Origin of the sequence: Putridiphycobacter roseus, assembly GCF_003234935.1 — a bacterium.
Lineage (GTDB): Bacteria > Bacteroidota > Bacteroidia > Flavobacteriales_D > Crocinitomicaceae > Putridiphycobacter > Putridiphycobacter roseus.
This window is the reverse complement of record NZ_QKSB01000003.1, coordinates 288,358-334,368: the sequence shown is the minus strand read 5'-3', so window position 1 is coordinate 334,368 and position 46,011 is coordinate 288,358. Positions and strand designations below refer to the sequence as shown.

The following is a 46,011-nucleotide window of genomic DNA, read 5'->3' as shown; positions in this document are numbered from 1 at the left end:
TTCAATCTAATTCCGGACAAGTCATCCAGAAAATTTTGTGTGATTAATAAGGGATAAAGGGAGGTGACAATCTAACGGTTTGTTAATTGAGTGCATAGTTCCCTATATTATTGTGTTAAGCAGATTGTTATAGTGAAAAACAAAACCCCTTCTTCCTTAACTTTTTTTTGCTAGTTGCTAGAAGATAGACAAAAGTATTCATTATTAAGATTATAGTAGCTAAACAAAATACAAGTCTAAAGGAGTGTCTCGACTGTTTCGTCAAGATGCGCCGCAAGAGCTTGCCGAAGTGTATCGAGAACAGAACGGAATTGCTAGCAGCTAGATAGTATACACTAATTTTAATCCTTAACTCCTTTTATATAAATACTAACCGCCAAAAACTAATCCTAAAGGCTAGTCGCTGTTGCTAAAAAAATCACTGCACCATCCACTTCTTAGTAACCGTTTGCTGCAGTCCAATAATCCTTACTGTATAAAGGCCGGTTGCAAGCGCATGGGGTTCTAAAAGAATTTCCTGGGAATTTTCATTTACCATTTGTGAACTAACCAATGCACCCACTTCATTATAGATTTCAATGGCTTGAATTACTAAACTGCCATTATTGATCAGTTTACTATTACTGTTATTATTGGTTGGGTTAGGGTAGAGGATCAAATCGGTATCGAATTGTGGATAGAAATCAAGTGTTTTTACTTCGGTATAGGTAAATGTGCCATCATAATCTACTTGTTTTAGTCTATAATAGTTGACACCAATGTTTGGGTTTTCATCTACAAAATTATAGCTGTTGTTTATACTGCTGTTTCCAGCTCCATTAACCGTTCCCATTTTGTAATAGTTTTGACCGTCTACTGCACGTTGAACTTCAAAATAATCGTTGTTTATTTCTGAAGCTGTCTCCCAATAAATTAGAGCAAATTGGCCTTCTTTTTCAGCTGTGAAATCTATGAGTTCAACTGGTAATGGATTATTAAAGGTTGTGGATGCCAAAGTAAATGGAGAAAAGTTATTGATAGGACTAGCAGAAACAATACTGCCATTTGCAACAGTTCCAGCAGTTCCGCCATTTCCTTCATCCTTCCAGGTTAAGCCATCCCAACGTGCAATGACCAATTCAGATAAGTTATCCACACCACAACTGGTGTTATTGTTCCATGACAATGTTACGTTTACTTGATTACCAGTATTAGTTCTATCTAAAGTCCAATATTCACAACTGCTGATGTGTTCTATCGTAGGGTCTAATGAGTTTTGGTTATACGTAGGGTGCGGATCAACCATAAAATACTCTGCTAAAAACTCCGCGGTACTGCTACTTGGTGCTGAGATGGAGATTGGACGATAATAACCTGACTTGCCTACAGGGAAAGCGAAGACTTCGTTACCGCGCTTTGTCATTGGGCCCGCTACAAATGAATTATCCGATACGGAAGAAACAAAAGAATTGTCGGTCATGTGTAATAAGTTAACAGCATCAGATATTATATTTCCCTGGTCTAGATCTAATTCTGTAACAATATCAATTTGTGTGTTCAAGGTGATTTCATCTACTGGGTTATTCACTTGTAGGTCTCTAAATTGAATGATTGGTGTAGTCCCCATGGAATTGATACTTTGTGGGGTAATTCCATCTAAGATTGCTCGTCCATTACCTGCTGCACCAAAATAGAGGGTATTAGGCGATTCTACAGTAATGTTACCAGCGAAAGTACTCACACTATTATAACAAGGGTGGATTGGACCTGAATTGGTTTGTTTAAAAAGCACATCCGCGTTGTAATCATTACCAGTGCCATTCGCAGGCATAAAATAACCAGTTCCATTGTTTTGAATAATTGTTGACTGATTGAAAGTGTTTGCACCGTTACTGGCATTGTTAATCGGACCATTTTTTTCTAAAAATACAGTACCGTTGTATATTGTTTCTCTTGTATAATGATCCTCTGCTCTAAAATCAACATTGCCATTCCAAATTGAACTATAATTTTCAATTCTACCAGCACCAGCTACAGTTAAAGCCTGTGGAGTTGCTCCCAGTTGATTAAAATTTCTAAACAACAAGGTTCCATCTGTAAATCCACCAGCGCCTATAGTGATGGTTTTACCAGTAGCCAACTCTCCATAGCCTCCTGCAGCACCAAATAAAACGCCATCAGCGCTACTGTTAGTGTTGTTTACTTCAATGTTTTCGTTATAATAATTTACACCGGTATTGTTAAAGTTGGCATAGACTTCCGAACTATTAGCAGCAGAATTATTGTTGATTTGAACAGTTGCATTAAAGATACAAGATCCCGCCGATCCCAAATATATACGCTGTGTTGTGCCGTTTCCATTGTCATTGGTAGCGGTTACATCATCATTAAAAACTAATTCGGAACCATTATTTGCTGCGATTGAAATTTGTCCTGAATTAGAAGTTGGGTAATTGTAAAAAAGTGACTTACCATTGGTGGTGATGTCGCCACTTGCACCAAAATAAACAAGGGAGGAATTTGCAGCACTTAAATTATTTATAGTTACATCACCTGCGATATTTAATGTTGATATGCTTGCAGATGAAATAAAAACCGTATTATTATTACCAGTACCGTTATTATTGACCAACAGATTTCCTCCAATACTGTTTCCAGCTGAACTATAGGCAATATACATATTGTCGGTTCCCAGATTGTTTAGTAATAGATTTTTGTTCCAAGTGTCCGCGGTGCCATTACTCATACCAAAATACCCGTCTCCTGTATTTCTTAATTCGGTATCTTCATCAAATTGATTCCCGCCATTTGACATGTCACTTACGCTTCCTGATTTTTCTAAGTAAGTTGCTTCATGGTAATGTGTACCAAAAGTATACATTCTAGGTGCGATAAAGTTTACAGCGCCTTCCCAATTACTTTGGTAGTTAGATAGGTATGCTGTTCCGGTTAAGTTTAAGCTTTGTGCTGTATTGCTTAACTGTGTGAAATTTCTAAAATACAACCTACCTGCAATAAATCCACCAGTGTAAAGATTAATTGTTTTTCCAGCAGCAAGTGTTCCCATGCCATTACTACTACCAAATGAAATTCCATCTCCAGCTACATTCGAGCATTCTACAAAAATGTTTTCGTTATAATTTCCTATTGCATTTGAGTTGTGGTTACAATAAAAGTTAGAATTACTGGCATCACTTTGATTAATTAAGTGTAATGTACCGTTAAAGGTAGTTTCTCCGTTATTACCCACATAAACAACTCTGGATGTTCCTCCAGTTGTCCCACTTAAAACCCATGCATTACCTGAAACTGTAAATTCAGAATTTGTACCACTAGCAATGGATACATCACCTGTTAATCCAGTTGGACTATTTGTTAAGTTTAGTTCTCCAACTAGGTTTACTATCCCGTTTGAGGCAATTGTAACATCAGAGTTGATATCACTCCCATTGTTTTGAATGGTTAAGTCTCCTGTTATATTTACGGTAGAATTAGTATTTCTGGCAATTAAAATAGTTGCATTATTACCAGACCCATTTTGCTGGATAAGCACATCATCCATAAAATCTATTGACCCAGATTGACCTAAATAGACGGTATGTGAGTTTGAACTGGATTGATTGGTGATATTCGTCAGTCCATCAACCCTCAGGTGTGAACCATTAATATTTGCAACATTTATATGTGTTGAACTACTAGCTCCGGTACTCATATTGTTAACAGTGAAATCCCCAGCGATAATGTTTCCAGCAGAATTGTAAGCAATATACATTTGATTTTCGCCAACATTATTCATTAAAAGGTCCGCATTCCAAATATCTGGATTACCGTTACTGAATAATAAATACCCTGTTCCACTGTTTTTTAATTCACAGTTTTTCTCAAAAATATTTCCGCCACTTGAGCCATCTGAACTGTCACCTGTTTTTTCTATAAAGCTTGTTTCATGGTAATGTGTGCCATTAGAGAACATTCTAGGTCCCCTAAAATCAATAGCCCCTTCCCATTCACTATCTATATTCGTAAAGACGGAAGTTCCAGTAATAGTAATATTTTGAGAAGTATTTCCAATTTGATGAAAATTTCTAAAAGTTAAGTTACCAGCAATAAAACCATTAGAACCAATGGTTACCGTTTTAGTTGCGGCTAAGGTACCTGACCCAGCGCTATTTCCAAAAAATATACCGTCTCCATCTACATGAGTAGATTCTAAAATAATATTACCATTATAGGTCCCAACACTACTACTGTTTGAATTACAATAAATTTGATTGCTTGTCGCGTCTGATTGGTTAGAAATGCTTAAATCCCCATTACATGTCACTGCTCCTTGGTTTCCAAATGAAAATTGTTTATAATTCCCCCCTGTTTGAAGGGTGGTGATGGAGGTGTTTCCGTCTACAATAAGAAGAGAACCAGTATTATTTGAAATACTAAAACTACCATTTGTACCTGTTGGCCCGTGAATAATGGTAAGGTCACCATTTAAGTATGCTTCCCCTCCGTGGGCTAAATAGGAATTTCCGGTAGCTGCTCCTGGTTGGTTGTCGATTATTGTATTACCCACAACAGTAAGTTTTGAATCATTATAGTATGCAGCCCTCAATTCAGCATTGTTTCCGCCAGCTGTACTTGTATATTTCAAGTTACCACCAATGGTAACAGTGCCACTTTGGGCTAAACTCATATAGTTGTTGGTACTCATTCCATTCATGTTTAAAGTACAATTTCCAACAATAGACAAAGTGGATAGTGTTGTAGATCCGATATAGGTATATGTACTATTGGTTCCTGTTGTGGCATGATTTGCCAGTAAATTTCCTGCAATGCTATTGCCTACAGAATTATAAGCAATATAAAGATTATGTCCTCCTAAATTGTTAAGGGTTAAGTCAGCTCCCCAAATGTCAGGGTCACCATTTCCCATGAGTAGCTGTCCTGTGCCAGTATTCTTTAATTCACTTGTTTTTAAAAATGAATTTCCTCCAACTGAACCGTCATTGTCTGCGCCTGTTTTTTCAAAAAATGATGTTTCAGCATATAAAGTTCCTCTTGTTGAAAATCTTGGACTGGTAAAAGAAATGTCACCATTCCATTCTGAGTTGTAAATAGTGGTGTTTGTTAAACCAGTACAAGTAATGTTTTGAGTGGTGTTCCCTAATTGTGTAAAATTTCTTAAGATTAAATCACCAGCAATAAACCCTAATGGACCGACACTGATGGTTTTTCCTGCAGCTAAAGTAGCTGAACCGTTACTGTTTCCAAATAATATACCATCCGAATTCACTTGATCACATTCCAAAATAATATTTCCGTTAAATTCATTGTACGCATCTACACTGTTGTTTAAATATAGTCTTGAACTACCCGCATCACTGGAGTTTTTAACATGCAAATCGCTATTGAACTCATTGTCTCCCAAGTTTCCAACATACATTTGCTTAGTGTTCTGACTTTTTTCATTTAATAAAGTAACAGTACCATTAAATGTTCCCTTTGAAACGGCTGAATTGGAGATGTAAAAACTAGCATTTGTGCCAGTACTACTATTGGTTAGGCTGGATGTACCTCCAATGGAGAATACACTGTTGTTACCAAGGTAAAAATTTGAATTATTTCCGGTAGCTTTATTACTTGCTATCAGGTTTCCACCAATGGTAAAATCACCGCTATTCCCAATAGCAGTAACAGAGGTGTTTGATGTGGCATTATTTTCAACATGGCAATCACCTGCAATTTCAAAGCTACCAGCTCCAGTATAACCAATTTGGAAGCCTGAATTATTTCCTGAACCTGTATTATTAGCGATTAAATTACCGCCTATATAATTATCCTCTGAAAAGTAAAATAAGTACATAAAATCTTCACCAGTATTATAACAGGCTACATTACCCATACAAGAGTCAGGATTTATATAAGCCATGGCTAAATAACTGCTGCCTGAATTGGTAATGGTTAAATCTCCTGTAAACTTATTACCGCCATAAGATAAATCATTTCCAATGCCATTCGTTTTTTCTATATTAGTTGTTCCTGTTACCGCTGTTCCAGTTATCGTAATTCGAGGTGCTCTGAAATCAATATCGCCTCCAAAGTTACAGTCAAGCACGGTGACAGTTGAAGTATCTGTTGTTGTAATGGCTTGGTTGGTTGTACCCAAACTGCTGAAGTTTCTAAGGTATAATTCACCTGAGACAAAACCATTTGTACCAACGGTAATACTATTACCTGCAGCTAATGTAGCGGTTCCATTCCCTGAACCAAAATAAACACCATCTGTTTGGTTTTGGGTACTTTCAACTACAATGGGACCATTATAAGTACTGGCGCTGTTTACACTGTTGTTACAGTAAATTTGTGAATTGTTAGCCGTACTGTTATTGATGATGGTTAATGAGCCATCTTGTTGAATTGATCCTTGCGATCCAAAGTATATTCTGCTGGATATTTGAGTTCCACTATTAGTCAATGTAGTATTTCCATTAATGGTTACATTACTATTTGTTTGATTGGCTATGTAAATATTACCATTTAAGTTGGCGGGATTATTTGTTGCTATCAGGTTTCCGGCAATGGTTACATTTCCATTTTCACCCAAGTACATGGATGTATTGGCAGAGGAAGCAATATTATTAAGGATACAATTTCCGCCAATGGATAGGGTAGAGTTAATATTGTTATTTACATAAAAAGAGCTGCTGCTACCACTTGTTGAATTTGTCATGGTAAAGTTTCCGCCAACATTGTTGCCAACAGAGTTGTGCGCTAAATAGCAATTGTCAGTTCCTTGGTTATGGAATGTTAAATCCTGCTGAAAATTATCTGGATTGCCATTTCCCATCATAAAGTAGCCTGAACCACTATTGGTTAGAACGGTGTTTAAAACAAAAATATTTCCACCGATACTAGCATCAGAACCTGAACCCGTTTTTTCTATATCCACCAAGCCATTAAATGTGGTACCTTCTATATATACTCGGGGTGAATCAAAGTTGACATTTCCGTTAAAAACGGTTCCATCTTCCAATCTTAAAACAGCATTGCCGGTGAGCGATAAGTTTTGGGGCGTATTTCCCAATTGTAAAAAATCTTCAAAACGCAAATCACCCGCGCTAAAACCAATCGGATCGATTAGAATTGATTTTCCACTCGCAAGTATACTGCTCCCACCTGTTTCTCCAAACCAAATCCCCGAACCATTAGTACTACCAATAGTAATATTACCATTGAACACGGTGCCTAAAGCACCATATGCCATTCTTATTCTGCTTGTACTCGTGTTGATAATCGTAACGTCATCATTAAATATGTCAGGACTAGTTTGTCCCATTAAAAAGTAACTTGTCCCTGAATTTGTGATTTTGAAAGTAGAATTAAAAGTACAACCTCCGGCGCCTGTTGTACTAGATCCACCATTGTCTTCCACTACAATACTTTTATTGAATGTACCGCCATCAAAATCTATCCGGCCGCAAACCAAGTCTATTGGAATATTAAAAGCACCACCATTAAAATCAGTTTGTCCCGTAGTATTGTATTGTAGCGTAGTAGAGTTGGTGCCGTCATTCAATTGTAAGTCATTAAAAGTGATGCTTGCTGTTCCACTAGCAGTAGGGTTAAATGTAAAACCGTTTAGGTCTAAAATCCCTGTATAACCGGTTGTATTTAAACCATCAAAGCTTGCAGCTATATCTACATTACAATTACCAATGCCATTGGCTGTAAAATATACAAAGTCACCTGTTGTTGGGACTGAAGCGCCACCACTACCGCTTGTAGCAGTAGACCAATTATTACTGTCGTTCCAATTTCCAGGAGCATTTGCTATCCAATACCTATTTGCGCCAAATACATTATTTATAGAAATCAATAATAAACAGAGTAAGCTAATTTTAAGTAATTTATTCATCTAATAGTTTCAATTGTGCTAATATATATATGGTAAAAAAAAAAACCATATTGTCCAAAAAAAAATGATTTTAGCCCATAAATGTAGGATTAAAATCAATGCTAATCCGTTTGCAATAATTATACCGTTTTATTTTTTTTTCAAGACACATGTTGTCCTTTTTTATAGTGGACTGAGCTACAGTTATTTTTAATAAAAGTTACTTCAATTAATTAAATACAATCTTTTTTAAAAAAAATACAATCCGAAAAATAACTATAGATTTTGCCTTTCAAAATAAAAAACTTATCTTTGCACTCAATTTAAGAAAAACTGGGGTCGGCTAGTAAATTTTAACACTCTCAATATACCGACCAATTTGAGATACAAATTTTAATGCCAACATGGCTGAAGAAACAAAAAAAGTAGAGGAAACAGTTGCAAACACAACTCCTCAAGTCGAAGAAACTACTGCTGCAAAAGCTGAAACAGTAGCAACTCAAGAAGAAGAAAAAGAATTTGATTGGTATGCGTACGAAAATGACGGGTATTCAGAAGCGAAAGTTGCTGAATTAAACGATATTTACGACGGATCTTTGAATTCAATTGTTGAAAAGACTGTTATTGACGGTACTGTAATTCAATTGACAGACAAAGAAGCTGTAGTAAATGTACAGTACAAGTCAGAAGGTGTAATTGCAATTAACGAATTCAGATATAACCCAGATTTAGGTTTAGGAGATACTGTTGAAGTATACGTTGAGTCTTTAGAAGATAAATACGGTCAGTTAGTTTTATCTCACCGTACTGCTAGAGTTCACAGAGCTTGGGAAAAAGTAAATGAAGTATTGAAAACTGGTGAAGTAATCACAGGTTTTGTAAAATGTAGAACTAAAGGTGGTTTAATCATTGATGTATTTGGTTTAGAAGCATTCTTACCAGGTTCTCAAATTGATGTGAAGCCTATTAGAGATTACGACGTTTATGTTGGAAAGAACATGGAATTCAAAGTGGTTAAAATTAACCACGAATTTAAAAACGTTGTTGTATCGCATAAAGCACTTATTGAAGCTGAATTAGAAGAGCAGAAAAAAGTAATTATCGGTGGATTAGAAAAAGGACAAGTATTAGAAGGTACTGTTAAAAACATTACTTCTTATGGTGTGTTTATTGATTTAGGTGGTGTTGATGGATTAATTCACATTACTGATTTATCTTGGGGTAGAGTAGGTCACCCAGAAGAGATTGTAACATTAGATGAGAAAATTAATGTTGTAATTCTTGACTTTGATGACAACAAGAAAAGAATTGCCCTTGGTTTAAAACAATTACAACCACATCCATGGGATAAATTAGATGACAAATTAAGCGTTGGCGATACTGTAAAAGGTAAAGTTGTAATCTTAGCTGATTACGGTGCTTTTGTTGAAATTTCTGAAGGTGTTGAAGGTTTAATTCACGTTTCTGAAATGTCATGGTCGCAACACTTACGTTCAGCACAAGATTTCTTGAAAGTTGGAGATGAAGTAGAAGCGCAAGTTTTAACTTTAGATAGAGAAGAAAGAAAAATGTCATTAGGTATTAAGCAATTAATGCCAGACCCTTGGGCTGACATTGAAACTAAATACCCAGTTGAATCTAAGCATACTGCTGTAGTTCGTAACTTTACTAACTTCGGTGTATTTGTAGAATTAGAAGAAGGTGTGGATGGTTTAATTCATATTTCTGATTTATCATGGTCTAAGAAAATCAAACATCCATCTGAATTCTGTAAAGTAGGAGATTCAATGGAAGTGGTAGTATTAGAATTAGACAGAGATAATAGAAGAATTGCTTTAGGACATAAACAATTAGAGCAAAATCCATGGGATGTATTCGAATCTACTTTTGCAGAGGGAACTACACACCAAGGAACTATTATTGATGTGAAAAAAGATAAAATTACTTTAGTTTCTTTACCTTACGGTGTAGAAGGCGTTTGCCCGAAAAAACACTTAAGAAAAGCAGACGGTAGTACAGCAGTAATGGACGAAACTTTAGACTTCAAAGTAATTGAATTCAATAAAGACGCGAAGAAAATTGTTGTGTCTCACTTGAGAACTTTTGAAGAAGGTGAAGATAAACCTACTACTAAGAGTACAGGAAGTAGAAAACCTTCTAACTCTGGTGGAGCTAACAGTTCTGTAAAAGCTAACAATGCTTCTAATGAGAAATCTACATTAGGTGATTTAGATGCTTTAGCAGCTTTAAAATCTGAAATGGAAGGCGGAAAATAATTCCCCCCTCATTATAATTTTTAAACCCAGACATTTATTTGTCTGGGTTTTTTTTGTATCTTACTTTATGTTATGAGGATATGTAAGATGTTTTTTATCGGATTTTTGTCTTTTTGTACCACTTTTTCTTACGCACAAAAGGATAAAACATTTGACTTTTATGCTTCCCTTGATTTGAATGCAGGGAACTATTATGGTTTTGATTTTGCACTGAATACTATTTTAGTGGAAAAAATTAGTATCAAAGTTGGTTTGTCCAATAATGTCAGGGAACCAAAAGATATTCCAGATGATTTTGGGCTTTTTTATAAAGGTATCGGAATGATCACTCCAAATTACAATCCAAAAGAGTTTCAACAAAGTTATGAGTTCCTATTAGGTCGTGTTTTTGAATTCAAAAATATAAAATCTGTCCGTATTCTAGTCCATATTGGTATAGGAGACGTAAAACTAACCAAACCTACTAATTATAAGAAATTAGAGTATCCTCCTGATGTAGGACATCAATACAGCTTTAGTTACTATAGCTTTAAGTCGGTGCATTTTATTTTTAATCCTAGAATTGAATTTCCATTTACAAACTTTTATGGTCTGTCTATCTCACCTATCCTTAAAATAGGAAATAATAGTAATTTTTATGGCATAGGTATTGGCCATATTTTTGGAAAAATAAGATAAGGAAACCTTAATAAGGTGTTTTTAAACTTGCATTAATAGATGTGTCTATATTTAAATTAATCAATTGATTTATTGCAGTAAAAATTATTTGGAATGTTTCTAATGCCCCTATTTTATAAGCAAAAGTTGTGGCGTGAAAGTAATTATGGATTGGCGTAAATAACTTTTAAACTAAAAATATAGTTATATAACTATAAAAATAGTTGTATAATTATAAATATAGTTATACATTAGCCATATGGAAAAAGAATTGACCAAAGCCGAAGAGCAAATCATGCAAAGTATTTGGCAAGTAGAAAAAGGTTTCGCTAAGGATATTCTGGCTGCATTACCTGATCCTAAACCTGCATACAATACTGTTTTAACGGTAGTGAGAATTTTAGTGGATAAAGGTTACGTTGGTTTTAAAACTTATGGTAAGTCCAACGAATATTTTCCGTTAGTTTCAAAGGAAGTGTATTCACAAAGAAAATTGAATAAGCTAAAAAAGAACTATTTTAATAATTCAACTAAAGAATTACTGTCTTTCTTTATCCGTGAAAATAAAATGGATTTACAAGAATTAGATGATATTTTAAAATCTTTAAAAAAGGAATCAAATGAATAACTTAATCTACAATTTTATGGAGCTGAATGTGGTGATTGTTTTTTTATACGCCATTTACATTTTAGTTTATAAGCAGCTTTCCTTTGGATTACAAAGAAAGAGCATGCTTTTTATCCCCTTGCTGGCATTTCTATCTTTATTTATTAAAAACACCTTGTTGACTGCATCAACCACTTTATCAGTAGGAATTCCAATGGTTTATTTAGATGTAATTGCAATAGCCAAACCTGCAAAAAATGCGACAGTAACCTTTTGGTCGCTTGAAAGTATTTATTTAACGATAACTGTATTGCTTTTTTGTTGGTTGTTGTATAGGATAATCAAAGTATTGTTCTTTTTTAAAAAAGCACAACATTACTCTAAATGGAATGCAAGAATTTTAATCTCTCCATTAAACAACTCTTTCTCCTTTTTTAATTTTATTCATTTAAGCGCTGACTTGGATAAAGCTGAAAAAAAAGTGGTACTAGAACATGAGCTATACCACACCCGACTGAAACATGCTTACGACTTATTGGTAATGGCCATTTACCAAGTACTGTTCTGGATCAATCCAATTTTCTTCTTTATGAAGAAAAAATTAATTGAAATTCAGGAATATGAAGTAGACAATAGTATGTATCAGAAGTATGAAAACCAATATGTGAAACACTTGTTGGCACTTACTTTTAAAGGGCAATCTGCTCATTATTTATTAACCAGTCAGTTTTACAATGGATTAAGCCTGACTAAAAGAACAAAACAAATGAAAACAGAAAAGAAAAACAAATGGGCATTACTAATAATCTTCCCATTATTGGCAACAGGATTTACCTTATTGTCGCTTAAAAATGATGCGCTAACCATTGAGAATGGAAACGAGTTCGCACTTGATCAAGACACGGTTGTGTTTGTGGATACTATTTATGACAAGGTAGACAAGCACCCAGAGTATATAGGCGGGGACCAAGCTATGATACAGTATATTGCAAAAAATATTGTTTACCCAAAAGGCGATAAAGATGCCGGAATAGAAGGAACTGTTTACTGTGAATTTGTGGTACAAAAAGATGGTAGTTTGGATAATGTTAAAATAGTAAAAGGTAAAAGTCCAACTTTAGATGCCGAAGTAATTAGAGTAATTTCTAGTATGCCAAAATGGATACCAGGTGAGTTTAAAAAGGAAAAAGTTGCTGTCAGATACACTATTCCTGTAAAATTCATGATACCGAAAAAAATAAATGAATAAACAGATTTTAAAATCCTCCCCAAACTACAATAGGTTTGGGGGGTTATTCTTCTTTACCTGTAAATGGTTTTGGAAAATTTACTAAATATAATTTCTCTTTGGCCCGAGTTGCAACGGTGTATAGCCATCTCATCATGGCTTCATCCCACATGTCTTCTACAAAATATCCCATATCTACAAAAACAGCATCCCATTGGCCACCCTGAGATTTATGTCCCGTTATGGCATAACCAAATTTTACTTGTAAAGCTTGAAAGTAGGGGTGTTGCATCAATAATTTATTCCTAATTTTTTTATTTCTCTCATAAGGATATTCTTCTGCTGCAATTCTATAAAATAAGCTGGTCATTTCTTCTCGACTTAATGAAGGGCCTTCGGTTTTAATAGAATTAATATTGATTTTAAACTCCTGTTCCAGCATTTCTGGATAATCAATTAGTCGTGCAGAAATATCTGCAAATTCGAAGCCGAACACTTCTGTTCTTCTGATTACTTTTAATACTTCAATTAATTCCCCATTGGCTAAAAAGCCTGCTGGTGTTTTTTCATCCAACCAAAAATAGTTGTTCTTGGTTACCATCAACACATCTCCTGCGTTTAAATCATCTTCTTGCCACAGTATACGGTGTCGAATTTGTTGGTTAAACAAATTGGCTCTTTTATTCGAACGTGATATTACAATTACCTCGTCTTGTCCATAATAATTAATCATAGACTCCAGCTCTTCTTGCAGTTCAACCCCTGAAATCATAAAAACTTCTTGATTGTCGGAATAAAGCAATGGAATTTCAGGTTCAAAAGTCCGCAATTGTGTTGCCAAGGTCAGAATACCTGATTCTGCTGCCTGTCTTACAATTTGATTGAGGTGACAAGCTTGTATATCGAAAGAAAAAGCTGCTTTTAAATAAGTAGAGCTTAGTGCGGGGCTTTGATCTGCGCCAATGGGTGGTAACTGACCCGTATCGCCCACAAATATCAATTTACAGTTTTCTCCGCTGTAGACGTATTCTACTAAATCAAACAATAAATCACGATCACTATAGGAATTACTTTGGCTGGAAGCAATCATGGAAGCTTCATCAATAATAAAAATAGTGTTTTTATGCAGGTTTTTACCTAGCGTGAAGTTACTGCCTCCTTCTGGGGTTTGTTCCGAAAAATATATTTTCCGGTGAATAGTAGAAGCTTTATTGTTACTATAGTTGGATAATACCTTTGCAGCACGTCCTGTTGGGGCTAGGTTAACTGTTTTCACACCGTTTTGATGTAAACTTTTAATATAAGCAGCTATTAAGCTTGTTTTTCCTGTACCAGCATATCCGGTTAAAATAAAAAATTCTAAATCATTTTGATTGGTTGCAAAATCTGAAAGTAGGTCAATAGCCCTTTGTTGGTCAAGTGTTGGTTGAAAGTCAAAATTTGACTTAAAGTTAATATTGAATTGAAGATAATCTAGTTTTTTTTTCAAGTGTCGACTTATTGAGTTAAATATGTAAAAAAAATATTGACTGACTTAAATTGGTATTAAAAAAATTGTAGTTTTGTTGTCGTACTGCAAAACTAAGATTTAATTCAGTGATTTATGAGCGCATTTGAAAAATTAGATAATTTAAAACACCAATTCGGGAAATTTATTGGTCCGTCACTTTGTATTCTCCTTGGAATATATTTCTACATGAAGACTGCTTCGGTAACGGTGATTGAACAATTCAATCCAAATGGTGCACCGATTAAACATGAACTGATCCAAGGGCCAGAGTTTAGAATTGCCGCTTTATTCTTTATTTTAGTAGGTATTATTTGGTTACTTTATGTATTGAATGTATTGCGTTCTTTTATTGGAATAGGGGTTACCGTGTTGGCTTTAGCTGGTGCTGTATTTTTATTGTATAAAGATTATAGTATCATTAAGCAAGATGTTGATTTTAATAACAGAAAAGAATTAATTTTTAAAGAAATTAAAGGTAGAATTAATGACATTAAAATTGCCGAAAATGAATTTAAAAATGAAAAAGGCTATTATACAGCTAATATGGACACTTTGGTAAACTACGTGAAAACTGGTTATACTATTCAATACAATAGAAAAGGAACCTTGCCTGTGAGAAGATTGACCAGAGATGAATCGAATTTCATTTACGGGAAAAGAGCCAATAAAGCATTAGATAATAACATTACAGATGTTGAGGCAAAAGCATTATTGAAAATGAACCCTGTTCCTGCTGACTTGACAGGTATTGTAAGAGATACGGTTTACGTACCAGTGATTGAATCAGTTTTTGAAGCACCCTCTTATGTTGAGCAAAGAGCAAAAAAAGGTTTAATGTTTGATTTTGTACCAGATTCATTAAGATATATTCCTTTTTCAGGTCAAACACCTGTTATTATGGATACTGCATCTGTGAGTAGGGGAGAATTAAAAATTTCTACTATTTTAATTCAAATGCCACATCCAATTGATACTTCATTTACCCATAAGATTGGTGATTTAAATGATAATTCATTGAAAGATAATTGGTCTTTGAAATAAATAATATGATGGTTCCATCTCAGCGTGATGCTTACAAGTATGCTTTAAGTATGGAACTCCGAAAGGATGGCTTTCGCTTTGCATTCTTGTCCGCAGAAAGTAAGGAAGTAGTATTTTATAAATCTGTTAATTTTGATGGATTTGATGAGGAGAGCTTGATGGAATTATTGAGTGAACCTTATTTTAAATATACCTTTTCTTCAGTTTCGTTAAGTGTTTCCACTAATCGAATGACTTTAGTACCAGAGGCAATTTTTAATAATACGACGCCAAAAGCTATTTTTGAACTCAATCATACTAATCCAATAGATAACTTAGATTACTCTAGGTTACCCGAATTAGGTTTAGTTACTATTTATGAAATTCCATTATGGATTAAATCGATTTTTGTAAAACAGTTTTTGAGAATCAAAATTGTACACCATTCCACCGTTATTTTAAAAGGTGTTTTTGGTCAACCAACTTATAAAGCTAAGGCACATATTTATAAAGAAAAAGAATTATTTTATTTGATTTTAACCGATAAGAATAAATTGAATTATTTTAACTTATTCGAGTCCAGTGAAATTGCAGATTTAATATATTATTACTTATTTGTCTTGGAACAAAAAGAAATCAATTCAAAAGATATGCCGCTAACAGTATATGGACTAGAATCAGACCATCCCGCTATTAGTGAAATGAACAAATTATTGGCAGACCCAATAAGAATGTATTACAAAGAGGAAGAAGAAAATAAATTTATATTAATTAATCAATTATTGTGCGTGTAATCGGAGGAAAGTATAAGAGTAGAAGGTTTTCACCACCTAAAAATTTTCCTTCACGTCCCACTACTGACTTTGCCAAAGAAAGTTTGTTTAATATTCTAGACAATAGAATTGAAATGGAAGGCATAGATGTGTTAGACTGTTTTGCTGGAACCGGAAATATTAGTCTTGAATTCTTATCCAGAGGAGCAAACTCTGTATTAAGTGTCGACAGTAATTTTGTCGCATTTAAATTTATAAAAAAAACACAAGCTGAAATTAAGGAACCCAATTGGCAAATGGTAAAACAGGATGTATTTAAATATGTCCCTAAAATCACAAAAACCTTTGATTTAATTTTTGCAGACCCACCTTTTGCTTTAAAAGATATTTTAAAATTACCGAGTTTATTTTTAGAGAGTGGTTGTTTAAAAGATGCTGGAGATTTAATTATTGAACATGGAAAAGAAACAGATTTTTCCAAACACCCAAATTTTAGAGAAATTAGAAATTATGGTGGCGTCAATTTTAGTTTTTTTACCTTAGCATAAATAAAATTATTAGCATGAAAATTATTGGAGTTTTTCCGGGATCTTTCGATCCTTTTACAAAAGGACATGAAAATATCGTGAATCGTTTTTTACCTTTGTTCGATACTATTTATATTGGTGTAGGCGGAAATACTTCAAAAAAGTATATGTATACCTTAGAAAGCCGTATACAACACATTAAGTCTATATACGCCAAGGAACCAACAATCGTAGTGGAAGAGTATGAAGGTTTGACTGTCGATTACTGTAAATCAAAAAAGGCGCAGTATTTGTTACGTGGTTTAAGGAATACCACTGATTTTAATTACGAAAAATCAATTGCATTAATGAATAAAGAGTTAGCCAACATTGAAACATTATTTTTAATGACGGATGCTGAACTATCTCATTTAAGTTCGACCATCATTAGAGAGATTGCAAAATCTAATGGTGACATTACTGCATTTGTAACTAATTACAGTGAATTGATTATACAATAGATGATTAAAAAAACTAGCTTTTTATTACTTTTACTGGCCTTAAATACCTGGTGCTTTTCTGCCGTTATTCATGGTTTTGCTCCCGATTTTAAAGGTAAAATGATAAGTATGTACACCTATTCTGATTATTTAACTTTGTCTAAAGTTAAAATTGGAGAAGCCATGGTGGATCCAGGAAACGGTACTTTTGAGTTATCCTTTGATACCAAACAAATAATTAAAGTACTACTTGCTGCAGGAAATACCAATGCCGAAATATACTTAGGTCCAGATACGGATTATGAATTGTATTATAAATTAGCTGAGGATACACCAATTTCTTTTGCCACCCAAAAAGCTACCACTTATTTTAAAAATCTTGACTCTACAGATATTAATTACAAAGTATTAAAATTTAATAATTGGTTCGACGAGTTTATTTATGTCAAAAGGAACGAAATAATGCGTTTCGGCATGTCTCCACAAATCGATACATTCAAATTGTATGCATACAATGCTTATGCAAATGAAAAAGATGCCTTCTTTAACAATTACGTCCGCTATTTTATTGCCAATCTAGAACAATTAAAAGTGAGTTCTAAGTATAGAAAAACCAAAATGGCTTATTACTTAGAATATATAAAGCCTTTTCCTGTTTCTGCCTTTGACGACCAGTATATGGCTTTTATTAAAGGGTTTTATAGCAATGATTTGAACAGTTTTTCAAAACAAATTGAATCGGATATTGTATTGGCCATTTTACACCAAAGTCCTAGTCGATTAATGCGTGCCATGCACCGAGATCCTTATTTTGAAAAAGATGAAATACGAGAGCTAATGATGGTAAATATGCTAGGGAATGCCTATTACAAGAGGCAATACAATCGAAATAATATTCAAGTAATGCTGGATTCCATAGTTAAATTCGCAAAATTTAAGAGTAGTGGCTTGGCAGCACAAAATATTATTGGTGAATTGACAAAAGCAGAGAGCGGCTATCCTGCACCTGAATTTGTAGTGTCTTTTGAGGGAAAGGAATTGAAATTAACGGAAATGAAGGACAAGTTTGTGTACATGAGTTTTTTCGCCACTTGGAACCCTATCTCTATGAATGATTTAACCTTAATGCAGGACTTGTATGTTAAGTATAGCGAATATGTAACATTTATTAGTTTTTGTACCGATAAAGACAAAGCTACATTTGATGCCTTTTTATTAGAAAATCCTGGTTATGATTGGCCTATTGTATATCTTGGAGAAGAAGCCGATATTATAAAAGATTTTAAAGTAGCTTCAATACCATATTATATCTTAATTGATCAAGAAGGTATTATTGCACGTTCACCTGCAGGTAGTCCTTCACCAGATGGTTTGTACAAAACCATTGAAGATACCTTTAAGTACATCAAAACTCAAATGGATAAATAATTTTCTAGTCTCCCAATGGAATGGTGAGGGTAGGCGCTTATTTTTCTACAGCGCTTAAAGTATTCATTAATAAAGATGCTATGGTCATAGGGCCAACGCCACCAGGTACAGGTGTAATGTAGGAAGCTTTCTTGGCAACTTCATCAAATTTCACATCTCCCAATAGTCTAAAACCAGACTTTTTGCTGTCGTCAGAAACCCTCGTAATACCTACGTCAACTACTACAACACCTTCTTTTACCATGTCGCCAGTAATAAATTCTGTTTTACCTAGCGCTACAATTAATATATCCGCTGTACGGGTAATTTCTTCCAAGTTTTTTGTTCTGGAGTGGGTAAGCGTTACAGTACTATTCCCAACTTTATTGTTCCTGGACATTAATATACTCATTGGAGAACCAACAATGTGGCTTCTACCAACAACTACACAATGTTTACCAGATGTTTCAATGTGATAACGGTCTAGTAGTTGAACAATTCCATATGGTGTAGCAGGTAAAAATCCTGGTATATCTAACACCATTTTACCAATGTTCTCGGGATGAAAACCATCTACATCTTTTAAAGGTGAAATGGCTTGGGTAATTTTCAGTTCATTTATATGTTTAGGCAATGGTAACTGAACAATATAGCCATCTATATTTTCATCAGCATTTAAAGCAGTTATTTTGTTCAATAAATCTGCTTCCGAAATGTCGGCAGGTAATTGAACAAGTGTCGATTCAAAACCAACATATTCACAAGCTTTTACCTTGGCGTTTACATAAGTTAGACTCGCTCCATTTTCACCGACAATTACGGCAGCTAAATGCGGTATTTTTTTTCCCTCAGCTTTTCGAATGCTAACTTTTGCTTTTATTTCATCCCTTATTGTACTTGAAGTTTTTTTACCGTCTAATAATTCCATCTAGCTATATTTAAGTCCACAAATATAAAAAAAAGGAGACGAATTGTCTCCTTAAATACTTAACTAAGTTACATAAAAAGTAGTTTATACTTCTCTTCCTGCAATTACCTCTTCTAGTGTTACGGTACCACCATCATTACCCCATGTATTCAATACATAATTTAGTACATCTGTAATCTCTTGATCCGTTAATACTTGTGGCGGCATTACCCCGTTAAAAACTTGACCGTTTACAGTAATCTCTCCACTTGAGCCATGGATTACTTGTTGAATGGCTCTTGGTAAATCTTCCAATAAATAATCTGAACCTGCTAGCGGTGGAAAAGCGTCTGGCATTCCTTTTCCATCTGGTTGGTGACAAGGTTGACATGTTTTAGTGTAAACTTCTTGTCCAGCTAAAAACTTATTTTCCGCTGGCTTTTCTTGCACTACTTCTTTGGTTTCTGTTGCTTCCGGTGTACTTGTACTTGATTCACTTCCACCACAAGATTGTAGTAAAAAAAGGGAGCCAACCATGGTGAGTATTTGAATATTTCTTTTCATAATCTTTATTTTTAACGATATCCAAATTTACATAGAATTTAAAGCATAATTTATGACATTCGTCAATAATAAAAAATTGTTTAGTCAGCTTTACTTTATGCTACAAAGTCGTGTAATTACCAGTAGATAAAGTCCAATCATAATCGCCAAAAATTAGGGCTTTGTTTTTCGTTTCAGGTACAATGTCAAAGTGTTCTAAAAAATTTATCTTCACACCTTTTTTCCCTCCAAAGTCAGCCCTGAACCAACTCATTAAAGGAGTCACTGTCACCTTGTCTCCTTCAATTATAGTAGTGGCCGTTAAGTATTGTTTGCTTATCTTATCCAATTCCTCTTGTATTTTAGTTGCATGAAATACGGCGATTGGCGGACAACTTTTAGCGCCACAATTTAACGCGAAATGGACCCGACCATCTGGCTTTTTTGTTCTTAACATTCTAATGAATTTTGGTACAAATGGGTCTCTCAAATATCCCAATGAAAGTTTCCAACGGGAAGAACGAATTATGCCGTGTTCTATGTCGTCAAAGCTCATCATTATTCCAGCAATGTTTATTTGTTTCGAACCAAAAAATTCACCTCTATCCTTAAATAAGGAAGGATCGTTCGTTAAAAAATGTTGCACAAAAGCATTGTATGTATTGATCCAAAAAGCTTTCTTTTCATCCTCTGTATTGATGGCTGCAGCTAGCGTGTCTAAATTGAGGTCAGCATATGTTCTAGCAACCAACTCTGTACTTTCTTTGGCTTTTAATTGTTTTAAAAAGGTGTATGACAAATCGAGTAAAACTTTCTCTTGACCTGAAAAAGAAAAAAGAGGCGTAAGAATGAATAAGAAGATGATTATTTTTTTCATATTTGTTAAAATCAATTGGTTTTAATCAATAGACGACTGAAACAGTTATCCATTACTTTTAATTTATGAAAAATAATTGCATCAGCATTATTATTCCAACTTATAACGAGAAAAATAACATAGTTGACCTGGTTAACTACTTGTTGGAGCAAAATGAAGGAGAATTAAAAGAGATTTTGATCATGGACGCTGAAAAATCAACGGATCAAATTGAAAAAATACCTTTTCCTGCAATTGTTCAAATTGCAAAATGCGATTGTACCTCTAGGGCTGCTCAATTTATTCATGGTGCCAGCTTGGCCAAGGGAACCGTTTTGTACTTTTTACATGCCGACACAAGACCGCCCAAAAATTACCTGCAGCTTATTTTAGGTATGTTTGAAAAAGGGTACGACTTTGGTATGTTTAAATACAAGTTCGACCAAGATAAATGGTATTTGAGATTTAATGGCTGGATGACGCAATGGAAAGCTTTTTATACTGGTGGCGGAGACCAAGGTCTTTTTATAATAAAGGAGCAATACCATAAGGTAGGAGGTTTCGATAGTACAAAATTGATTATGGAAGATTATGATTTGTTTTGGCGTTTAAAGAAGGCAAAGTATGCTTATCAAATATTAAAAGACAATGCCATTGTTTCGGCGAGAAAATATGATAAAAATGCAAGTTTTAAAGTAAACCTAGTCAACTTGGTGGTCCTTTGGTGGTTTAAATTTGGTGGAAATCAAGCTAAAATCAAAGCTTTCTATAATAAACACATTGTTTAAAATGCCTCCCCAATGGTAATGTAAAACTGAAATCCTTCATAGCTTCTGGCAACGTCTAATCTGATATGGCTCAATTGTTTTTTGCTCATTTGAAAACGCACACCTGCACCATAAGCCAGCTTTGGTTTATTTTCGAATATAGAGATGAAACTTGGTCCTACATTGCCTTCAGAAGCAAATAGGGTTCCTCTAAACCTTTTGTAAATGGGAAATCGATAGGCAAGTTGAACCAAGCCCATATTGCGATCTATAAATCTGCGGTCATTAAAACCACGACCTTTTTTTCCAGAAGAGAGATAGTAATAACTTGTAAAAGGAACATCACCCTGACTGCTACCTGCAAATACATTAAAAGCTAAAATATGGTTCTTAAAAATACGGTGATAATAGTTAGCGTCTATAGAGAGTAAGGAAAAGTCAAAAGAAGAAAAGGTAGCGTTACCTGCAAATTCGGTAGTAAAATTGATGAATAAACCTTCACTGGGATAAAAAATATCATTCCTAGAATCATAACTTGCCGTAAAACCAAGAGCACTGATAATTCCGCCTTCAGCTCCAATAGGCTTATCTATGCTCAGTAAAGAATCTGTAAATGGGATTTGAAAAGCATCTAATCGATACTGTACACCTAAAAGAAAAGTAGGTTTAACGCGGTAGGATAGGCCTGTAATTATTCTCGGAAAATTTGCGTCGTATGTCTCTAAGTTTTCCTCTTTACTATTTGGTCCTATGCCATAATAGTTGTAAAAATATTTATAGTAACCCAATTCACCATTCAGTTTCCACTTTTGTTTAAAATATAATTCGTACGGTACAAATAATAAAAATTGTTTTTTCAAAGTGTAAGCTAGTCCCAATTGAACTTGGGACTTCCTCCAATTTTTTGTCTCACCAGGATTAAATACACAAATACCTAAAGCACCAAAAGCTAAACTGGTTTCAGGTAAATAAAAAGCCAAGGGAAATGCAGTCAAACTAAAATCACCTTTAGGGAAATATGATGTACTGTCCACTTTTTGTTGCGCAAACAAAATGTTTGTTGAAAAAAACAGCCATATTGCAATAGCGCGCACCATTAAAAATCTTCTTCTAATGTTTTAAAGTCGACATGGTCACTTGTCTTTGTGAAGGAATGGTTTAAATATGCCCTTGCGCCGAAGCCACAACTCATGGCGCCAAATGCACGCATATTTACAGTCTTATCTTTAAATTCAATGTAAATCCTACAAGAATCACCTTCGTAATAGTTATAAAGACCATAATATTTATTTGGCGCGGTTTTTACGGCTATTCCCCTTGCAAAAGCCATGTGGTATGTTTGGCTACAAGTTACAACTACAGCGTACTTAATAGAATCCTTATTTATTGCTGTTATCATGGCAGTGCCGCCATTGTAGCCAATTTCTAATTCAGGATTATCTGCACTAAACCACCAGTCATTAACAAAGTAATAATGGTTACTATAGGTACCAGTCATTTTACCATTTACTTTTTCATGGTCGTCTTTTATTTGCCTGGTGGCTAATTGTTTTTTACTTTCCTTATCGAAAACAAAATAAGTGGGGTAATACTTTTTATCCATCACCCAATATCCCTTTAAGCTATCGGATTCAAAAGTCATGTAAAAATAACCGGTTTCTTTGTCATCAACATATTCCACCATGTAAACACAGTTGCCGTATACATTCCCTTTTAATGTAAGATTGCCTTTTTTCCCTTCGTATTGATAGCTTCCTGTAAAGTTTCCTTTGTCCCAATTTACATCAATAATGTTGAGCGTGACTTCATAAGAACCAACAGCTCCTTTAATGGAATTGTTCTGCGCCTTCACGAGTAATAAACAAGTGCAAAATAGGATACTCAGCATTAATTTCATAGTAGCTAATTTAGGGAATAATACAAGAAAGCACTAATAATTATAAATATTAGAGTTTAGCAATAATTTCGGTTGGATGAGCGATAATCATGTCGGGACAACTGTTGAGTAATTCACTTTTTCTACCGTAGCCGTAAGTCACAGCAATACTAGCAATATGATTGTTTTTTGCTGCGCGAACATCAGCCGATTGGTCACCAATCATCACACAATGATCACTCTTTTTCAAGCCAGCAATGATTGCAGTCTTACTTCGGCAACCATTCTTCTTTTCCACGCAATTTACTGTTTTAAAATAGGAGGATATTTTGTGGTGGGCGAGTAGGGCAGTGACCATTTTTTTTGGTTTGGCGCTAACAATATGCAGTTTTACGCTTGCACTCAGCTTTTTGAGCAGATCAAAAATTCCATCATATAATGTGGCGTAAAACATAAACTCCTTTTCATAGGCTTCATTAAAATCAGCTAAAAACAAATTCAATTCTTTTTTATCCTTTATATTAAATTGCTTTTCTAATCCTTTTTTTAAAGAGGTTTTTACCAGCGATTTAATAGTTTTTTCATGGATGTTTTCAAAGCCTCTTGCTTTTAAAGTATGAATGAGAGCAAGTGATTTACCTGGATAAGTATCACAAATAGTACCGTCGAAATCAAAGAAAACTTGTTGATATTTTGACATGATGCATAAAAAAAGGAGTGTAAATAAATACACTCCTCGTAATGGTTAATTTTTATATAATTACAGTGCTTTTAAAACATCTATAGTTGCAGTTGGGTCTTCAGATTTGAAAACATAACTGCCTGCTACCAATGCATCAGCTCCTGCCAATAATAATTTTTTACCTGTTAGGTTGTTTACACCGCCATCAACTTCAATTAAAGTGCTCGCACCTTTGTCATTGATTAAGCGTTTTAATTTAGCAACTTTTTCGATAGCATTTTCAATGAATGATTGTCCACCAAACCCAGGATTAACCGACATGATGAGTACCAAATCTAAATCATTAATTACATCTTCTAAAAGAGAAACAGGCGTATGTGGGTTTAATGCCACACCAGCTTTCATTCCTTCCGCCTTAATAGCTTGGATTGTTCGGTGTAAATGAGGACAAGTTTCGTAATGTACCGTTACCCATTCAGCACCTGCATCTTTACAAGCCTTAATGTAGTTGTCAGGGTTGACAATCATTAAGTGTACATCTAAAGGTTTAGTCGCATGTTTTGCAATGGCTTTCATTACTGGAAAACCAAATGAAATATTAGGTACAAAAACACCATCCATGATATCGATATGAAACCAATCAGCGTTGGAAGCATTGATTAATTCAACCTCAGACTGTAAATTTGCAAAGTCGCATGCTAAAACGGAAGGGGATATAATAGCCATCTTAAATTATTTTTTTATCCTAAAAGTTCAATGATTTGTTCCGCTAACTCTTCACCTATTCTGGTTTGAGCTTCCACAGTTGCAGCGCCAATATGTGGTGTACTTGCTATTTGTTCGTGCGCTAAAATATCTTCTCTAGGTGCAGGTTCATTTTCAAATACATCCAAGGCCGCAGCTCTAATTTTACCAGCATTAATACCTGTAATTAAGGCATCTTCATTCACCACACCACCTCGGGCAGCGTTTACAATGATTACACCACTTTTCATGGCATCAATTTCTTTGGTATCAATCACTGCAGAACCATCTTCTTGCTTTGGTACGTGTAAAGAAATATAGTCTAAACTATCAATAACTGCAGGGAAATTATCTACAGAATTAATCTCAACATTCGTTTGTTGTCCTTGAAGAGTTAATGGAATGCTATATGTTTTTACTTTTCTATCAATAGCAATCACTTGCATACCACAACCAATACAATAAGAAGCTAGGGCCTGTCCGATTCTTCCAAATCCAACAATACCAATCGTTTTTCCTCTTAATTCTTGTCCCTTCGCATATTTTTTCTTCAAAGATTTAAATTCAGTATTACCAGTACTTGGCATTACTCTGTTCGAATGAAAAATACCTCTGGATAAGGAAAATAAATTACCCATTACTAATTCAGCCACTGACTGAGAAGAAGCACCAGGGGTATTGATAACATGTAGTCCTTTTTCACGTGCATATGCCACATCAATGTTGTCCATTCCAACACCACCTCTACCAATTAATTTTAAATTAGGGCAGGCATCAATCACTTCTTTTCGAACTGTTGTTGCAGACCTAACTAATACGCCAACATAACCTTCTTTGTTAATGGCATCAATTAATTGTTCTTGGGGTACATTAGTGGTTACTACAGTAAATCCACCTTTTTCTAAAGCCGTAATTCCTTCTGGTGAAATACCGTCGTTTGCTAAAATTTTCATGCTTATTTCTTATTTATTTTACTGATATGTTCCGCTGTAAATTCTTTCATTGTTTGTACCAAAACTTCAACAGAAGACAATGGTAAAGCGTTGTACATGGAAGCTCTAAAACCACCAGCAGAACGGTGACCTTTTAAACCAACAATATTTGCTTTTTTCCAAGCTGCATTAAACTCATCTGTTAATTCTTCATGTGTTAATACAAAAGTCACATTCATGTTAGAACGATCTTTAATATTAACATTCCCCATGAATAATGGATTGGCGTCAATTTCAGTATACAGTAAATCTGCTTTTGCTTGATTTACTTTTTCAATTGCTGCAACACCACCAGTTTTTAATAAATATCTTAAATTTAACATGGAAGTATAAATTGAAAATACTGGCGGCGTATTAAACATGGAGTCTTTTTCAAAATGCGTTTTTAAATTTAAATAAGACGGCATTGGAATACTAGATTGCCCTAGAATAGATTCTTTAACAATGTATAAAGTAGCACCTGCAGGTCCTAAGTTCTTTTGTGCTCCAGCATAAATGATATCAAAATCCGCCACATTAATTTCTTTGGAGAAAATATCGGAAGACATGTCACAAACTACAGGTATTTTACTATCTATAGCTTTTTTAAACTGGGTACCATAAATGGTATTGTTTGAAGTGTAATGTACAAAATCATAATCACCATCAATCGTGTCTATGTTTGGAATACTTTTATAACCATCTGCTTTCGAAGAAGCAATAATATCTACTTCTAATCCTGCATTAACGGCTTCTTTAATGGCTTTTGCTGACCAAACACCAGTGTCAATGTAAGCCGCTTTTTTATGTTTTCTCGCCATATTCATGGCTGAAATTAAAAAACCTAAACTTGCACCTCCTTGTAAAAACATAACCGCATAACCTTCAGGTACGTTTAATGATTTTTTCACTAAAGCAATTGCTTCGTCCATTACTGCGACAAAGTCAGGGCTTCTGTGTGAAATTTCTAGAATGGATAAACCGTTAAAGTTTAATACTGCTTTTGAAGCTTCTTCAAAAACTTCTTGCGGCAAGATACATGGTCCTGCACCAAAATTGAGTTGTTTTGACATACCGATTTTTTAGATAGTAAATTCGGTTTGCAAATATGACAAAAATTATAGGATTAAGGGGTAATATTTTGTTATTATTTAGCTTAGAATCAAATTATTTTTTTCTTTGGTTTAGAATGATTAATTTCGTCGAAAATACATTGAAATGAACGAATTATTATTTGTGAATTGGACCTTTAATCCAAGAGTAATTGACGCTTGGAATACACCACGTTGGTATGGTATTATGTGGGCATTAGGATTTTACTTGGGTTTTATCATCCTAAATAAAGTGTACAAAAATGAAAAAGCGCCAGAAAACTGGATGGATAAAACGTTTATCTATGTATTGATTGGTGGTGTTTTAGGGGCAAGAATAGGACACTGTTTGTTTTATCAACCCGATTATTATTTAAGTCACCCTTTAGAAATCTTAAAAATATGGGAAGGTGGACTAGCTTCTCATGGTGGAGCAATTGGTATAATTATTGCCGCATTTTTATTGAATAGAAATGTCGTTAAAAAATCGGTGCTATGGATATTAGACCGTTTAGTAATTCCGACCGCATTGGCAGCTTTTCTAATTCGTCTTGGTAATTTATTTAACCACGAAATTGTTGGTAAGGTAACCGATTCTAGTATTGGATTTAAATTTTTAAGAGAAGATAGTGCAGAAATTCATCAAGCTATAATTAAAGCAACAAATACAACAGGTATTACAAATGGTAATTATTATGATAAGCTCAATACGGCTTACGATAAAATAGCAAGTGACCCAAGTAAGTATGCCGATTTGTTTGCCATGATTCCTGCCAGGTATCCAGCCCAATTAATGGAAGGGATTTGCTACCTAGTTATTTTTACTATTTTAATGTGGTTCTATTGGAAAACAAACGCCGGTCAAATTAAAGGTTTTTTAATGGGCGTGTTTTTTGTTTTACTTTTTGGGGCACGATTCTTCATTGAATTTATCAAAGAAAATCAAGATGGTATTGATGAAAGCTTACAAGGGTTAAATATGGGGCAATATTTAAGTATACCGCTTGTGTTAATTGGTTTCTATTTTGTTTTTAGAGGAATTAAATCTTTTAAGGTGGGGAAAGTGACCTACTAAAATAAAATCAAAAGTGTTTTTATTTGGACTAATCGATTTAGGTAGCTTATTTGGTGTTGAAAAATGGCATTTAAGTTGCTGTGGATAGGTTTTTAATCGTGCTTTAAAGTTATGTATCCATGCTTAATGTTGGCTAAACTTTTTACGGTCTCCTTCAATGCCAACTAACCATTCAATTGAAAAATTGTTACTAATAACTGTATTTCTTATTAGAACCTCAGCATATTTTTTAGTGTAACAAGAGAGAAATGTTTAAACTAAAACCTGGAGTGATTTTGGCAATAGTTGAATATCAAAACTTGATGTATTACTTTGTTTATGGTCTCCATCAATATGAAAAGAAGGTGTTTTTTCATCTGTGATATTCACTTTAACTTGGGTTTCAAAAGTGATCGACTGAAAATACTTGGAATGGTGAATTTGTTTTGAAAAAAACTGTTTGATCAATTTAGGGATGGCATGCAATGGGAAACGTGCAATGAATATGAGTTCAAACTTCCCATCTTGCATAGTGGATATTGGCGAAATGGTAAATCCATTTCCATATTGAGATGAGTTTGCTATGCACACCAGTAAAGGATTGTGTTTTACCTCTTGGTCGTTGATGCTTATTTGGTAATGGTGTGGCTTATACTTACTATAAGCTTTTGATACTAATTTTATATAGGTGCTAAAGCCACGCTTGGTATGTTTTTCAAAAGCCTCAGCGATATGTGCGTCAAAACCAAAACCACACAAGCCAATAAAGGGGGTTTGATTACATGTGCCGGTATCAATGCTGGTAACGTTGAATGCATTTATTTTTTCAATGGCTTTTTTTATTTTCCTGGGGATGGCTAAATGTCTTGCAATGCCATTACCAGAGCCACAAGGAATAATGCCAAGTGCGCATTCAGAGTGGATTAAGCTAGCACCAATTTCACTTACTGTTCCATCTCCGCCAATGGCGACAATTGCTTGGTATAAATGTTTGTTTTCCAACGCGATTTTTTGGCCATGAGAAGGATACTGGGTGTATTCAATTTTATAATCAAATTTTTCCTTTGACAAATGGGCGGCAATTGCTTTTGGAATCAAGTTCTTTTTACCAACACCTGAGATTGGATTAATAATGAATAATATGTTAATTTTTGAATGCATGTTTAATCTACCGTCATTTTATTGGTAATCAAGGCATGGTTGTATTGTTGTATATAGGCCAAAAGTTTATTCTTCAAATATTTTGCAGTTTCAGGTTTTGATTGGAGCAGATTTTTCTCTTGTAATTTATCATTTATATCAAACATTTTAATCATTTTTCCATTTTCGAAAACGAGAAAATTATGCCTACCAAAAATAAGGTATTTATTACCTATCCTCGATACGCTATAACCTTTTCCTGGATCAAAAACACTGTTTCCTAGACTGAAAAAAGGATCCGGATAGCCAATTAGTTGTAAGATGGAAGGAAGGATGTCTATTTGAGAAACAATTTTATCAGAAATACCGCTTAAACTTGGCAGTTTGGGATGGAAAAAGATAAGGGGGATGTGCATGTTTCCCATTTCTTTAAAATAAATAGGTGAACCAGAAGCAGGAGTATGGTCAGCAGTGACCACGAAGAGGGTGTTGTTGTACCAGGATTCTTTTTTTATTTTTTCAAAAAATATGCGTAAACTATAGTCGGCATACAGCACGGCATCATGCATTTTAGTGGGACCAGAATGGAATCGGTTTTTTAAAGAGTCTGGGATGGTAAATGGAGGGTGGGAAGAAATGGTGAATATAGTACTGAAAAAAGGGGCTGAAAATGCATTCATTCTATCAATAGTCCATGGTAAAAATAAATGGTCAAAAATCCCCCATGTGCCATCAAAACCATTTTCGTCATTGTATTCTGTTCTTCCAAAATAATGGTCGTATTGTGCTTTGGCTGCAAATTGGTTAAAGTTCATGGAGCCATTGGTAGCACCATGAAAAAAAGCAGACTCATAACCAACTTTTTTTAGAAGTTTAGGAAGGGATTCAATTTTATTGGTAGCGTAATTGGAAGTGATAAATTCTTCCCCCATAAGTTTAGGGACACTTGCAATGACAGAAGGGACCGCATCAATGGATTTTTTTCCATTTGCATAGCAGTTAGTAAAAAGCATTCCCTTTGCCGCTAACTCATCCATAAAAGGGGTGTAAGAAACTGAATCGCCATTGATACTTCCTATGTATTCTACAGAAAAACTCTCGAGCAAAATTAGTACAATATTCGGCTGGTTTAATTTACCAGGGGTGTTCATTTGTTTAATGGGGTTAACCCATTTTTGCAGTGTAATAGAATCAAAATACGTTTTTTCTTGCAGGGTAACGTTTCCTATAGATTTGATAATTGTAAATGTCGAGTTTAGTACCAAGGGAACATTTTGATCTATGGTGTATTTTGAAGCATTGATCGGTGCAATTGGCCTTAATCCCCAGCCTCTACCAAGACTTAAAAGCAATAAGGAAGCAATAATGAAAAGTATACTTTGTTTATATATAGAAACTTTTTCAACTTTCGGTTTAAAGTATTTGCCATAAAAAAAATAACCAAACCAAATGGTACCGATTAATAAAAGTAAAAGGTACCAAAAGTCTTGTATAAAAGATGGCAATTGATTCCATAAGTCGTTTCCATAGCTCAACATGGTTAAGGTAGAACCAGTACTGCGGGTGGAAGTATGTCTGAAGTATTCAATATCAGCAATATTCATTAATATTCCTACGGAAAAAGTTAGTAGGTAAATCGTTTTTAAAACGAAATTATACCACTTTTTAGTCCGAAAAGGGTTGGGGAATAATTCAATAATTACTAAAGGTATAAATAGAATTGCCGCGGTTACCAAGTCAAACCAAAAACCGACCAGAAAGTCGGTTATACTCACTTTTGGAAATAGATTATGGTTAATTAAAAGGAAAAATATTCTAAGGACAGAAAAGATTGTTGCAAGAAAGAGCAATTTCTTTATAAAATTCAAAAAGTAATGCGGCATTAATTTCACTTAAAATAGCTTTATGACAAGGTTTGATTTGTGTTACTCTTTTATTTAATGAACAAAACACTTTTTATAAAAACTGCATTTTGTCTATTAAAATTGAGGTAAAAGTATTAATAATTATTTACATTTGTTAGGAAAGATATAAACCTTCATTTATGAAAAGATTAAGTTTAATTTGTGTGTCAATTTTAGTGGTAATGAGTATGAGTGCTTGTAAAGATTCTACTACAGAATCAACCATTGGGTTAAATGCAGAAGAATTAGCAAAGTTACAGTCTGAAAATAGGGTTTTAAAAGGAGAGTTAGCAGAAAAAGATTCTGTTTTAAACGAGTCTATTTTGTTATTCAATGAGATTGAGGAAAATCTTTCTATGATTAATTTAAAAGAAGATGAAATTCGTTTAAAATCTAAAAATGTTGAATTGGCAGAGGATGGCAAACAATGGATTTTACAGGAAATTCAAAATATCAATTACCTAAGAGAAGCCAATGCTAAAAAAGTAGCTTCCTTAAATAAACAATTAAAAAACAGCAATGGAAAAATTGCAGAATTAGATAAATTAATTACTAACCTGAGAGGGAAGATTGAAACACAAGATGAAGAAATTGAAATGTTACGTACTGAATTGTCTGATTTAGATCGGGAGTATGTGGAGTTATTAGAAGCTTACCAAGAACAATCTACTTTAGCTGCTGAAACCTTAATTGAATTGAATACCGCTTATTATGCATATGGTACCTATCAAGAATTAGCAGAAAATGGCGTGCTAGTTAAAGAAGGTGGTTTTATTGGTCTCGGAAAAAAAATGGAGTTGAGTGACGAAGTAAATATGGAATACTTTACGAAAATAGACATCAGTAGGGTTACTACTATTGAAATGGATGGTGGTAAAAAAATCAAATTTATTTCTGATCATCCTTCCTCTTCTTACCAACTGGAATCAAACGATACTAAACACAAATTAACCATAATTGACCCCGCTAAATTTTGGAAAGTATCTAAAGTACTAGTCGCTACTATTGACTAATACTTTGGAGTAATTTTTTGAAAACGATTAGCTATGATAAAAAAAGCATTGTTATTTGCACTTCTATTGTGGGGTGTGAAAAGTTATGGGCAATATGATACTTTACATTACTTGCCGCCTGTATTTGTAAGTAACCAAATTAAAACAAGTAATAATAGTTGTAGAGATCATTATTTAATTCTTTCTACGAATAAAGCTGCGAGTTTTAATGTTACGATTACGAGAGGGGATGGTGCTTTATTTTCTGCTTATAACGACATTAACAGCAATGAAGTAAGTACAGGTGTTTTTTCCTTATCTAGATCAACTCCAGTAAAGTTAAAATTTAACAATAGAGGGTACAATACGGAGCATATCGTGTCTAGAAATTCTCTGAATACGGTATTGAATATTGGCGGCTATAAACTGGAAGCAACACAACCGTTTTTTGCAAATATTAGACATTTAGCTGGAGCTCAAGGCGCATCTTTAACCTGTAAAGGAACCACAGCCTTAGGAACCAATTTTTTTGCAGGATTTCAAGCTGCCGGAACAGGGACGAGTAGTGCCGATAAGGAACATAGTCATTTTATTGCGGTAATGGCGACTAAAAATAATACGAATGTAACACTTAGTGGTTTTAATCCAGGGGTTACTTTTTATGGACAACCCAATAGTGGAAGTCCGAAAACGGCAAACCCAATCTCTTTTACCTTGAATGCAGGACAGTCTTATATTGTTGCCCAAACAAAAGACTCTATGACCGCGATTGGTATTGATATGGATGAATACAATGGGATTAGAATCGTTTCTGATAAAGAAATAGCCGTAAATTCTGGCTCTTGGACTGGGCCTTCTAATAATGGTGGTTCAAGAGATATTGGTATCGACCAGTTAATTCCAGCAAAATTTGCCGGAACTAAGTATGTGCTAATCAGAGGAAAAAATACTACAAATAATAGCAATTCAATTGAAAAGTTTATTGCTATAGCAACCCAGCCGGATACAACTTTTATTACTTCTGGCGCTGGTGATTTAGATACTATTGTTGGTCAAGGTAATTATAAAACATTGACTGGTACTGGTTATTGGACAGCTGCAACTTCAACGCCTTCTGGAACAATATCCCACGATAATATGGCTTTTACTTCCACCCAACCGGTACTGATTTATCAAACTTTGTTTGGAAGTTCCAATACAACAACAAGTAGTATGAATCTAATACCGCCATTAGCCGATTGTATTGGATCTGATTCGATTTATATACATGATGCCGAACAATTTGGAAATAATTCCGTGATTACGGTGACTAGTCCAGTTACTTCCACGGTAAAATTACAAGATGAAACTGGAAATGTTTTAGTTACAGTAGGTCCTTCGAGTGAAAATTTACCTGGCACTTTAATTTCTGATTTTAGAACTTTTGTCTATGATATTGATAATAGTGTGAATGATGTATTTATTACAGCAGATGAAAAAGTAACGGTTGGATTTTTAGGGGCAAGTTCAAACATTGGGGGAGCAGGATATATGTCTGCATTTTCCGATAGGGATGTGGAATATATTACTTCAGACCCTTTGTTTATTGGAAATGGTAGAGCAAGGCTTGACCTATGTGAAGGAAACCCTGCTTATATATCTATTGATGATCCCGAAATATATTCTTCTTTTCAATGGTTTAAAAATAATAATCAAATTATTGGAGAAACAAACGATAGTCTTCAAGTAAATAACGCAGGAGACTATAAAGCAATAGCAAGTTATTGTGCTTTACCCTTAGAGTCTACTTTGATTTCTGTAGATGAATTTGGTTCTCCAGGAGAACAAGGCTTTTCTAAGATTTCGGCCTTGTATGAATCAGAGACATTTGATGGGTTTTTAAATAACAGTAATGTAGCAGAGTGGGATGAGCAAAGTAAAGATTTTAATAACGCTTCTTTAGTGGCTAATGGGCCTAAAGTAAAAACAAGCTTATACAATAAACCTGGTTATCATCCTGTCCCTTTTTATAATGTTGCTAATGGTGAATACTTAAAGTCTTTTAATCCGATAAGTAATTTAAACGGTTCTAACCATTTTAGCTTTTTTATTGTTTTAAAAGATTCTAATTCAGCGACTAGTAATCCGATAATTTCATTCGAAAATTCTGCTACAGGAGCAAAAATTTTGAAGACAGCAACGGGTTATGCATTCAGTCAAGAGCCACTTTCTTCGGGCGGTCCAATTAACGCGACGGTGGATGTAAATACAGCACAGTATAGTATATTAGCAGGAGTGCATAATGGATCCGTATTACAACTATTTGCTAACGGTAAGGCAGGATTAGTTGATTTTGGGAATACCACTTCCAATACCATAGACATTGGCTCACATTTAATAATTGGTGGAGGTGAAGAAGGATCAGGAAAGTTCTTTAATGGATTTGTAGCGGAGATATTGATCATAGATACGGCGCTAAACGCGACTGATCGTCAAATTGTAGAAACTTATTATGGGGTGAAATATGGGATTACATTCGACCCTACCAATGATGAGTCAGGTATTAATGACGGAGATTATGTTTCAAATAATGGTTCTGTAGTTTGGGATTATAGTGTAAATACAGATTATCACCACAGTGTTTCGGGAATTGGCTTAGATGAATGTGGGCGTTTGAGACAATGGCAAAATAAAGATGCAAACAATACAGATGCTGTGAGCATTGGATTAGGAACCATTGCAAATTCTGTTGGAGCAAACCCAAATAGTTTTAACGTGGACAATACCTATTTTATGTGGGGGAGAAATACGTTAGACTTTGATTCTTTTGGAGAGACAGATTTTGGAAATACATTGAATGGCGAAGTAGTAGAATCAAGAGTGGCAAGAATATGGAAGACACAGCAGACTGGTATCGTTGGAAGTTTAAGGGTGCAATTTAACTTAGGTTTGGGGAATGGTACGGCAATTTTTGATTTGGCAGATACAAGACTTTTAGTAGATACAGATGATGTTTTTGCTACAGGCGCTATATCTATTGCACCGACTAGCTATAACAATATTACTGGAATGGTTAATTTTGATCATAATTTTGTGCCAGCTACTGGTTTCTATTTTAGCCTAGGTAGTATCAATAAAATAACAACGCCATTACCAATTACCCTATTGAATTTTGAAGCCAACCTACAAAAAGATAAAACGGTGCAATGTAACTGGAGTAGTGCAAGTGAATCTAATAACGCCTATTATACCATTGAAAAGTCAAAAGACGGTAAGCAATGGTTACACGTGTCGGATGTAAAAGGTGCAGGAAATTCGAGTGAAAAAATTAATTATTCTACATTGGATTTAAATCCATTTTTGGGACTTTCATATTACCGACTTTCTCAAACAGATTATGATGGAGAAAAAAGAGATTTAGGTATTGAAACTATAGTAATAAATGAGTTACTGGACCACAGTATCCATGTTTTTCCAAACCCAGCAAATACGCATGTTACGGTAAGTTCAAATCAATTGATTAATGGGGTAGTGAATATTCGTTCAGGTCTTGGACAAATTGTAATACAGTCTAATTTAAGTGATACTTATTCGGCAGAAATTGATATTTCACAGTTGGCGAATGGTGTGTATTATGTAGAGGTTCAATTTGGTAGTATTAATCGAATTGTAAAACTAGTGGTAGAATAATCAATGTTATTCATTATTTTTCCCTACTTTAAAGGTATAAATAAATATTAATTTTTTAAACTCATTTTGTCAGTCCGACATTTGGGGGTGAAAAATGATTATTAAATGTACCAATACAGTGAAAAAAATAAGTCCCCAGCTTGTCATAAAAACTGTTTTATTGATCATCATCAATTTAACCAGTAAAAGTTTATTCTCCCAATACGATACCTTGCACTATATGCCTCCTGTTTATGTCAGTGATGCCATAAAAAACACGACGCATAGTGCTCGAGATCATTATTTAATTCTATCCACCAATGAAGCAGGTACATTTCAAGTGACCATAACAAGAGGTGATGGTGTTTTGTTTAGTGACTATGTGGTGCAACATGGGAGTCAAAATTCGACCGGGGTATTCAATTTATCCCGTTCAGCACCTATTAGACTTAAGTTTAATAATACAGGTTTTAATGTGGAAAATATTTTCACACAAGCATCATTAAACACGGTTTTAGACACAGGAGGATACAAGATGGTCGCCCCAAAGCGATTTTATGCAAATATTAGGCATATTTCAGGTTCTCAAGGCGCTTCCATATCTTGTAAAGGGACTACTGCTTTTGGTACTAATTTTTTTGTAGGATTTCAAGCAGGGGGAGCAACCACCACCACGGCAGATACGCAAATGAGTCATTTCATTTCAATTATGGCGACCTTAAACAATACAAATATTACAGTAGATAATTTTAATCCAGGTGTTACCTTGTTAGGACAGCCAACTGCAGGTGTCCCTGCAACAACAACTACCATATCAATTACGCTTAACGCCGGACAGTCTTATATTCTAGCTCAAACTAAATCTAATATGACAGTACCCATGGATGATTATAATGGTATAAGAGTTGTTTCAGATAAAAATATTGTAATTAACTCGGGGTCATGGACGGGCAATCCTGTTGGTACCAATGGGCGAGATATTGGAATGGATCAATTGATTCCTGCAAAATTTGCTGGAGATAAATATGCCTTGGTGGGTGGGAACGGTTCGATTTCTAGAGAAAAATTAATACTTATTTCTACACAACCAGATACTACTTTTATTACATTTGGAACGGGCTGGGTAGACACTATTGTTGGTCAAGGTAAATATAAAACATTAACCGGAGCTAATTATTGGGTAAACGCACCTGCTGTCCCTACAGGAACTTTAAGTCATAAAAACACCTCATTTACTAGTGATCAACCCGTTTTAGTATACCAGACACTTTTTGGCGGTACAGCAGTAAATACGAGTAGTATGAACTTGATTCCGCCATTGGCTGATTGTGTAGGATCAGACTCAATTTATATACACGAAATTGAACAATTTGGAAGTTCGTCTACCATTGCCGTTACGAGCCCAGTAACTTCGACCATAAAAATTCAGGACGAATTGGGTAATGTGCTTTTGAATATTAATCCAAGTACAGAAAATTTACCAGGTACCTTAATTGCCGATTCTAGAACTTTTTCTTATGCAATACCAAATAGTGTTACAGATGTATTTGTAACTGGGGATGAAAAGTTTACACTTGGTTTTCTCGGTGCCAGTAGCGCTTTGGGTGGAGCAGGATACATGTCGGCATTTTCCGATCGGGATGTGGAATACAGTACCTCTGACCCTTTATTTATAGGTAATGGAAAGGCACGTTTAGATTTGTGCGAAGGAAACCCAGCTTATATCTCAATTGAGGATTCTGAAAATTATGAGGCATTTCAATGGTATAAAAATAATAATCCAATTGCTGGAGAAATAAACGATACCCTGCAAGTAATTAGCGTTGGAGACTATAAGGCCATTGCTACTTATTGTGCTTTACCATTAGAGTCAACTTTGATATCTGTAGCTGAATTTGGTTCTCCAGGGGAACAAGGATTTTCTAAAATTTCTGCTTTATTTGAACCGGAAACATTTGATGGGTTTTCCAATAATAGTAATGTGTCAGAATGGGACGAGCAAAGCAAAGATTTTAATAATGTTTTATTGGTTACTAATGGGCCAAAAGTTAAAACCAGTTTGTATAATAAACCTGGTTACCATCCAATTCCATTTTATAATGCTACCAATAGTGAATACTTAAAATCGATTAATCCCCTAAGTAATTTAAATGGCTCTAATCATTTTAGTTTTTTTATTGTCTTAAAAGATTCTAATTCTGCGACTAGTGATCCAGTAATTTCATTCGAAAATTCTTCTACTGGAGCAAAAATTTTAAAAACAACTACAGGTTATGCTTTTAGTCAAGAACCACTTTCTTCTGGTGGACCAATAAATGCGACTGTAGACGTAAATACAGCACAATACAATATTTTGGCAGGTATACACAATGGGTCTGTTTTACAACTTTTTGCAAATGGTAAAGCTGGTCCTGTTGATTTTGGAAATACCACTTCTAATACTATAGACATTGGCTCGCATTTAATTATTGGTGGTGGAGAAGAAGGCTCTGGTAAGTTCTTTAATGGATTTGTAGCAGAGATTTTGATCATTGATACAGCCTTAAATGCCGTAGATCGTCAAATTGTAGAAACATATTACGGCGTAAAATATGGCATAACTTTCGATCCAACCAATGATGAGTCTGGAATTAATGATGGTGACTATGTTTCAAATAATGGATCTGTAGTATGGGATTATAATTTAAATACCGCCTATCATAATAGTGTTTCTGGAATTGGTTTAGATGAATGTGGTCGACTTAGACAATGGCAAAATAAAGATGCAAATACTTTAGATGCGGTTGCAATTGGATTAGGAACAATTGCGAATACAGATGGTACCAACCCAAACCATTTTTCAATAGATAATACTTATTTTATGTGGGGTAGAAATACCCTTGCTTTTGATTCAGATGGTGTAACTGATTTTGGAAATACCTTAAATGGTGAGATAGTGGAGACGAGAGTCGCTAGAATTTGGAAAACCCAAGAAACAGGATTAGTAAATAGTGTTAGAATTCAATTTAATTTAGGTTTAGGGAATAATTCCGCTGTTTTTGACCTGGCAGATACACGCTTGTTGGTAGACACAGATGATGTGTTCGCTACTGGTGCAACCTCCATTGCGCCTACTAGTTATAACAATGCAACTGGAATAGTTAATTTTGACCATGATTTTATAGGTGCAACGGGGTATTATTTTAGTTTGGGGAGTATTAATTTGAGTACAACTCCATTGCCAATTACTTTAATAGATTTTGAAGCAAATGTACTAAATAGCAATTCGGTACTTTGTGAGTGGGGCAGTAGTAGTGAGATTAATAACGCTTATTATACTATTGAAAAGTCCTTGGATGGTATACAGTGGGATTATGTGGGGGATGTTAAAGGAGCAGGAAATTCTAGTCTTGAAAATAATTATACTTTAAGGGATTATAATCCCTTTTTAGGTCTTTCTTATTATAGATTAGCCCAAACAGATTATGATGGTGTACAAAAGTATTTAGCAATAGAATCTGTTGTTATAAATGAATTACCAAATCATAGTGTAAATGTATTTCCTAATCCAGCCAATACACATGTCACGGTGATATCTAATCAAAAGATGAATGGAATGCTATGTATTCGCTCTGGTTTAGGACAATTGGTGCAAAAAACAAACATCAATGGTGCTTATAAGGCTGAAATTGATATAAGCCATTTGGCAGAAGGGGTTTACTATATTGAAATTCAATTTGGAAGCTTAAGTAAAGTGGTAAAGTTAATGGTACAGTAGCACTCTTTTTTGAGGTAGATACCAACATCTAGTGGTCTGCTTTTGTCCATTTATAAGGTATTACTAGTTGTTTCTTATTAGGTATGTCGCTATCGCGAAATAAAATTACCCTATTTTTAAATAGCTAAAATTTATTTTCCCTGGCATGTTTTAATCAGGAGTGGTGCATTTATTCCGGCATATATTGGGACTTAAAATCAAACTATAATTTAAGATACCTAAAACGTGTGATGATGATGGGGTAAATGTCTACCTTCTTTTCACAGGGAAGAATTTTATATACCAATCGCTAGGCTATTTAGGCCATTAATTTTTACATGTATATTAACAAAGCAAGTGGAGGAGTGTACAATAAAAAAGGCCTTAGCAATAAAGCTAAGACCTTTTAAAAATTGATATATTAAATAACTTAAGCGCTAACAGTAGCCTTTGGAGCAGCTGCTAAGATCTCTTCGTTTGCATTGTCTTCATATTGTTTGAAGTTTTTAACGAATTGATTGGCTAAGTGATTTGCTTTAGCGTCATATGCTTGTTTGTCTGCCCAAGTATTTTTTGGACTTAAAATTTCTGTAGGAACATTTTCACATTCATTTGGCATAGCCAAACCAAAAACTTCGTGATTGGTATAAGATACATTGTCTAATTTACCTTCTAATGCAGCGGTAATCATAGCACGGGTGAATTTCAATTTAATTCTTTCCCCAACACCATATTCTCCACCAGACCATCCAGTATTGATTAACCAAACTTTTACATTGTGTTTTTCCATTCTTTCCCCTAACATTTCTGCATATTTAGTGGGGTGCAATGGCATAAATGGCGCACCGAAACATGCAGAAAATGCAGTTTGTGGTTCATTAATTCCAGCTTCAGTTCCAGCTACTTTTGCAGTATAACCTGAAATAAAGTGGTACATTGCTTGTCCTGGCGTTAATTTTGAGATTGGAGGTAATACACCAAAAGCATCCGCAGTTAAAAAGAAAATATTATGCGGCATACCACCTTTTGATGGTACCATAATATTGTCAATGTGATCAATTGGATAAGATACTCTAGTGTTTTGTGTAATCGCAGTATCTTCGTAATTTGGTTTTCTGGTTTCCCCTTCAAATCCAATATTTTCTAGAATAGCACCAAATTTTATCGCATTAAAAATTTGTGGTTCTTTTTCTTCACTTAAATCAATAGTTTTGGCATAACAACCACCTTCAAAGTTAAAGACACCATTGTCTGACCAACCATGTTCGTCATCACCAATTAATCTTCTGTTTTCATCTGAAGAAAGTGTAGTTTTTCCAGTACCAGACAAACCAAAGAATACGGCTGTATCTCCATCTTTTCCTACGTTTGCAGAACAGTGCATGGACAATACATCTTTTTCATGTGGTAAAACGAAATTCAATACAGAGAAAATCCCTTTTTTGATTTCACCTGTATAACCAGTCCCGCCAATAATAATCATCTTATCGGTGAAGTTAATAATGGCAAAGTTATGTTGTCTTGTACCATCAATTACTGGGTCAGCCATGAATTCAGGAGCACATATAATATGCCATTCCGGTTCAAAGTTTTCAATTTCTGCTTCAGTAGGACGTAAAAACATGTTGTGAGCAAACATGCTCGACCATGGGTTTTCACTCACTAATCTTAAATTCAAACGGAAGTCTTCATCTGCACAAGCATAAGCATCTCTAACATAAACATCTTTGTTTGTTAAATATGCTTTCATACGATTGTACAACGCATTAAACTTCTCCGTTTCGAACTTTTGATTGATGTTTCCCCACCATACAGCATCTTCTGTTTTTGCGTCGCAAACGATAAATCTGTCTTGTGGAGAACGACCTGTAAATTCGCCAGTTTCAATAGCAATTGCTCCTGAATCTGTCAGAACACCTTGACCTAAAATTACTATGTCTTCTACTAATTCTGATGGAGTTAAATTCCAAAATGTATTACCTACATTTTCCAGTCCTATTTGTTTTAAGGAAGCGTTATCCGCCTTTTTTCCATAAACACTCATAAATATTTTTTTCAAGCTGTCGCTTATGTTTAGGTTAACAAAATTAAAGTAAACAATTAACTATTAAGAAAAAAATGACTTTTTTTTAGTTAAAACTATCAACACTGCCTGTTCATTTCTTTTTAAAATTACAATTCAGCACCACAATATTTGCAATGTATAGCATCTTCGTCATGCCCTTCACTTGAACATTCATTACAAGATTTTGTTGAAATTTTTTGGGGTTGATTATTGGTTTTTATAAACTCTGAAGTGATAATTCCAGTAGGAACAGCTAAAATAGCGTACCCCATTATCATTACAATGGATGCAATAAATTGTCCCATAGGGGTAATAGGAGCAATGTCTCCGTACCCAACCGTAGTTAACGTAATGATGGCCCAATATATACTTCTTGGAATACTAGTAAATCCTGCTTCAGAACTTTCTACTAAATACATAATGGTTCCTAAAATAGTACTCAATGTCAATACTGCTAATAAAAAAACCAGTATCCTATGCCTAGATGCCTTAATCGAATCGCCTAAGGTTTTAGACTCTTTGACAAATCGTGCCAATTTTAATATTCTAAATATGCGCAATAATCTAACGGCTCTAATTACCATTAAAGATTGAGACCCTATAATAAATAGTCCTAAATAAGTTGGTAGAATAGAAAGTAAGTCTATAATGCCATAAAAACTCAGAATATATTTATTTGGTTTACCTATACTTATAATTCTAGCGACATACTCTAATGTGAAAATAATAGTGAAAATCCATTCTGTTAAATAGAAGGAGTCATGGTATTTTTCGTTTAAACTGGGAACGCTTTCCAGCATTACGATAATGATACTTACAATAATGGCAATCAATAAACCAATGTCAAAGGTTTTTCCTGCAAAAGTGTCTGCTTCAAAAATTACTTCATGAATTTTCTCTTGCCAAGGTTTTAAGTTTGATTTTTTAATTGCTTTACTCATTCCGTCAATTCAATTAATTCTAATTTTTTATTTTTAGATAACTGTAAGTTAATGATGGATTTGAAATCACGGTTACTCTCTTGGTGCTTGATATATTTTTTATAGTTTTTTACATTCTTTCTTAAAATAAATGTCGGTGCAAATCCATAACCAATGTATTGCCCATTTTCTATGCAAACAAAACTTGTTTCTGATTTTGTTTTCCCTTTATCCTTGATGATAAAACTTTTGGATTCAAAAGTTAATAAGTCAATCAGTTGCTGTACCCTAGTATTATAACTTTCTGCCGCTTCTTCATGAATGCATGCGCCCTTACAGGTTCCAATACCATAGTTAAAACAAGCAGTATTGGAAGTAAATAAGCCCATTAATTTGGGACATAATTCATATTCACTGGTCCATTGCTCAAGTTTTGATTTTCCTGCAGCCATGGAAGTAAAAGTATGTACAGGGTGAGAAGTATCTGTGTTCTTTTTAACCACTAAATTAATGTACCCTTTTCCGTCCGTATAGGTATATAAACCGTAATTGAATTTGTTGGTTTTTTGTGCCCTGTTGTATATGGGCTGATGTATTTTAATTAATTCAGACTCCATCAATAAAGAAATTAACTCACTGCCAGTTAATGTATACTCAATTTTGGCAATTTCATTCCGCATTCGAATGGCTTTTTCGGTTTTGGAATTTTTTAAGTGCTGTTCAATTCTTTTTTTGATATGTATACTCTTTCCAATATATATTAGTTCATTCTTTTCATTGTATAAAAAGTAAATACCGACTTTATTTGGTATTTCGTCAAACTCATTTAAATCCAAGTTTGTATTTAATATTTTGGGGTTAATGTCTTCTCTGATAAAAGGAGATAGGTCCCCTTTGCTAATTTCAAATAAGTGCTTAAAAATATCTGCAGTTGCTTTGGTGTCTTCCATGGCACGGTGATGCCCTTCTAATTCAATGTTTAGATGTTCCGATAAGTTTTTTAAGCCATAAGATTCTACCCCAGGAATTAATACACGGGAAGTTTGAATGGTACACAAATGAGGCAACCTAATGTCTAGTCCCAAAGCTTTAAACTCTCTTCTTACAATGCCATAATCAAAACTAATGTTGTGTGCAACAAATACTCTGTTTTCTATGAGTTGAAATATTTTTTTAGCGACTTCAAAGAATTTTGGTGCATCTTTTACATCATTATCTTGAATACCTGTCAGTTTAGAGACGAACCAATCAATCTTTTTTTCTGGATTAATAAAAGTTTCATACGAATCAATGACTTCTTTTCCGTTGTGTATTAAGATTGCAATTTCAATGATCTTGCTGTCCTTGGGGGTTCCTCCTGAAGTTTCTATGTCTATAATTGCAAATTCCAAATTCTTTTTTTTAAGTCAAATGAATGTATTTCTGTCTGTGCTTATTTGTTTAGCTGCTCAATATACAAAATATTCGAAGGATGATTGAAGTTTTGTGCGCCTTCTATTTTTTTATAATCTGTTCTTTCTTTATTGATGATGAATGTAGTAGGGTAAGCACTAAAATCTAATGCCTTAGGAATGGCTTTTGCATGGTACAACAATCCTGGGTATTTTTCCATCAGTCCTGCGTTTAGTATCGTTTCATAAGATTCAGTACTTATCGCTACGATAATTGCCTTGCCTTTCATCTTTTCATAAAACAAATGTAAATCTGGTAATTCCGCTAAACAAGGTGGGCACCAGGTGGCCCAAAAGTTTACTATTAAAGGTTGACCGTCAAAATTACTAATTGGAATGGCTTCTTCTTTTTCATTGTAAATTACCCAATTGTCTAAATTACCATTAAAAGGCTGAGAAGATAAGGATTCAATTTCAATTTTTTTTAAAAAAAAGCCTTGAATGGTACTTTGAAATTTAATCCGCCAACTAGGTACAATTAATATAAGTATTATTATACCTAATAATATATTACTAATATATTTTCCTGTTTTGCTTGACTTTTTTTCTGACATCAAATACAAAATTAACCATTAATTATTGCGGATTAATAAATTCAAAAGTTATTTTTGTGAAAATTATTTACCATGAGCAATAAGCCTTCAATTCCTAAAGGAACTAGGGATTTTTTACCAACTACTCTCGCGAAACGCCAATATATATTTAAAACCATTAGTACGGTGTTTAAAAAGTTTGGTTTTGTAGGTATTGAAACACCAACATTCGAAAATACAGAAACCTTAATGGGTAAATATGGAGAAGAAGGGGATCGGTTGATATTTAGGATTTTAAATAGCGGAGATAAAGTAAAAAAAGCGGATATTACTGCTTTAGAAAATGGAGAATTAGCAAAATTTGCAAATTCAGTTTCTGAAAAAGCTTTACGGTACGATTTGACTGTTCCTTTTGCAAGGTTTGTGGTGCAACACCAAAATGAACTGACTTTTCCTTTTAAAAGATTTCAAATTCAACCCGTTTGGCGTGCAGATCGACCACAAAAAGGACGATATAGAGAATTTTATCAATGTGATGTAGATGTAGTAGGAAGTGATTCCTTGATTTATGAAATTGAATTGATTCAAATTTTTGATGAAGTACTATCTAAATTGGGGTTGACTGATTTTTCAATTAAAATTAATAATCGAAAAATATTAACCGGTATAGCTGAAGTTTGCGGGGAGACGGATAAGTTGGTTGACATTACCGTTGCAATCGATAAATTAGATAAAATTGGTGTGGATGGTGTGATTGCGGAACTAGAAAATAGAAATATAAGTCCTGCTGCAATAGAAAAAATTAAACCGCTTTTTGATTTAAATGGTGACAATTTTGAATTATTAAATCAAATGAAAACCTTTTTGTACGGTAATCCAACTGGTGAAAAAGGTATTGAAGAATTGGAATTTATTTTTAAGCAAATCAACGCACTTGGTCTTACTAAAGCTAAACTAGAATTTCAAGTTACTTTAGCAAGAGGATTGAGCTACTACACTGGTGCTATATTTGAAGTATTGGTCAATAATGTGAAGATGGGCAGTATTTGTGGCGGTGGAAGATATGATAATTTAACCGAATTGTTTGGGGTGTCTAATATGTCTGGCGTTGGTATTTCTTTCGGTGCTGACCGTATTTATGATGTCATGGAAATGTTGGAATTATTTCCACCAGCCATTCAAACGGCAACCCGTATTCTATTCATTAATTTTGGAGAAATAGCACAATTATATTGTTTGAGATTAGCTAAAGAATATCGTGATATGGGAGTTTCTGTGGAAGTCTATCCTGAGAATGCCAAGATGAAAAAACAAATGAAATACGCGAATGATAAAAATATTCCGATAGTGGTAATGCTTGGAGATGATGAAATAAACAAAGGAGAAGTTACCTATAAATTGATGGAGTCAGGAGAACAACATACAGTGAGTAAGTCGGCATTTAAGGCTTTAATTCAAGGACAATGAAACATATAATTAATGAGGATTTTTTATCGATAGCGGAATTAAAGACAATTGTAAATTCGGATAAAAAAATAGTATTAAGTGAAGTAGCAAGCGATAAAATTATTAAATGTCGTACGTTTTTAAATGAGATTGCGGAGACTGATGAAGTACATTATGGTATAAATACGGGCTTTGGTTCTTTATGTAATACTGTGATTTCGCGTGATCAATTAAGTCAATTGCAAAAAAATCTGGTTATTTCTCATGCTTGTGGCTTGGGAGAAAGAGTACCTAACGAGATTGTAAAATTGATGTTGCTCTTAAAAGTACAAGG

At 34.3% G+C, this 46,011-nt stretch carries 33 protein-coding genes (1 of these 33 only partly in view); 16 read left to right on the top strand and 17 right to left on the bottom strand.

Annotated elements, in window-relative coordinates:
* Window positions 1–418 precede the first annotated feature (418 nt).
* Window positions 419–7,888, bottom strand: coding sequence for a T9SS type A sorting domain-containing protein (locus DNU06_RS07850; protein WP_111062694.1), 7,470 nt, complete (start codon window positions 7,886–7,888; stop codon window positions 419–421).
* 383 nt (window positions 7,889–8,271) lie between these two features.
* Here DNU06_RS07850 and rpsA point away from each other — a divergent pair, with 383 nt between their 5' ends.
* The 4 genes from rpsA to DNU06_RS07830 all read left to right on the top strand — a co-directional run bounded on the left by rpsA (window position 8,272) and on the right by DNU06_RS07830 (window position 12,656).
* Window positions 8,272–10,143: a 30S ribosomal protein S1 gene (gene rpsA, locus DNU06_RS07845; RefSeq protein WP_111062693.1), complete on the top strand. Its 1,872-nt coding sequence runs from the start codon at window positions 8,272–8,274 to the stop codon at window positions 10,141–10,143.
* 72 nt (window positions 10,144–10,215) lie between these two features.
* A complete protein-coding gene (locus DNU06_RS07840; protein ID WP_146239185.1) occupies window positions 10,216–10,821 on the top strand; it encodes a hypothetical protein in 606 nt (201 codons plus the stop codon).
* A gap of 238 nt (window positions 10,822–11,059) precedes the next feature.
* Window positions 11,060–11,428, top strand: a complete 369-nt coding sequence (locus DNU06_RS07835; RefSeq protein WP_111062691.1) for a BlaI/MecI/CopY family transcriptional regulator — start codon at window positions 11,060–11,062, stop codon at window positions 11,426–11,428.
* A complete protein-coding gene (locus tag DNU06_RS07830; protein WP_111062690.1) occupies window positions 11,421–12,656 on the top strand; it encodes a TonB family protein in 1,236 nt (411 codons plus the stop codon). The genes DNU06_RS07835 and DNU06_RS07830 overlap by 8 nt, the downstream gene beginning before the upstream one ends.
* 43 nt (window positions 12,657–12,699) lie before the next feature.
* Here DNU06_RS07830 and DNU06_RS07825 read toward each other — a convergent pair whose 3' ends face one another.
* A complete protein-coding gene (locus tag DNU06_RS07825; RefSeq protein ID WP_111062689.1) occupies window positions 12,700–14,124 on the bottom strand; it encodes an ATP-dependent DNA helicase in 1,425 nt (474 codons plus the stop codon).
* A gap of 114 nt (window positions 14,125–14,238) precedes the next feature.
* Here DNU06_RS07825 and DNU06_RS07820 point away from each other — a divergent pair, with 114 nt between their 5' ends.
* Genes DNU06_RS07820 through DNU06_RS07800 form a run of 5 tightly spaced genes read left to right on the top strand, consistent with a single transcriptional unit; the run spans window position 14,239 to window position 18,372 of the window.
* On the top strand, window positions 14,239–15,186 hold the full coding sequence (locus tag DNU06_RS07820; protein WP_146239184.1) for a hypothetical protein: 948 nt from the start codon (window positions 14,239–14,241) through the stop codon (window positions 15,184–15,186).
* Between the two features lie 5 nt (window positions 15,187–15,191).
* Window positions 15,192–15,959 (top strand): DUF3822 family protein, encoded by a 768-nt coding sequence (locus DNU06_RS07815; protein WP_111062687.1) that lies wholly within the window; start codon window positions 15,192–15,194, stop codon window positions 15,957–15,959.
* Window positions 15,950–16,486, top strand: coding sequence for a 16S rRNA (guanine(966)-N(2))-methyltransferase RsmD (rsmD, locus tag DNU06_RS07810; protein ID WP_111062686.1), 537 nt, complete (start codon window positions 15,950–15,952; stop codon window positions 16,484–16,486). Before DNU06_RS07815 ends, rsmD begins: the two co-directional genes overlap by 10 nt.
* 14 nt (window positions 16,487–16,500) lie before the next feature.
* On the top strand, window positions 16,501–16,965 hold the full coding sequence (gene coaD / locus DNU06_RS07805) for a pantetheine-phosphate adenylyltransferase (RefSeq protein ID WP_111062685.1): 465 nt from the start codon (window positions 16,501–16,503) through the stop codon (window positions 16,963–16,965).
* Window positions 16,966–18,372: a TlpA family protein disulfide reductase gene (locus DNU06_RS07800; RefSeq protein ID WP_111062684.1), complete on the top strand. Its 1,407-nt coding sequence runs from the start codon at window positions 16,966–16,968 to the stop codon at window positions 18,370–18,372.
* 37 nt (window positions 18,373–18,409) lie between these two features.
* On the opposite strand, the gene DNU06_RS07795 is transcribed toward DNU06_RS07800, so the two are convergent.
* The 3 genes from DNU06_RS07795 to DNU06_RS07785 all read right to left on the bottom strand — a co-directional run bounded on the left by DNU06_RS07795 (window position 18,410) and on the right by DNU06_RS07785 (window position 20,678).
* Window positions 18,410–19,279: a bifunctional 5,10-methylenetetrahydrofolate dehydrogenase/5,10-methenyltetrahydrofolate cyclohydrolase gene (locus DNU06_RS07795; protein ID WP_111062683.1), complete on the bottom strand. Its 870-nt coding sequence runs from the start codon at window positions 19,277–19,279 to the stop codon at window positions 18,410–18,412.
* Between the two features lie 84 nt (window positions 19,280–19,363).
* Complete coding sequence (locus tag DNU06_RS07790) at window positions 19,364–19,822, bottom strand: c-type cytochrome (RefSeq protein WP_111062682.1); 459 nt, start codon at window positions 19,820–19,822, stop codon at window positions 19,364–19,366.
* A 100-nt stretch (window positions 19,823–19,922) separates the two neighbouring features.
* Entirely contained in the window at window positions 19,923–20,678 is a 756-nt protein-coding gene (locus DNU06_RS07785) for a DUF547 domain-containing protein (RefSeq protein ID WP_111062681.1), read from the bottom strand.
* A 65-nt stretch (window positions 20,679–20,743) separates the two neighbouring features.
* Between DNU06_RS07785 and DNU06_RS07780 the strand changes: the two genes are divergently transcribed.
* A complete protein-coding gene (locus tag DNU06_RS07780; protein ID WP_111062680.1) occupies window positions 20,744–21,445 on the top strand; it encodes a glycosyltransferase in 702 nt (233 codons plus the stop codon).
* On the opposite strand, the gene DNU06_RS07775 is transcribed toward DNU06_RS07780, so the two are convergent.
* From DNU06_RS07775 to serC, 6 genes are all read right to left on the bottom strand, one after another.
* On the bottom strand, window positions 21,442–22,458 hold the full coding sequence (locus DNU06_RS07775) for a BamA/TamA family outer membrane protein (RefSeq protein WP_158526846.1): 1,017 nt from the start codon (window positions 22,456–22,458) through the stop codon (window positions 21,442–21,444). The two genes, DNU06_RS07780 and DNU06_RS07775, sit on opposite strands and share 4 nt — an antisense overlap.
* Before the next feature lie 62 nt (window positions 22,459–22,520).
* The gene (locus DNU06_RS07770; protein ID WP_146239183.1) at window positions 22,521–23,321 is read right to left on the bottom strand and encodes a hypothetical protein; all 801 of its coding nucleotides are present in this window, start codon (window positions 23,319–23,321) and stop codon (window positions 22,521–22,523) included.
* Between the two features lie 49 nt (window positions 23,322–23,370).
* Window positions 23,371–24,000, bottom strand: coding sequence for an HAD family hydrolase (locus tag DNU06_RS07765; protein ID WP_111062677.1), 630 nt, complete (start codon window positions 23,998–24,000; stop codon window positions 23,371–23,373).
* Between the two features lie 60 nt (window positions 24,001–24,060).
* A complete protein-coding gene (gene rpe / locus DNU06_RS07760) occupies window positions 24,061–24,708 on the bottom strand; it encodes a ribulose-phosphate 3-epimerase (RefSeq protein ID WP_111062676.1) in 648 nt (215 codons plus the stop codon).
* A 14-nt stretch (window positions 24,709–24,722) separates the two neighbouring features.
* Window positions 24,723–25,679, bottom strand: coding sequence for a D-2-hydroxyacid dehydrogenase (locus DNU06_RS07755; RefSeq protein ID WP_111062675.1), 957 nt, complete (start codon window positions 25,677–25,679; stop codon window positions 24,723–24,725).
* Between the two features lie 2 nt (window positions 25,680–25,681).
* Entirely contained in the window at window positions 25,682–26,770 is a 1,089-nt protein-coding gene (serC, locus tag DNU06_RS07750; protein ID WP_111062674.1) for a 3-phosphoserine/phosphohydroxythreonine transaminase, read from the bottom strand.
* 145 nt (window positions 26,771–26,915) lie between these two features.
* Between serC and lgt the strand changes: the two genes are divergently transcribed.
* Window positions 26,916–27,863 carry a prolipoprotein diacylglyceryl transferase gene (gene lgt, locus DNU06_RS07745; RefSeq protein ID WP_111062673.1) on the top strand — a complete coding sequence of 316 codons (948 nt, stop codon included), beginning with the start codon at window positions 26,916–26,918 and terminating at the stop codon, window positions 27,861–27,863.
* Between the two features lie 252 nt (window positions 27,864–28,115).
* Here lgt and DNU06_RS07740 read toward each other — a convergent pair whose 3' ends face one another.
* Together DNU06_RS07740 and DNU06_RS07735 are read right to left on the bottom strand one after the other, a co-directional pair.
* Complete coding sequence (locus tag DNU06_RS07740; protein WP_111062672.1) at window positions 28,116–29,003, bottom strand: diacylglycerol/lipid kinase family protein; 888 nt, start codon at window positions 29,001–29,003, stop codon at window positions 28,116–28,118.
* 2 nt (window positions 29,004–29,005) lie between these two features.
* Window positions 29,006–30,757 carry an LTA synthase family protein gene (locus DNU06_RS07735; RefSeq protein ID WP_158526845.1) on the bottom strand — a complete coding sequence of 584 codons (1,752 nt, stop codon included), beginning with the start codon at window positions 30,755–30,757 and terminating at the stop codon, window positions 29,006–29,008.
* A gap of 269 nt (window positions 30,758–31,026) precedes the next feature.
* Between DNU06_RS07735 and DNU06_RS07730 the strand changes: the two genes are divergently transcribed.
* From DNU06_RS07730 to DNU06_RS07720, 3 genes are all read left to right on the top strand, one after another.
* Window positions 31,027–31,899 carry a Cbp1 family collagen-binding glycoprotein adhesin gene (locus DNU06_RS07730; protein WP_111062670.1) on the top strand — a complete coding sequence of 291 codons (873 nt, stop codon included), beginning with the start codon at window positions 31,027–31,029 and terminating at the stop codon, window positions 31,897–31,899.
* Window positions 31,900–31,932: 33 nt separating this feature from the next.
* Window positions 31,933–35,547 carry a T9SS type A sorting domain-containing protein gene (locus DNU06_RS07725; protein WP_111062669.1) on the top strand — a complete coding sequence of 1,205 codons (3,615 nt, stop codon included), beginning with the start codon at window positions 31,933–31,935 and terminating at the stop codon, window positions 35,545–35,547.
* 118 nt (window positions 35,548–35,665) lie between these two features.
* Window positions 35,666–39,283 carry a T9SS type A sorting domain-containing protein gene (locus DNU06_RS07720; RefSeq protein WP_233502983.1) on the top strand — a complete coding sequence of 1,206 codons (3,618 nt, stop codon included), beginning with the start codon at window positions 35,666–35,668 and terminating at the stop codon, window positions 39,281–39,283.
* Window positions 39,284–39,692: 409 nt separating this feature from the next.
* Here the strand turns inward: DNU06_RS07720 and pckA are convergent, their stop codons facing one another.
* The 4 genes from pckA to DNU06_RS07700 all read right to left on the bottom strand — a co-directional run bounded on the left by pckA (window position 39,693) and on the right by DNU06_RS07700 (window position 44,252).
* Entirely contained in the window at window positions 39,693–41,306 is a 1,614-nt protein-coding gene (gene pckA, locus DNU06_RS07715; RefSeq protein ID WP_111062703.1) for a phosphoenolpyruvate carboxykinase (ATP), read from the bottom strand.
* Window positions 41,307–41,434: 128 nt separating this feature from the next.
* Window positions 41,435–42,268 carry an ion transporter gene (locus DNU06_RS07710; protein ID WP_111062667.1) on the bottom strand — a complete coding sequence of 278 codons (834 nt, stop codon included), beginning with the start codon at window positions 42,266–42,268 and terminating at the stop codon, window positions 41,435–41,437.
* Window positions 42,265–43,638, bottom strand: coding sequence for an exonuclease domain-containing protein (locus tag DNU06_RS07705; RefSeq protein WP_111062666.1), 1,374 nt, complete (start codon window positions 43,636–43,638; stop codon window positions 42,265–42,267). Before DNU06_RS07705 ends, DNU06_RS07710 begins: the two co-directional genes overlap by 4 nt.
* A gap of 41 nt (window positions 43,639–43,679) precedes the next feature.
* Entirely contained in the window at window positions 43,680–44,252 is a 573-nt protein-coding gene (locus tag DNU06_RS07700; protein ID WP_111062665.1) for a TlpA family protein disulfide reductase, read from the bottom strand.
* 72 nt (window positions 44,253–44,324) lie between these two features.
* Between DNU06_RS07700 and hisS the strand changes: the two genes are divergently transcribed.
* Both hisS and hutH read left to right on the top strand, forming a co-directional pair.
* A complete protein-coding gene (gene hisS / locus DNU06_RS07695) occupies window positions 44,325–45,698 on the top strand; it encodes a histidine--tRNA ligase (protein WP_111062664.1) in 1,374 nt (457 codons plus the stop codon).
* On the top strand, window positions 45,695–46,011 hold the beginning of the coding sequence (gene hutH, locus DNU06_RS07690; protein ID WP_111062663.1) for a histidine ammonia-lyase. The gene runs 1,162 nt beyond the window's last position; the window shows 317 of its 1,479 coding nt (coding positions 1–317); the start codon lies at window positions 45,695–45,697; the stop codon falls past the right edge of the window. Before hisS ends, hutH begins: the two co-directional genes overlap by 4 nt.

What these genes read in the sequence shown, in the direction of transcription:
- serC (WP_111062674.1), bottom strand. Translation starts at nt 26,770, where the DNA reads ATGTCAAAACAACTCAATTTTGGTGCAGGACCATGTATCTTGCCGCAA.
- DNU06_RS07840 (WP_146239185.1), top strand. Translation starts at nt 10,216, where the DNA reads ATGAGGATATGTAAGATGTTTTTTATCGGATTTTTGTCTTTTTGTACC.
- DNU06_RS07740 (WP_111062672.1), bottom strand. Translation starts at nt 29,003, where the DNA reads ATGCATTCAAAAATTAACATATTATTCATTATTAATCCAATCTCAGGT.
- DNU06_RS07730 (WP_111062670.1), top strand. Translation starts at nt 31,027, where the DNA reads ATGAAAAGATTAAGTTTAATTTGTGTGTCAATTTTAGTGGTAATGAGT.
- DNU06_RS07835 (WP_111062691.1), top strand. Translation starts at nt 11,060, where the DNA reads ATGGAAAAAGAATTGACCAAAGCCGAAGAGCAAATCATGCAAAGTATT.
- DNU06_RS07790 (WP_111062682.1), bottom strand. Translation starts at nt 19,822, where the DNA reads ATGAAAAGAAATATTCAAATACTCACCATGGTTGGCTCCCTTTTTTTA.
- DNU06_RS07765 (WP_111062677.1), bottom strand. Translation starts at nt 24,000, where the DNA reads ATGTCAAAATATCAACAAGTTTTCTTTGATTTCGACGGTACTATTTGT.
- DNU06_RS07800 (WP_111062684.1), top strand. Translation starts at nt 16,966, where the DNA reads ATGATTAAAAAAACTAGCTTTTTATTACTTTTACTGGCCTTAAATACC.
- pckA (WP_111062703.1), bottom strand. Translation starts at nt 41,306, where the DNA reads ATGAGTGTTTATGGAAAAAAGGCGGATAACGCTTCCTTAAAACAAATA.
- DNU06_RS07830 (WP_111062690.1), top strand. Translation starts at nt 11,421, where the DNA reads ATGAATAACTTAATCTACAATTTTATGGAGCTGAATGTGGTGATTGTT.
- coaD (WP_111062685.1), top strand. Translation starts at nt 16,501, where the DNA reads ATGAAAATTATTGGAGTTTTTCCGGGATCTTTCGATCCTTTTACAAAA.
- DNU06_RS07755 (WP_111062675.1), bottom strand. Translation starts at nt 25,679, where the DNA reads ATGAAAATTTTAGCAAACGACGGTATTTCACCAGAAGGAATTACGGCT.
- lgt (WP_111062673.1), top strand. Translation starts at nt 26,916, where the DNA reads ATGAACGAATTATTATTTGTGAATTGGACCTTTAATCCAAGAGTAATT.
- DNU06_RS07710 (WP_111062667.1), bottom strand. Translation starts at nt 42,268, where the DNA reads ATGAGTAAAGCAATTAAAAAATCAAACTTAAAACCTTGGCAAGAGAAA.
- rpsA (WP_111062693.1), top strand. Translation starts at nt 8,272, where the DNA reads ATGGCTGAAGAAACAAAAAAAGTAGAGGAAACAGTTGCAAACACAACT.
- DNU06_RS07820 (WP_146239184.1), top strand. Translation starts at nt 14,239, where the DNA reads ATGAGCGCATTTGAAAAATTAGATAATTTAAAACACCAATTCGGGAAA.
- rpe (WP_111062676.1), bottom strand. Translation starts at nt 24,708, where the DNA reads ATGGCTATTATATCCCCTTCCGTTTTAGCATGCGACTTTGCAAATTTA.
- DNU06_RS07795 (WP_111062683.1), bottom strand. Translation starts at nt 19,279, where the DNA reads ATGGAATTATTAGACGGTAAAAAAACTTCAAGTACAATAAGGGATGAA.
- DNU06_RS07770 (WP_146239183.1), bottom strand. Translation starts at nt 23,321, where the DNA reads ATGAAATTAATGCTGAGTATCCTATTTTGCACTTGTTTATTACTCGTG.
- DNU06_RS07700 (WP_111062665.1), bottom strand. Translation starts at nt 44,252, where the DNA reads ATGTCAGAAAAAAAGTCAAGCAAAACAGGAAAATATATTAGTAATATA.
- DNU06_RS07850 (WP_111062694.1), bottom strand. Translation starts at nt 7,888, where the DNA reads ATGAATAAATTACTTAAAATTAGCTTACTCTGTTTATTATTGATTTCT.
- DNU06_RS07780 (WP_111062680.1), top strand. Translation starts at nt 20,744, where the DNA reads ATGAAAAATAATTGCATCAGCATTATTATTCCAACTTATAACGAGAAA.
- DNU06_RS07725 (WP_111062669.1), top strand. Translation starts at nt 31,933, where the DNA reads ATGATAAAAAAAGCATTGTTATTTGCACTTCTATTGTGGGGTGTGAAA.
- hisS (WP_111062664.1), top strand. Translation starts at nt 44,325, where the DNA reads ATGAGCAATAAGCCTTCAATTCCTAAAGGAACTAGGGATTTTTTACCA.
- DNU06_RS07815 (WP_111062687.1), top strand. Translation starts at nt 15,192, where the DNA reads ATGATGGTTCCATCTCAGCGTGATGCTTACAAGTATGCTTTAAGTATG.
- DNU06_RS07785 (WP_111062681.1), bottom strand. Translation starts at nt 20,678, where the DNA reads ATGAAAAAAATAATCATCTTCTTATTCATTCTTACGCCTCTTTTTTCT.